General features: G+C 61.8%; 56 protein-coding genes and 1 tRNA gene (2 of these 57 only partly in view). 31 read left to right on the top strand and 26 right to left on the bottom strand.

Translation table 11 applies throughout. The features are described from left to right. Positions 1-68, top strand: the end of a protein-coding gene (locus ROS217_RS09970) for a hypothetical protein (RefSeq protein WP_254656399.1). It extends 295 nt beyond the left edge of the window; the window shows 68 of its 363 coding nt (coding positions 296-363); its start codon lies off the left edge, out of view; it ends in the stop codon at positions 66-68. Then, positions 68-571, top strand: coding sequence for a periplasmic heavy metal sensor (locus ROS217_RS09965; RefSeq protein WP_009817600.1), 504 nt, complete (start codon positions 68-70; stop codon positions 569-571). The genes ROS217_RS09970 and ROS217_RS09965 overlap by 1 nt, the downstream gene beginning before the upstream one ends. 6 nt (positions 572-577) lie before the next feature. Here the strand turns inward: ROS217_RS09965 and ROS217_RS09960 are convergent, their stop codons facing one another. Then, positions 578-1,525, bottom strand: coding sequence for a GlxA family transcriptional regulator (locus tag ROS217_RS09960; protein ID WP_009817599.1), 948 nt, complete (start codon positions 1,523-1,525; stop codon positions 578-580). Between the two features lie 78 nt (positions 1,526-1,603). On the opposite strand from ROS217_RS09960, the gene ROS217_RS09955 reads away from it, so the two are divergent. The 6 genes from ROS217_RS09955 (at position 1,604) to ROS217_RS09930 (ending at position 8,906) form a co-directional block, all read left to right on the top strand. Then, positions 1,604-2,518 (top strand): 3-keto-5-aminohexanoate cleavage protein, encoded by a 915-nt coding sequence (locus ROS217_RS09955; protein ID WP_009817598.1) that lies wholly within the window; start codon positions 1,604-1,606, stop codon positions 2,516-2,518. Continuing rightward, positions 2,515-3,276, top strand: coding sequence for an SDR family oxidoreductase (locus ROS217_RS09950; protein ID WP_009817597.1), 762 nt, complete (start codon positions 2,515-2,517; stop codon positions 3,274-3,276). The genes ROS217_RS09955 and ROS217_RS09950 overlap by 4 nt, the downstream gene beginning before the upstream one ends. Beyond that, a complete protein-coding gene (locus tag ROS217_RS09945) occupies positions 3,276-4,685 on the top strand; it encodes a carnitine 3-dehydrogenase (RefSeq protein WP_009817596.1) in 1,410 nt (469 codons plus the stop codon). The genes ROS217_RS09950 and ROS217_RS09945 overlap by 1 nt, the downstream gene beginning before the upstream one ends. Position 4,686: 1 nt before the next feature. Further along, positions 4,687-5,847, top strand: a complete 1,161-nt coding sequence (locus ROS217_RS09940; protein WP_009817595.1) for an acyl-CoA dehydrogenase family protein — start codon at positions 4,687-4,689, stop codon at positions 5,845-5,847. A 231-nt stretch (positions 5,848-6,078) separates the two neighbouring features. Next, positions 6,079-8,124: an acetate--CoA ligase family protein gene (locus ROS217_RS09935; RefSeq protein ID WP_009817594.1), complete on the top strand. Its 2,046-nt coding sequence runs from the start codon at positions 6,079-6,081 to the stop codon at positions 8,122-8,124. Further along, positions 8,121-8,906: a carnitinyl-CoA dehydratase gene (locus ROS217_RS09930; protein ID WP_009817593.1), complete on the top strand. Its 786-nt coding sequence runs from the start codon at positions 8,121-8,123 to the stop codon at positions 8,904-8,906. Before ROS217_RS09935 ends, ROS217_RS09930 begins: the two co-directional genes overlap by 4 nt. Before the next feature lie 288 nt (positions 8,907-9,194). Here the strand turns inward: ROS217_RS09930 and ROS217_RS09925 are convergent, their stop codons facing one another. Beyond that, complete coding sequence (locus ROS217_RS09925; RefSeq protein WP_009817592.1) at positions 9,195-9,650, bottom strand: GAF domain-containing protein; 456 nt, start codon at positions 9,648-9,650, stop codon at positions 9,195-9,197. A gap of 125 nt (positions 9,651-9,775) precedes the next feature. Between ROS217_RS09925 and ROS217_RS09920 the strand changes: the two genes are divergently transcribed. Next, entirely contained in the window at positions 9,776-10,240 is a 465-nt protein-coding gene (locus tag ROS217_RS09920; protein ID WP_009817591.1) for a GNAT family N-acetyltransferase, read from the top strand. A 6-nt stretch (positions 10,241-10,246) separates the two neighbouring features. On the opposite strand, the gene ROS217_RS09915 is transcribed toward ROS217_RS09920, so the two are convergent. Beyond that, a complete protein-coding gene (locus ROS217_RS09915; protein ID WP_009817590.1) occupies positions 10,247-11,419 on the bottom strand; it encodes a thiolase family protein in 1,173 nt (390 codons plus the stop codon). Between the two features lie 94 nt (positions 11,420-11,513). Here ROS217_RS09915 and ROS217_RS09910 point away from each other — a divergent pair, with 94 nt between their 5' ends. The 3 genes from ROS217_RS09910 (at position 11,514) to ROS217_RS09900 (ending at position 14,182) form a co-directional block, all read left to right on the top strand. Next, positions 11,514-11,852: an STAS domain-containing protein gene (locus ROS217_RS09910; RefSeq protein WP_009817589.1), complete on the top strand. Its 339-nt coding sequence runs from the start codon at positions 11,514-11,516 to the stop codon at positions 11,850-11,852. Between the two features lie 143 nt (positions 11,853-11,995). Next, positions 11,996-12,382 (top strand): ATP-binding protein, encoded by a 387-nt coding sequence (locus tag ROS217_RS09905; RefSeq protein ID WP_009817588.1) that lies wholly within the window; start codon positions 11,996-11,998, stop codon positions 12,380-12,382. Between the two features lie 222 nt (positions 12,383-12,604). Then, positions 12,605-14,182: a gamma-glutamyltransferase family protein gene (locus ROS217_RS09900; protein ID WP_009817587.1), complete on the top strand. Its 1,578-nt coding sequence runs from the start codon at positions 12,605-12,607 to the stop codon at positions 14,180-14,182. Between the two features lie 40 nt (positions 14,183-14,222). Here ROS217_RS09900 and hspQ read toward each other — a convergent pair whose 3' ends face one another. Continuing rightward, positions 14,223-14,549, bottom strand: a complete 327-nt coding sequence (hspQ, locus tag ROS217_RS09895; protein WP_009817586.1) for a heat shock protein HspQ — start codon at positions 14,547-14,549, stop codon at positions 14,223-14,225. A gap of 190 nt (positions 14,550-14,739) precedes the next feature. On the opposite strand from hspQ, the gene ROS217_RS09890 reads away from it, so the two are divergent. Continuing rightward, the gene (locus ROS217_RS09890; RefSeq protein WP_009817584.1) at positions 14,740-15,336 is read left to right on the top strand and encodes a transglycosylase SLT domain-containing protein; all 597 of its coding nucleotides are present in this window, start codon (positions 14,740-14,742) and stop codon (positions 15,334-15,336) included. A 36-nt stretch (positions 15,337-15,372) separates the two neighbouring features. Here ROS217_RS09890 and ROS217_RS09885 read toward each other — a convergent pair whose 3' ends face one another. From ROS217_RS09885 to dapF, 5 genes are all read right to left on the bottom strand, one after another. Next, complete coding sequence (locus ROS217_RS09885; RefSeq protein ID WP_009817583.1) at positions 15,373-15,978, bottom strand: LolA family protein; 606 nt, start codon at positions 15,976-15,978, stop codon at positions 15,373-15,375. Between the two features lie 93 nt (positions 15,979-16,071). Continuing rightward, positions 16,072-19,071 (bottom strand): DNA translocase FtsK, encoded by a 3,000-nt coding sequence (locus ROS217_RS09880; RefSeq protein WP_009817582.1) that lies wholly within the window; start codon positions 19,069-19,071, stop codon positions 16,072-16,074. An 18-nt stretch (positions 19,072-19,089) separates the two neighbouring features. Beyond that, the gene (locus tag ROS217_RS09875; protein ID WP_009817581.1) at positions 19,090-20,268 is read right to left on the bottom strand and encodes an aminotransferase class I/II-fold pyridoxal phosphate-dependent enzyme; all 1,179 of its coding nucleotides are present in this window, start codon (positions 20,266-20,268) and stop codon (positions 19,090-19,092) included. A 192-nt stretch (positions 20,269-20,460) separates the two neighbouring features. Then, positions 20,461-21,732 carry a tRNA (N(6)-L-threonylcarbamoyladenosine(37)-C(2))-methylthiotransferase MtaB gene (gene mtaB / locus ROS217_RS09870; RefSeq protein WP_009817580.1) on the bottom strand — a complete coding sequence of 424 codons (1,272 nt, stop codon included), beginning with the start codon at positions 21,730-21,732 and terminating at the stop codon, positions 20,461-20,463. Further along, complete coding sequence (gene dapF / locus ROS217_RS09865) at positions 21,729-22,562, bottom strand: diaminopimelate epimerase (RefSeq protein WP_009817579.1); 834 nt, start codon at positions 22,560-22,562, stop codon at positions 21,729-21,731. Before dapF ends, mtaB begins: the two co-directional genes overlap by 4 nt. Before the next feature lie 108 nt (positions 22,563-22,670). Between dapF and ROS217_RS09860 the strand changes: the two genes are divergently transcribed. Next, positions 22,671-22,746: transfer RNA gene (locus tag ROS217_RS09860), tRNA-Lys, on the top strand. A 151-nt stretch (positions 22,747-22,897) separates the two neighbouring features. After that, positions 22,898-23,035, top strand: coding sequence for a hypothetical protein (locus tag ROS217_RS24075; protein WP_009817578.1), 138 nt, complete (start codon positions 22,898-22,900; stop codon positions 23,033-23,035). Between the two features lie 686 nt (positions 23,036-23,721). On the opposite strand, the gene ROS217_RS09850 is transcribed toward ROS217_RS24075, so the two are convergent. From ROS217_RS09850 to ROS217_RS09815, 8 genes are all read right to left on the bottom strand, one after another. After that, a complete protein-coding gene (locus tag ROS217_RS09850; RefSeq protein WP_009817576.1) occupies positions 23,722-25,671 on the bottom strand; it encodes a DUF3604 domain-containing protein in 1,950 nt (649 codons plus the stop codon). 34 nt (positions 25,672-25,705) lie between these two features. Then, complete coding sequence (locus tag ROS217_RS09845; RefSeq protein WP_009817575.1) at positions 25,706-26,695, bottom strand: HupE/UreJ family protein; 990 nt, start codon at positions 26,693-26,695, stop codon at positions 25,706-25,708. Then, on the bottom strand, positions 26,692-27,558 hold the full coding sequence (locus tag ROS217_RS09840) for a peptidyl-prolyl cis-trans isomerase (protein ID WP_009817574.1): 867 nt from the start codon (positions 27,556-27,558) through the stop codon (positions 26,692-26,694). The genes ROS217_RS09845 and ROS217_RS09840 overlap by 4 nt, the downstream gene beginning before the upstream one ends. Positions 27,559-27,748: 190 nt before the next feature. Further along, positions 27,749-28,285: a hypothetical protein gene (locus ROS217_RS09835; RefSeq protein ID WP_045686700.1), complete on the bottom strand. Its 537-nt coding sequence runs from the start codon at positions 28,283-28,285 to the stop codon at positions 27,749-27,751. 138 nt (positions 28,286-28,423) lie between these two features. Continuing rightward, positions 28,424-29,161, bottom strand: coding sequence for an outer membrane protein (locus ROS217_RS09830; protein ID WP_009817572.1), 738 nt, complete (start codon positions 29,159-29,161; stop codon positions 28,424-28,426). 188 nt (positions 29,162-29,349) lie between these two features. After that, the gene (locus ROS217_RS09825) at positions 29,350-30,336 is read right to left on the bottom strand and encodes a helix-turn-helix transcriptional regulator (RefSeq protein WP_009817571.1); all 987 of its coding nucleotides are present in this window, start codon (positions 30,334-30,336) and stop codon (positions 29,350-29,352) included. A gap of 786 nt (positions 30,337-31,122) precedes the next feature. After that, complete coding sequence (locus ROS217_RS09820) at positions 31,123-33,840, bottom strand: Ig-like domain-containing protein (RefSeq protein ID WP_009817570.1); 2,718 nt, start codon at positions 33,838-33,840, stop codon at positions 31,123-31,125. A 682-nt stretch (positions 33,841-34,522) separates the two neighbouring features. Continuing rightward, entirely contained in the window at positions 34,523-35,056 is a 534-nt protein-coding gene (locus tag ROS217_RS09815; protein ID WP_040650504.1) for a hypothetical protein, read from the bottom strand. Between the two features lie 252 nt (positions 35,057-35,308). Here ROS217_RS09815 and ROS217_RS09810 point away from each other — a divergent pair, with 252 nt between their 5' ends. After that, positions 35,309-35,911 carry an exopolysaccharide biosynthesis protein gene (locus tag ROS217_RS09810; RefSeq protein WP_009817568.1) on the top strand — a complete coding sequence of 201 codons (603 nt, stop codon included), beginning with the start codon at positions 35,309-35,311 and terminating at the stop codon, positions 35,909-35,911. Positions 35,912-36,052: 141 nt separating this feature from the next. Here ROS217_RS09810 and ROS217_RS23510 read toward each other — a convergent pair whose 3' ends face one another. The 4 genes from ROS217_RS23510 to ROS217_RS09795 form a co-directional block, all read right to left on the bottom strand. Next, entirely contained in the window at positions 36,053-36,193 is a 141-nt protein-coding gene (locus ROS217_RS23510; RefSeq protein WP_083781531.1) for an entericidin A/B family lipoprotein, read from the bottom strand. A gap of 83 nt (positions 36,194-36,276) precedes the next feature. After that, positions 36,277-38,031: a sensor histidine kinase gene (locus tag ROS217_RS09805; RefSeq protein WP_009817566.1), complete on the bottom strand. Its 1,755-nt coding sequence runs from the start codon at positions 38,029-38,031 to the stop codon at positions 36,277-36,279. Further along, the gene (locus ROS217_RS09800; protein ID WP_040650501.1) at positions 38,028-38,570 is read right to left on the bottom strand and encodes an RNA polymerase sigma factor; all 543 of its coding nucleotides are present in this window, start codon (positions 38,568-38,570) and stop codon (positions 38,028-38,030) included. Before ROS217_RS09800 ends, ROS217_RS09805 begins: the two co-directional genes overlap by 4 nt. A 20-nt stretch (positions 38,571-38,590) precedes the next feature. Then, entirely contained in the window at positions 38,591-38,734 is a 144-nt protein-coding gene (locus ROS217_RS09795) for a NepR family anti-sigma factor (RefSeq protein ID WP_363301792.1), read from the bottom strand. Positions 38,735-38,872: 138 nt separating this feature from the next. Between ROS217_RS09795 and ROS217_RS09790 the strand changes: the two genes are divergently transcribed. After that, the gene (locus ROS217_RS09790) at positions 38,873-39,691 is read left to right on the top strand and encodes a response regulator (RefSeq protein ID WP_009817563.1); all 819 of its coding nucleotides are present in this window, start codon (positions 38,873-38,875) and stop codon (positions 39,689-39,691) included. A gap of 105 nt (positions 39,692-39,796) precedes the next feature. Here ROS217_RS09790 and ROS217_RS23505 read toward each other — a convergent pair whose 3' ends face one another. Further along, entirely contained in the window at positions 39,797-39,967 is a 171-nt protein-coding gene (locus ROS217_RS23505) for a DUF1328 domain-containing protein (protein ID WP_009817562.1), read from the bottom strand. Between the two features lie 182 nt (positions 39,968-40,149). On the opposite strand from ROS217_RS23505, the gene ROS217_RS09780 reads away from it, so the two are divergent. Both ROS217_RS09780 and ROS217_RS09775 read left to right on the top strand, forming a co-directional pair. Then, a complete protein-coding gene (locus ROS217_RS09780; RefSeq protein ID WP_009817561.1) occupies positions 40,150-40,479 on the top strand; it encodes a DUF883 family protein in 330 nt (109 codons plus the stop codon). Between the two features lie 3 nt (positions 40,480-40,482). Further along, positions 40,483-40,824 carry a phage holin family protein gene (locus tag ROS217_RS09775; protein WP_009817560.1) on the top strand — a complete coding sequence of 114 codons (342 nt, stop codon included), beginning with the start codon at positions 40,483-40,485 and terminating at the stop codon, positions 40,822-40,824. A 95-nt stretch (positions 40,825-40,919) separates the two neighbouring features. Here ROS217_RS09775 and ROS217_RS09770 read toward each other — a convergent pair whose 3' ends face one another. Continuing rightward, positions 40,920-41,315 carry a hypothetical protein gene (locus ROS217_RS09770; protein ID WP_254656398.1) on the bottom strand — a complete coding sequence of 132 codons (396 nt, stop codon included), beginning with the start codon at positions 41,313-41,315 and terminating at the stop codon, positions 40,920-40,922. A gap of 85 nt (positions 41,316-41,400) precedes the next feature. Between ROS217_RS09770 and ROS217_RS09765 the strand changes: the two genes are divergently transcribed. Beyond that, positions 41,401-42,132: a Crp/Fnr family transcriptional regulator gene (locus tag ROS217_RS09765; RefSeq protein ID WP_009817558.1), complete on the top strand. Its 732-nt coding sequence runs from the start codon at positions 41,401-41,403 to the stop codon at positions 42,130-42,132. Positions 42,133-42,182: 50 nt separating this feature from the next. Continuing rightward, complete coding sequence (locus ROS217_RS09760; protein WP_009817557.1) at positions 42,183-43,238, top strand: AI-2E family transporter; 1,056 nt, start codon at positions 42,183-42,185, stop codon at positions 43,236-43,238. Here the strand turns inward: ROS217_RS09760 and ROS217_RS09755 are convergent. Then, positions 43,235-44,812, bottom strand: a complete 1,578-nt coding sequence (locus ROS217_RS09755) for a phospholipase D family protein (protein WP_009817556.1) — start codon at positions 44,810-44,812, stop codon at positions 43,235-43,237. The genes ROS217_RS09760 and ROS217_RS09755 overlap by 4 nt on opposite strands. A gap of 270 nt (positions 44,813-45,082) precedes the next feature. Then, the gene (locus ROS217_RS09750; protein ID WP_009817555.1) at positions 45,083-45,268 is read right to left on the bottom strand and encodes a PLDc N-terminal domain-containing protein; all 186 of its coding nucleotides are present in this window, start codon (positions 45,266-45,268) and stop codon (positions 45,083-45,085) included. Between the two features lie 228 nt (positions 45,269-45,496). Here ROS217_RS09750 and ROS217_RS09745 point away from each other — a divergent pair, with 228 nt between their 5' ends. Beyond that, positions 45,497-46,585, top strand: coding sequence for a PRC-barrel domain-containing protein (locus ROS217_RS09745; protein ID WP_009817554.1), 1,089 nt, complete (start codon positions 45,497-45,499; stop codon positions 46,583-46,585). Between the two features lie 96 nt (positions 46,586-46,681). Here the strand turns inward: ROS217_RS09745 and ROS217_RS09740 are convergent, their stop codons facing one another. Beyond that, positions 46,682-47,374: a TetR family transcriptional regulator gene (locus tag ROS217_RS09740; protein WP_009817553.1), complete on the bottom strand. Its 693-nt coding sequence runs from the start codon at positions 47,372-47,374 to the stop codon at positions 46,682-46,684. A gap of 157 nt (positions 47,375-47,531) precedes the next feature. Between ROS217_RS09740 and ROS217_RS09735 the strand changes: the two genes are divergently transcribed. The 9 genes from ROS217_RS09735 to ROS217_RS09695 all read left to right on the top strand — a co-directional run. Then, complete coding sequence (locus tag ROS217_RS09735; protein ID WP_009817552.1) at positions 47,532-48,536, top strand: Bug family tripartite tricarboxylate transporter substrate binding protein; 1,005 nt, start codon at positions 47,532-47,534, stop codon at positions 48,534-48,536. A 127-nt stretch (positions 48,537-48,663) separates the two neighbouring features. Further along, positions 48,664-49,239, top strand: a complete 576-nt coding sequence (locus tag ROS217_RS09730) for a tripartite tricarboxylate transporter TctB family protein (RefSeq protein WP_009817551.1) — start codon at positions 48,664-48,666, stop codon at positions 49,237-49,239. Continuing rightward, positions 49,239-50,747: a tripartite tricarboxylate transporter permease gene (locus ROS217_RS09725; RefSeq protein ID WP_009817550.1), complete on the top strand. Its 1,509-nt coding sequence runs from the start codon at positions 49,239-49,241 to the stop codon at positions 50,745-50,747. The genes ROS217_RS09730 and ROS217_RS09725 overlap by 1 nt, the downstream gene beginning before the upstream one ends. After that, the gene (locus tag ROS217_RS09720) at positions 50,744-51,607 is read left to right on the top strand and encodes a shikimate dehydrogenase family protein (RefSeq protein ID WP_009817549.1); all 864 of its coding nucleotides are present in this window, start codon (positions 50,744-50,746) and stop codon (positions 51,605-51,607) included. Before ROS217_RS09725 ends, ROS217_RS09720 begins: the two co-directional genes overlap by 4 nt. Then, positions 51,604-53,490, top strand: coding sequence for a bifunctional sugar phosphate isomerase/epimerase/4-hydroxyphenylpyruvate dioxygenase family protein (locus ROS217_RS09715; protein WP_009817548.1), 1,887 nt, complete (start codon positions 51,604-51,606; stop codon positions 53,488-53,490). Before ROS217_RS09720 ends, ROS217_RS09715 begins: the two co-directional genes overlap by 4 nt. Further along, on the top strand, positions 53,487-53,870 hold the full coding sequence (gene pcaC, locus ROS217_RS09710) for a 4-carboxymuconolactone decarboxylase (protein WP_009817547.1): 384 nt from the start codon (positions 53,487-53,489) through the stop codon (positions 53,868-53,870). Before ROS217_RS09715 ends, pcaC begins: the two co-directional genes overlap by 4 nt. Continuing rightward, positions 53,867-54,589, top strand: coding sequence for a protocatechuate 3,4-dioxygenase subunit beta (gene pcaH / locus ROS217_RS09705; protein WP_009817546.1), 723 nt, complete (start codon positions 53,867-53,869; stop codon positions 54,587-54,589). Before pcaC ends, pcaH begins: the two co-directional genes overlap by 4 nt. A gap of 2 nt (positions 54,590-54,591) precedes the next feature. Further along, positions 54,592-55,191: a protocatechuate 3,4-dioxygenase subunit alpha gene (gene pcaG, locus ROS217_RS09700; protein ID WP_009817545.1), complete on the top strand. Its 600-nt coding sequence runs from the start codon at positions 54,592-54,594 to the stop codon at positions 55,189-55,191. 7 nt (positions 55,192-55,198) lie between these two features. Then, positions 55,199-55,640, top strand: partial view of a 3-keto-5-aminohexanoate cleavage protein gene (locus tag ROS217_RS09695; protein ID WP_040651300.1) — the 5' portion only. Its footprint extends 392 nt past the window's final position; 442 of the gene's 834 nt are visible here — the first part of the coding sequence; its start codon is at positions 55,199-55,201; its stop codon lies beyond the right edge, outside the window.

Below are 55,640 nucleotides of genomic sequence, written 5' to 3'. Positions count from 1 at the left end.
GCGGCGAGGCGGCCTATCTGGTCGATATCACACCCGAAGCGGTGTTTGAACTGGCGGGAGATTTCTGATGGCAGAGCAGCAGACCGCAGCGCGACCCAAGCCTTGGGTGCGGGCGCTTTTGGTGGCCTCTCTGGCGCTCAACCTTGCGGTGGCGGGGCTGGCGGCGGGCTGGGCGCTGCGCCATGGCGGCGATCACGCCGGTCATCACCCCTCGCGGCTCGACATGGCCGGGGGGCCGCTTACACGTGCGCTCTCGGATGCGGACCGCCGCGCCATTGGCCGCGCGATGCGGGACGCATGGCGCAGCCGCACGGACAACAGTCCCAGCATCGGCGAGAGTTTCGACGCGCTTGTGATCGACCTGCGCGCCGTGCCGTTTGACGCCGACCGGGTCGCGGCGCAGATGCGCACCCAGCGCGACGGATTTGCCGCGCGCTTCGAGATGGGTCAGGAGGTGCTCTTGACGCATCTCGCGGCCATGTCTGATGCTGATCGCGCCGCCTATGCCGACCGTCTGGAGGCGCAGATCGCCGATTACCGCGCCAAGCGCGAAAAGCATCGCAAGGACTGACGCCCCTCACCCCCGCCGCAATGCACGCGGCGTGGTGCCATACTGCCGCCTCAGCGCGCGGGTGAGCGCCGCAGGCGATTCGTAACCCGAGCGCAGCGCAATCTCCGCCATACCCAGCCGCGTATTCTCGACCAGCTTGCGCGCCGCCGCGAGCCTGAGATGGCGATAGACCGCCCCCGGCGGTGCGCCAAGGCCTGCCCGAAACCGCCGGTCGAGTGTGCGCGGCTGGCACGACAGTCGCCGCGCCAGATCACTCAGCGACAAAGGCCGCTCGACATTGTCGCGCATCAGCCCCAGCGCCCGACGCAGCAGGGGATCCCCCACCGCCGCATCCTCGCGCGCCGGGGTGACAGGCGGATCGCCATGCAGGAACAGCGCCTCGACATCCAGCCGCACCGCCATGCCCAGATGATCGCTGATCAGCCCCAGCGTGAGATCAAGCGCCGACATCGCCCCCGCACAGGTCATCCGCGTCCCGTCGCGCAGCACCCGCGCGCGCTCTGGCGTGACCGCCAGAAACCGCTCTGTAAAGGCATCGAGCAAGTCCCAATGCACCGTCGCCCGCCGCCCATCCAAGAGCCCCGCAGAGGCCAAGAGCCAAGGTCCGCTGTCCAGCCCCACCGTCACCTCCGCCCGCCGCGCCGCGCCTTGCAGCGCGCGGCGGGTGGCGGCGGTGTCGTGCCGGTCGTGATCGTAGCTCGCCAGCACAAAGAGGTAATCGCAGGCGGTCAGCGCCCCCAGCCCACCATGCGCCAGCACCTCGATCCCGCTGGATGAGCGCGCGGGCGCGCCGTCCAGTGTCAGGATCTGCCAGTCAAACCCGCGCCGCGGCCCAAGCGTATTGGCGGCGCGCAATGGCTCCAGACAATTGGCAAGGCACAGGTTCGAGAACCTGTCAAAGAGCAGGAGCGCGATGCGCACCGGGGCGTTGGATGATTTTGTCCATTGCGGCATGATTATTGTCTTATAGCGCACACTCAATCGCCCTGCCAGCACGTTAGGCTGAGGCCAACACCCAAGCCGGAGGATACCATGCCGCTCACCATGAACCGCGAGGTTTTCATCACCTGTGCCGTCACCGGATCGGGGGCGACGCAGGACAAAAGCCCGCATGTCCCGCGCTCGCCCAAGGACATCGCCGAGAGCGCGATTGCCGCCGCCAAGGCAGGGGCCGCCGTGGTGCATTGCCATGTGCGCGACCCCGAAACCGGCGCGCCCTCGCGCGATCTCAAACTCTTTCGCGAGTTGACCGACCGCATCCGCGACAGCGACACCGATGTGGTGCTCAATCTGACGGCGGGGATGGGTGGCGACATGATCTTTGGCGGCGTGGAATCGCCTCTGCCGCTCTCGCCCAAGGGCACCGATATGGCCGGTGCCACCGAGCGTGTCGCCCATGTCGCCGAATGCCTGCCAGAAATCTGCACCCTCGACTGCGGCACGATGAATTTCGCCGAGGCCGATTATGTCATGACCAACACCCCCGGCATGTTGCAGGCCATGGGCCGGATGATGACAGACCTGGGCGTAAAGCCCGAGATTGAGGCGTTTGACACCGGCCATCTGTGGTTTGCCAAGCAACTGGTCAAGGATGGCATTCTGGAGCCCGACGCGCTGGTGCAGCTTTGCATGGGCGTGCCATGGGGGGCGCCGGACGATCTCAACACCTTCATGGCGATGGTGAATAACGTGCCAGAGAATTGGACCTTTTCCGCCTTTGCCCTTGGTCGCCACCAGATGCCCTATGTTGCGGCTTCGGTGCTGGCGGGCGGGCATGTGCGCGTGGGGCTCGAGGATAATCTCATGCTCGACCGCGGCGTGCTGGCCACCAATGCACAACTGGTCGAGCGGGCAAAGGACATCATCGAGGGCTTGGGCGCGCGCCTGATGACCCCCGCCGAAGTGCGCGAAAAACTGCGCCTGACCAAACGGGCGCCGCGCGGATGAACCAGCGCGTGGTGATCACCGGCGGCGCGTCGGGGATCGGGCGGCGCTTGGCCGAACGCTTTGCCGCGCGCGGCGACCGGGTGGCGATTTGCGATGCCGATGGCGATGCGGTGGCCCGGATGCAGGCCGATCATCCCGCGATGATCGCGCATCAGGCCGATGTGACCGACGAGGCGCAGATGACGGCCTTTCTCGGGCATGTCGAGGTTACGTGGGGCGGGGCCGATGTGCTCTGCGCCAATGCCGGCACCGGCGGCCCCGCAGGCCGGATCGAGGATCTGGACTATGCCGCATGGCAGGCCTGCGTCGGCGTCAACCTCTTTGGCGCCTTCCTCGCCTGTCGCTGGGCCGCGCAGGTGATGCGGGCGCAAGGATCGGGGCTGATCCTGATCACCACCTCCACCTCCGGCCTGCATGGCGTGCCCTACCGCACGCCCTATGTGGCGGCGAAATGGGGGCTTGTGGGGCTAACCAAGACACTGGCGATGGAGCTTGGCCCCGCAGGCGTGCGCGTCAACGCCATCGCCCCCGGCGCGGTCGAAGGCCCGCGGATGGAGCGTGTCGTGGAGATGGAGGCCCGCGCCTCTGGCCGGAGTGAGGATGAGGTTCGCACGCTTTACGCGCGCGGCACCAGCCTGCGCACATGGGTCACGGCGGATGATCTGGCGGATATGGCGCTTTTCCTCGCCTCCCCCGCAGCAAACAAGATAACGGGCCAGATACTGGCCGTGGACGGACATACGGAGAGCATGGTCTAATGACGAGAACAGCAGCAATCATCGGCGGTGGCGTGATCGGCGGCGGCTGGGCCGCGCGTTTCCTTCTCAATGGCTGGGATGTGCGGGTGTTCGACCCCGACCCAGAGGCCGCACGCAAGATCGACGCGGTGCTGGCCAATGCCCGCCACGCCCTGCCCATGCTCTATGACGTGGCCCTCCCCCCAGAAGGCACGCTTAGCTTTCACACGACAATGTCCGAAACCGTCATGGGCGCAGAATGGATACAGGAAAGCGTGCCCGAGCGGCTGGAACTGAAACGCAAGGTGTTCCAAACCCTGCAGGAGCATTGCGATCCGGCGGCCATCATCGGCTCGTCCACGTCCGGCTTCAAACCGTCGGAATTGCAGGGCTGCGCCACGCGCCCGGAACAGATCGTCGTCACCCATCCGTTCAACCCGGTCTACCTCTTGCCGCTGATCGAACTGGTGACAACCGAGAAAAACGATGCGGCCGTTATCGCCCGCGCCAAGGATATCCTGACATCGCTCGGCCACTTCCCCCTGCATGTGCAAAAGGAAATCGACGCTCATATTGCCGACCGCTTCCTCGAGGCCGTCTGGCGCGAGGCGCTCTGGCTGATCAAGGACGGCATCGCCACCACCGAGGAAATCGACAACGCCATCCGCTATGGCTTTGGCCTGCGCTGGGGGCAAATGGGCCTGTTTGAGACCTACCGCATCGCGGGTGGCGAGGCGGGCATGAAACATTTCATCGACCAGTTCGGCCCCTGTCTGCAATGGCCCTGGACCAAGCTGATGGATGTGCCGGAGTTGACCGAGGACTTGGCCCAGATGATCGCCGATCAATCGGATGCGCAATCGGGTCATTTGACGATCCGCGAACTCGAACGCAAACGCGACAATAACCTTGTCGCCATGCTGCGCGCGCTGCGCCAACAGGGCAATGCGGCGGGACGGCTGATCAACGAACATCAGGCAACGATCACTGCCCCGCTCAGCGACAGCACGCCCATTATCAGTGCCCGCCGCGTGATCCCAGCGGATTGGACCGATTACAACGGCCATATGAACGAGGGCCGCTTTGGCCAGCTCTTCAGCGACGCCGCCGATGCGGTGATGGCCCATGTCGGCGCGGATGCCGCCTATATCGCGGGCGGTCTCAGCTATTTCACGGTCGAGAACACCATCAGCTTTCTGGCCGAAGCCCATGCCGGCGAATATGTCCGCGTCGAGACGCGTGTGACCCAAGGCGAGGGCAAGAAACTCCGCTGTTTCCACGAGATGAAGCGCGAGAGCGACGGCGCACTCTTGGCGACCTCGGATCAGTTCATGCTGCATGTCGATCTCACCTCCCGCAAATCCTGCGATCCGCGTGCCGATGTGCTGGCGCGGGTCGAGGCGCTTGCCAAGCTGCACAAGGAGGCCTGAGATGCACTTCGGACTGACCGACGAGCAAGAGATGATCGTCTCCACCGTGCGCAGCTTTGTCGAGAATGAGATTTACCCCCACGAAGCCCTTGTCGAGCGCACCGGCGAGGTGCCCCCCGACGTGGCCCAAGCCATCAAGCAGAAAACCATCGACCTTGGCTTTTACGCCTGCAATTTCCCCGAGGCTGTGGGCGGCGCGGGCCTCTCCCATCTCGAATTCGCCCTCGTTGAACGCGAATTGGGGCGCGGCTCCATGGCGCTCACGCATTTCTTTGGGCGGCCGCAGAATATCCTGATGGCCTGCAAGGGCGAACAGATCGAGCGCTACCTGCATCCGGCGGTGCGCGGCGAGCGGATGGATGCGCTCGCCATGACCGAACCGGGGGCCGGATCGGACGTGCGCGGCATGAAATGCACGGCGCGCCGGGATGGCGGTGATTGGGTGCTCAACGGCACCAAGCATTTCATTTCGGGCGCCGATCACGCCGATTTCGTCATCGTCTTTGTCGCCACCGGCGAGGATCAGACCGACAAGGGGCCGAAAAAGCGGATCACCACCTTCCTCGTGGATCGCGGCACGCCGGGCTTTACCATCCGCGACGGATACAAATCCGTCAGCCATCGCGGCTACAAGAACATGGTGCTGGAATTCGACGATTGCCGCCTGCCGGGTGCCCAGGTGCTGGGCGAGGTCGATGGCGGCTTTGCGGTCATGAACGACTGGCTCTACGCCACGCGGATCACCGTAGCCACCATGGCGGTGGGCCGCGCGCGCCGCTGCTTTGACCACGCGCTGCGCTATGCGGCGGAGCGGGAACAATTCGGGCAGGCGATCGGCAAGTTCCAGGGCGTCAGCTTTCAACTGGCCGACATGATCACCGAGATCGACGCGGCCGATCTTTTGACCCTCAACGCCGCCTGGCGGCTGGATCAGGGCCTGCCCGCCAACCGCGAGATTGCCAGCGCCAAGCTCTATGCCTCGGAAATGCTGGCCCGCGTGACCGATGCCACGCTGCAAATCCACGGCGGTATGGGGCTGATGGACGACCTCCCGATCGAGCGGTTCTGGCGCGATGCACGGGTCGAACGCATCTGGGACGGCACGTCCGAGATCCAGCGCCATATCATCAGCCGCGAGATGCTGCGGCCTTTGGGAGCGTAAGAGTTTTGATGCCACCGGCGGGGATATTTGCAGCAAGAAGAAAGGGGGAGACCGGCGTCCGGCCATCCCCCGGAGAGGACAATGCCTTTCTCCTTGCACGGTCATCGGCGTCCCCGCCTGTACCGTGGGACATGATTAGCGATGCGCGGTTAACAGACCGTTATGGCCGCTTCTTCTTGCCAGAAATATCCCCGCCGGAGGCATCCGACCTCTTTTCTCAAGGCCAGCCCCATGCGTGACCTCTCCCGCCTCCTGCGCCCCGCCTCCATCGCCGTGATTGGCGGCGGCACATGGTGTGCCAATCTCATCCGCCAATGCGCGGCCATGGGCTTTGCCGGGCCGGTCTGGCCAGTGCATCCGACCAAGGCGGAGATCGGCGGCGCGCGCGCCTATCCGTCGCTTGACGCCCTGCCCGGCGTGCCCGATGCGGTCTTTGTCGGCGTTAACCGCGAGGCGACGATCACAACCATTGCGCAGCTTCGGGATATGGGCGCGGGCGGCGCTGTCTGCTTTGCCGCAGGCTTTCTCGAGGCCGAGGCAGAGCTGGGCGACGGTGCGCAGATGCAGGCGCGACTGCTGCAAGCGGCGGGCGCGATGCCGATTATCGGCCCCAATTGCTATGGCTTCGTCAATTACCTCGATGGTGCGCTGCTCTGGCCTGATCAGCATGGCGGGCAACGCTGCAAGAGCGGCGTGGCGATCCTCACGCAAAGCTCGAACATCGCCATCAACCTCAGCATGCAGGCGCGCGGCCTGCCGATTGCCTATCTCATGACGGTGGGCAATCAGGCGCAGTTGGGTCTTGCCGACCTTGGCCGTGCGCTTCTTGAGGATCCCCGCGTCACCGCCCTTGGCCTGCATATCGAGGGGGTGGGTGATCTGCGCGCCGTTGAGGCCTTGGCCGAGGCTGGGCACAAGGCGGGCAAATCCATCGTTGCGCTCAAATCCGGGCGCTCGGACCAAGCGCGCGCCGCCACGCAATCGCACACCGCCTCATTGGCCGGGAGTGGCGCGGGGGCGGCCGCCCTCTTGGCGCGGTTGGGCATCGCGCAGGTCACATCCCTGCCACAGATGCTGGAAACCCTGAAACTGCTGCATTTTGCAGGCCCCTTGCCGGGCAATGCTATAGCCTCGATCTCTTGTTCTGGCGGCGAGGCGAGCCTGATGGCCGACACCGCCCTTGAACACGACGTTACCTTGCCGCCGCTCACCCCCGCACAGGCCAGCGCCCTGCGCGCCGCCCTCGGACCACGGGTGGCTCTGGCCAACCCGCTGGACTACCACACCTTTATCTGGGGCGATGTGCCTGCCATGGCCGCGACATTCACCGCCGCCCTTGATGGCCCCGCCGACATCGGCGTGCTGATCGCCGATTTTCCGCGTCCCGACCGCTGCGATCCCGCTGCCTGGGACTGTATTTTCGAGGCGGGCGCAGAGGCGCAAGGCCGGGTGGGCAAGCCGCTCGCCCTGATCGCCACCCTGCCCGATTGCCTGTCCGAGAGCGTGGCCGAGCGCGCCATTGCAAGCGGTTTGATCCCACTGGCCGGGCTGGATGATGGTCTTGCCGCCATTGCCCACGCCGCGTGGCTGGGACAGGCGCGCACCACACCGGCCCCCCTGCTTCTGCCCGGCACGCCCGCGCAGCCCCGCACCTTGACCGAGGCCGAGGCCAAGGCCGCGCTCGCCGCCCATGGTTTGCGCATCCCGCAGGCCCGCCGCGCCACCTCTGCTGCTGATCTCACCCCGATCCTCACCGCCATGCCCCTGCCATTGGTGATCAAGGCCGAGGGGCTGGCGCATAAGACCGAAGCCGGCGGCGTGGTCTTTGTCCGCCACGCGGGCGACCGTCCCGAGGCAGAGGCCACGGCCCGCGCCATGCCCTGTCAAAGCTGGCTGATCGAGGAGATGATCGCGGGCACGATTGCGGAACTGCTGATCGGTGTGCTGCGTGATCCGGCGCATGGTTTCGTGCTGACGCTGGGCGCGGGTGGCACGCTCACCGAGATCCTGCGCGATACAACCTGCCTGCTCTTGCCGGTGACGGAGTCGGACATTACGCAGGCGTTGAACCGCCTGCGCCTTGCACCCCTGCTGGGCGGCTATCGCGGCCAACCCGCCGCCGACCGCGCCGCCATCCTGCGGGCGGTCATGGCGGTTCAGGACTGTGTGACCGCCCATGCCGACAGCCTGGAAGAGGTGGAAATCAACCCGCTCCTCTGCACCGCCAAGGACGCAGTTGCCGTGGATGCGCTCATCACCAAGGGAGAGAGACCATGACCGACACCCCCATTCGCACCGAACGCAACGGAGCCGTGCTTGAGGTGACACTGGACCGCCCCAAGGCGAATGCCATCGACGCCGCCACCAGCCGAATCATGGGTGAGGTGTTTCGCGCGTTCCGCGACGATCCCGAGCTGCGCGTGGCGATCCTGACCGGGGCGGGCGAAAAGTTCTTTTGCCCCGGCTGGGATCTCAAATCCGCCGCAGAGGGCGAGGCGCCGGACAGCGACTATGGCGTCGGCGGCTTTGGCGGATTGCAGGAATTGCGCGGGCTGAACAAGCCGGTGATTGCCGCGATCAATGGCATCGCCTGTGGCGGCGGGCTGGAACTGGCGCTGTCGGCGGACATTATCCTTGCCGCTGAGCACGCCAGTTTTGCCTTGCCCGAAATCCGGTCCGGCACCGTGGCCGATGCCGCCAGCGTGAAACTACCCAAACGCATCCCCTATCACATCGCCATGGAACTCCTGATCACGGGCCGCTGGTTTGATGCAGAAGAGGCCGCGCACTGGGGGCTGGTCAACCATATCCACCCCGCCGACCGGCTGATGACCGAGGCCCGTGCCATGGCCCAGACCATCGCCAATGGCCCGCCGCTCGTCTATGCCGCGATCAAGGAAATCGTGCGCGAGGCCGAGGCGCTGCGCTTTCAGGATGCGATGAACCGGATCACCCGGCGCCAGTTCGAGACGGTGGATAGTCTCTACGCCTCTGAGGATCAGCAAGAGGGCGCGCGCGCCTTTGCCGAAAAGCGTGATCCGGTGTGGAAGGGGCGTTGACTAGGTTTCGATTGGGCAGAGCGGGGAATGGCCTGAAGGGGACATTGGCCCCAACTGGTGAGACGCGCGGTGCCCGTCCGCCGGGTGGGCGCTGCGACTTGGTCGGCTGGCACTTTATATCTGCCATACACTCCCGCGATTTCAAGAGACTGCAACATTGCAAAAGCGCCCGCCCGAGGGGGCGGACGGGCGCTGCGCGGCGGCGCGTGCCGCGCCTTGATTCCGCGCTTTGGGCATTGAGGCCAATGTCCCCTTCAGGCCAAAACCCGTCTGCCGCCTCCCAGCCCCTCAAATCCGTCCGAACACAGCCGCCAGTATCTCGCCAAGCCGTGCGGCGTCTTCCTCGGTAAAGGCCGCCTGTTGATCGCTGTCGATATCGAACACCGCAATCAACCGCCCCGCCCCATCCCGCACCGGCAACACGATCTCGGACCGGGTGGAACTGGCACAGGCGATATGATCCGGAAAGGCCTCGACATCCGGCACCAAATGCACCGTGCCCATGCGCGCCGCAGCGCCACAGACACCGCGTGAAAATGGGATGCTCAGGCATCCATGCCCGCCCTGATAGGGTCCGATCTTGAGCATTTCGGGCGCTGTCACACGGTAAAACCCGGTCCAGTCAAACCGATCATCGGCATGATGCACCTCGCACACCACCGTGGCCATGAGCGCAACCTCGTCGCTCTCCCCCTCGGTGAGCGCGGCGATGGTCCGTGCGATATGGTCATAATCAATCCGCATGCCCGCGATATGCCACGCCCTGCGATCCAATACCAGAGCCTGCGATCCGGTTGCATCCTGTGCCCGACCATGGCAAAGACGCGCCCCGAATACGAATCCGACATCGACTATAAGGAAACCGACACATGTCCCGTCTGAGCCTGCACCGCAACCTGACCCGTGATCTGGAACCGCTGGCGCGGCTTTTGACTGACAAGGATGATCTGACGCTGGTCAATCCGCAGGCCAGCCATCCGTTCGACGCGCGCGAATGGGCGCTGAAATGGGTGGGCGATCTTGAGGACGAGACCTTTTATCTCTGTGACGAAGACGGGCACGAAGTGGGCTTTTTCGCCCTGCGCGTCGGCGTCGGCCCCGAAGTGCGCCACCTCACCTATGTCTTTGTCGAAGAACGTATGCGCGGCGGCACCGGCGAGGTGCTCTTGTCCCTCGCCGAAGAGGCCGCGCGCCAACTCAACGCGCTGACCATCACCCTCAAGGTGGAGCTCGACAACGCGCCCGCGCTCAACCTCTATCGCAAGGCGGGATACGAGGAATTGTCGCGCCGTCGGGGCATGGCCACCATGCGGCGCGATCTAGAGGCGGCTTGAACCGGATCAGACCCGTTCAATCGCAATCGCAGTCCCCTCGCCGCCACCGATACAGATGGCGGCCACGCCACGGCGCAGCCCGCGTGTTTCCAATGCGTTGAGCAGCGTCACCATGATCCGCGCGCCGGACGCACCAATCGGATGACCGAGCGCACAGGCCCCGCCATTGACGTTGATCCGCTCCCGCGCCACGCCCATCTCGTGCATGAATGCCATGGGCACCACCGCAAAGGCCTCGTTCACCTCCCAGAGATCGACATCCGCCACGCTCCAGCCCAGCCGGTCCAAGAGCTTGCGCGCCGCAGGCACCGGCGCGGTGGTAAAGAGGCTTGGGGCCTGCGCATGGCTCGCATGCCCCATGATCCGGGCGCGAATTTGCAAGCCTCGCGCCTCTGCTGCCGCGTGCGACGCCAGCACCAGCGCCGCCGCGCCATCGCTGATCGACGAGGAATTGGCCGCCGTCACCGTGCCGCCCGCGCGAAACGCCGGTTTCAGCGTCGGGATCTTCTCGGGCCGCGCGTTGGCGGGTTGCTCATCGGCGGAGATCACCGCCTCGCCCTTGCGGGTCCGGACCGTGACCGGGGCAATCTCGCGCGCGAAGGCACCCGAGGCCTGCGCCTCCAGCGCGCCCTGTAGCGAGGCCAGAGCATAGGCATCCTGCGCCTCGCGGGTGAACTGAAATGCCTCGGCGCAATCTTCGGCAAAGGTGCCCATCAGGCGACCCTTGTCATAGGCATCCTCCAGCCCGTCGAGAAACATGTGATCGACCACCTGCGTATGACCCAAGCGCGCACCGCCGCGCATCTTGGGCAAAAGGTAGGGCGCGCCCGACATCGATTCCATGCCGCCCGCGATCATCACCTCAACTTGGCCCAGCGCGATCTGGTCAAAGGCCAGCATCGCCGCCTTCATCCCCGATCCGCACATCTTGTTGAGCGTGGTGGCTGGCACCTCTTCGCCAAGGCCGCCCAGAAACCCGGCCTGCCGCGCCGGGGCTTGCCCCTGCCCTGCGGGCAGCACGCAGCCCATCAGCACCTCATCGACGGTCTTGGCCCCGGCATCCGCCAGTGCGGCGCGAATCGCAACCCCGCCCAGTTCCGCCGCCGACACCCCATCGAAATCGCCTTGAAATCCGCCCATGGGCGTGCGCGACGCCCCTGCGATCACCACATCTTGCATCTTTGCCTCCTCGCAAATCCTGATCCTGCATACCGAATGGTAAGGAATTGGGTCTAGCGTGCCCTGTATTACTACGTATCCCGCCGGAGGCACCATGGATCTGCAATCCACCCAGTATTCTCATATGACCATCATCACGGTTGGCGAGGCGCGCATTGATGCCGCCGCCGCCATCCGGTTCAAGGACGCCATGCGCGCCGCCACCGCGACCGGGGCGGGACATGTGGTGCTGGACCTCAGCAATGTGACCTTTGTCGATTCGAGCGGTCTGGGCGCGATTGTCGCCGCGATGAAACAGATGGGGGGGGCGCGGCGGCTCGATCTGGCCGGGCTCACGCCTGATGTCGCCAAGGTGTTTCGCCTGACCCGGATGGAATCGGTCTTTACGATCCATGATGATATCCTCGATCTCAGATCCCGCGCCACCGGGTGACCCGGTTGAGCGCGCAGCGCCATGACCATCACCAAAGGGAGCGCGCGTTGACCCAGCACGCCACACCACAGAGCAGACCGCAGAGCACACCACAGAGGACGTCACAGAGGTTCACACTCACCGCAACGGCGACGGACCTCACGGTGCGGGACATCCTCGCTCAGGCGCGGCACTGGCTGCAGGCGCAGGGAGTAGCAGACGAACTCTGTGGTTCAGTCGAACTCGCCTTGGCCGAGGCGCTCAACAATATCGTGGAACATGCCTATGCAGCGGACGCACGGGGCGCGATCCGCCTCGTCGCCATTCTGTCCCCGGCGCGGCTCATCTGCGTGCTCAGTGACCACGGCAGGGCCCTGCCCGGGCTTGAACTTCCCGGCGGCGATCGTCCTGCACACACCGTCGCGCGCGACGATCTGCCCGAGGGGGGATTCGGCTGGTTTCTGATTCGCGACCTCACGGACCGGATCGACTATCGCCGCCACGCGGGCTGGAACCACCTGACGCTCGACTTCGGGCTGATCGCGCCCTGATACAACCAGAGGAATCGCCCGCCGCAATTTTACCTCAATCTGAGCAAACTCACGCCGCACAGCCCCAGCATAACGAAGTCTGTAGCTGCATATGGCTTCCCTCGGCGGCGCGTGTAATTGCCCCCACCCAGCGCGCGACGCCGAGGTTTTACCGCCCCTCCCCGATTGGCAAATCCTGCGACTGCGCCTAGTGTCCTTTTACCACTGACACAAGGACACGATATGCGCGATTTTCATACGCCCGGCCGCTCGGCCACATTCGCCACCAATGGGATGTGCGCCACGTCGCATCCACTTGCGGCCAAGGCTGCGATCGACATGCTCGAACGCGGTGGCAACGCCATGGATGCCGCCATCGCGGGCGCGATCCTGCTGGGCCTCTGCGAGCCACAGATGACCGGCATCGGCGGTGATTGCTTTGTGCTTTTCAACGCGCCCGGCAGCAACACCATTCAGGCGCTCAACGGTTCTGGCCGCGCACCCGCTGGCGCCTCTGCCGCCGCGCTGCGTGCCGCAGGCCATGACACTGTGCCGCTCCAGAGCGCGCATGCGGTCACCGTCCCCGGTGCCATCGACGCCTTTTGCCAACTCAGCGCCGATCACGGGCGGCTTGGGCTCGATGCGCTCTTGGCCCCCGCCATCCGCTATGCCGAAGAGGGCGTGCCAGTGGCCCCCCGCGTGGCCTTTGACTGGCCCACAGCGGGCGCTGTGCTTCAGGGGCATGGCCGCACCCATTTCATGCCCACAGGCACCCCGCCCAAGGCAGGCCAGATGTTCCGCGCCCCCGGTCAGGCCGAGGTGCTGCGCCGCGTCGCCAAGGATGGCCGCGCCGCCTATTACGAGGGCGAAGTGGCCGAAGACATCCTCGCCACGCTCAACGCCATGGGCGGCACCCATACGGCCGCCGATTTCGCGGGCCAGCGCTGCGATTACACCACCCCGGTCAGCGGCGATTACAAAGGGGCCAATCTGGTCGAGCATCCACCAAACGGCCAGGGTGCCACCGCGATCCTGCTGCTCAACATCCTGAAACATTTCGATATGGCCAGCATGGACCCGTTTGGCGCAGAGCGTGTCCATATCGAGGCCGAGGCCACCAAGCTCGCCTATGACGCGCGCAACCGCTTTATCGCTGACCCCGATCACATGCGCAAACTCGACTATATGCTCTCGGATGAGACGGCTGCGAAACTGGCCGCGCTGATTGATCCCAAACGCGCCATGGCCGCCGCCAAGCCCCTGACCGAGTCGGTGCATCGCGACACGATCTATATTACCGTGGTGGACCGTGACCGGATGGCAGTGTCGCTGATCTATTCGATCTTTCACGGATTCGGTTCTGGCATCGCGTCCGAGAAATTCGGCGTGCTGCTGCAAAACCGCGGCGCGGGCTTTACTCTGGAAGAGGGTCATCCCAACGAATTCGGCGGCGGCAAGCGCCCGATGCACACGATCATCCCCGGCATGTTGACCGAGAATGGCCGCGTCACCATGCCCTTTGGCGTGATGGGCGGCTCGTATCAGTCAACGGGGCATGCGCGGATGGTGTCGAACCTGCGCGATTTCGGGATGGACCCGCAATCCGCCATCGACGCACCGCGCGCCTTTGCCGATCCTCTGGGCCTCAATCTTGAGCGGGGCTATGGCGACGATGTGGCACAGACCCTTGCCGACATGGGGCACGACATCCTGCGTCAACCCGGCCCCATCGGCGGTGCGCAGGCGATCTATATCCATGAGGACGGTGTTCTTGAGGGGGGCAGCGACCCGCGCAAGGACGGCTGCGCGCTCGCGTATTGAGATCGGAGAGGGTGCGCCAGTCCGGCGCGCCCTGCCTGCATCAGTTCAACTGGAAATGCAGCGGGTAATGCCCATCCTCGAACGGCCCGAAGAGATCGGGAATGTCCGGGTGATCCACCGGTTCGCCCGAATAATCGGCCACGAGGTTCTGTTCGCTCACATAGGCCACATAGTAGCTCTGCTCGTTTTCCGCCAGCAGGTGATAGAACGGCTGTTCCTTGGACGGGCGGCTGTCCTCGGGAATCGAGGCATACCATTCCTCGGTATTCGAGAACTGCGGATCGACATCAAAGATTACCCCGCGAAACGGGTGCTTCTTGTGACGGACCACTTGGCCCAGATGATATTTTGCACGTGTTCTAATCATATCGCGTTTGCCCCTACCTTTGGATTGTAAACCTTTCAAGGGTGGTTTGTCCAATAATCGGCTGAAACAGTTGGGAAACAGTCTGTGAACCCAGGCGTGACAGCGGACTTCGGCGCAAAGCCCGTGAATTCGTGATTCCCCCCGGAAACGCTTTCCGCTAAACTTGCAAAAAAAAGAGAGCGAGAGGCAAATGAGCAGAACTCTTCGCGCGTTGATGGTGTTGTTCGTGCTGGCCTCCTGTGGGGGCGGCAATGGCTATGGCACTGCCCCGCGCAATCTTGACCACGCATGCGCCATTCTGGATGAGCGCCCCGAATACGCCCGCGCCTTTCGCGCGACCGAGCGCAAATGGGGCGTGCCAGCCCATGTGCAGATGGCGACACTCTATCAGGAAAGCAAATTCATCAGCGATGCGCGCACGCCGTTTCGCTGGACGCTCGGCATTATCCCGACCGGACGAATCAGTTCGGCCTATGGCTATAGTCAGGCGCTCGATGGCACCTGGGAAGAGTATCAGCGCGCCACCGGCCAATACAGCGCGCGGCGGACCGATATCAGGGATGCCTCGGATTTCATGGGCTGGTACATGGCACAATCCAACGAACGGTTGGGCATTTCGCTCAGCGATGCGCGCAACCAGTATCTCGCCTATCACGAGGGGCGTACCGGATTCGCGCGTGCCAGTTACAACAGCAAACCGTGGCTGTTGCGTGTGGCGAGCGAGGTGGAAAGCCGGTCTCAGACCTATCGCGCCCAGCTTGGCACCTGCGCGCGTCGTCTGATCTGAAAGGGCAACGGCGGTTCGTCCGTCAGGCCGGGCCGCTTATCGGTCCATCCGCATGCGGTCCTTGCCGGGAATGACGAAACTGTCGTCATTCAGCCGGACATCGCGCTGCATGTCCCCCAGAACAACCGTGGTCTGACTGCCGCTGCCGTCATGGATCACCCATTGGCGCAATTCCACGGGGTTACCTGTAAAGACCAGATCAATGCTGCCGTATTCCGGGTTTGCCGGGTCTTGCGCCCGCACCGTGGTCGAGGTGCCGTCGCTGCCATACCCCACCACCATACGCTCGCGCGTCAGGTCCACGTTGCGTGCCAGAATGATCTTGAGCGGCGTGCGGTTGAGCGGATAGCCCTGCGGCCCGTCGTTCGAGCGCGGATCAATGATACCGACCGTATCGCCATCCGCCACCACCAACGCCTCTTCGGGCGGATCGTATTCGAACCGCACCCGACCGGGACGCTTGATCAGAATGCGCCCAGTGCTGATCGTGCCATCCTCATTAATCTGGGTAAAGGCACCCTGAGCGGTCTTCAACCCGTTGAGATAGGTGGAAATTTCCCCCAAAGACAGCTTTTCCGCCGCCGCCGGGAGGGCCATCGCCGCCCAGAGGACGGGCACCATGAGAATACGCATATGTTTCATGCTCTCAATTTAGGGCGTCCCGCGTGGGATTGCACCAGTGGCAGAGGTAAAAAAATCGTGGAACAGGCAACAGGCCGCCGAATCCGCAGTTGTCTACTGCGGCTCCGGCACCAGCACCTCGCGCTTGCCAACGTGATTCGAGGAACTGACGACGCCCTCATCCTCCATCTGCTCGACCAGACGCGCAGCCTTGTTATAGCCAATCGCCAGCTTGCGCTGAATATAAGAGGTCGAGCATTTGCGATCCTTGATCACAATGGCCACGGCCTGATCATACAGCAGATCATCGCCCTCAGCCCCGCTTCCCGACGACAGGCCCAGCACCGCATCAATGCTCTCGGCCTTGTCCTCGTCCGGGCCTTGCAGCACCGATCCCACATAGGTCGGCGGGCCGTAAGCCTTGAGGTGATTGACCACCTCTTCAACCTCTTCATCGCTCACGAATGGACCGTGGCAGCGGGTAATCTTGCCGCCCCCGGCCATATAGAGCATGTCGCCCATGCCTAGGAGCTGCTCCGCCCCCATCTCGCCCAGAATGGTGCGGCTGTCGATTTTTGACGTGACCTGAAACGAAATCCGCGTCGGGAAATTCGCCTTGATCGTGCCGGTGATCACATCGACCGAGGGGCGCTGCGTCGCCATGATGAGGTGAATACCAGAGGCTCGCGCCATCTGCGCCAGACGCTGAATACAGGCCTCGATCTCTTTGCCCGCGACCATCATCAGATCGGCCATCTCGTCGACGATCACCACGATATAGGGCATCTTCTCGGGGGCGAATTCCTCGGTTTCAAACACCGGCTCGCCGGTATCGTCGTCAAACCCGGTCTGCACCGTACGGCTGAACATCTCGCCTTTCTTGAGCGCCTCGGCCACCCGGCCATTATAGCCGTCGATATTGCGCACGCCCATCTTGGACATCTTGCGATAGCGGTCCTCCATCTCGGCCACCACCCATTTGAGCGCGACCACCGCCTTTTTCGGATCGGTCACAACGGGGGAGAGAAGATGCGGAATGCCGTCATAAACGCTGAGTTCCAGCATCTTGGGGTCGATCATGATCAGACGGCATTCATCCGGCGTCAGCTTGTACAAGAGGCTCAGGATCATGGTGTTGATCGCCACCGATTTCCCCGACCCCGTGGTGCCCGCGATCAAGAGGTGGGGCATCTTGGCAAGGTTGGCCACGATCGGATCGCCGCCAATATCCTTGCCGAGCGCCAAAGGCAGCTTTTGATTGCCATCGCCATAAGCGCGGCTCGACAGGATTTCGCGAAAGCCCACCATCTCGCGGTTGTCATTGGGCAATTCGATACCGATGACGCTCCGCCCCGGCACCGTCGAGACCCGCGCCGAGAGCGCCGACATGGAGCGCGCAATATCATCCGCCAGACCGATCACCCGGCTCGCCTTGAGCCCCGGTGCCGGTTCCAGCTCATACATCGTGACCACGGGACCGGGGCGCACGCTGACAATCTCGCCCTTGACGCCGTAGTCATCCAGCACGCTTTCCAGCATCCGGGCGTTTTCTTCCAGCGACTCATCGCTCAGGTGATGCCGCTGAATCTGTTCGGGATCCGCCAAGAGACTGAGCGGCGGCAGTTCATATTCCGGCTGCGCCGGGGTCTCGAACTTCAGGGTCGGTTGCGCCTCGGCCATCGCCCGCGACGAGGGTTGCACCGGCTTGCGCGGGGCGTGCTGCACCACCTTGCGCGGCTCGGGCACCGGAATGCGCGGCGCGGGGGCTGCCCTCTCGAGCGCATCCTCCAGCCCATCCTCCAGACCATAGGCCTCGATCATCGCATCGAAATCCTCATCCTCTTGCATATCCAGCATCGCCACCGGCGCTTGGACCGGGGCGCGCGCCGTCATCGGCGGCTCTGAAGGATAGACAGAGGGGCCAGCGTTTTGCATCGCCATCGGCGCTTGCGCGGCGTGGCGCGCTGTCAGCGGCGGCTCAGGCGGCAAGACCCCGCGCGGCGCGGCGCTAAGGATCAGCGGGTCGGGGCCGCGACCCCGGCCCTTGGTCAGCGGGGCGACCGAGTCGACACGCATCGCCGGGCTCTGCCGCACCCGCGACTTGATCACATCAGAGATCTTGGCCCGGATACGATCATCACCGGGCATTTCCGCGGCCCCCTCATAGGTCGCGGCCTCCACCAATTCCGGCTCAGGCATCACGTCGGGCTTGCGCATCAACATCGGCATGCGCGCCAACAACCCACCCGGCTTTTCGACCGGCTGCGGCGGTTTTGACGCGGCAGGGCTGCGCCGGTCCGCCGTCAAGGGAACCGTATCCACCCGACGCACCCGTGCGCTCTCCAATGCGGGTTCGGCCCGCAGCGGCACCGCTGCACGGGCAACAGCCGTCTCGTCACGCCGCGCGCGCCGCTCGGCCATCATCGTCTGCACGGCCTGTCCGGCCTGCGCCGCCCCACCGGCGCCGCGGCCCAAGGCCTTCATCACCGCCGCATAGCACAGGATCGCCCCCACCAGCAGAAACCGCGCGATCCGGCGCAGTTCGACCTTGGTAAAGCCCAAGACGAAGGCGCCCAGAATCAGCACCCCCGCGCCGAGCGCCAGCGATAAAACCTTGAGCCCGACGCTTGCCCCAATCGGCAGGATGCCCAGCAACGCCCCAAGCACGGTATCGCCAAAGAGCCCGCCCAACCCAAAGCTATGGGTCTGCGCCCACGCCGCGCCCGGTGCCAGAGACGAGGCATAAAGCGCCAGAACCGCCAGCCAGATCGGTGCGAAAATCAACCGCCCCATGGCCCGTTCCTCGCCCCGGTGCAGCGCCAGCCGCGCGCCCCAGACCGCCAGAACGATTGCGAATCCCCAAGACCCCCAGCCGATGATCATGAACAATGGCGCCGCCATCGACGCGCCCAGCCGCCCCATCCAGTTCTGCACCGGCGCATCGGTGGCCGACATCCAGCTCGGATCATCCGGGCTGTACGAGACCACCATTGCCGCCGCCATCAGCCCGAGGACGATCAACACGAGACCCAGCAATTCCTTGCCACGTTTCTCGATCGCCTCAGCCATGTTGCTGTCCAGCAAAGGGTCGCGCCCGCGCGTCTGATATGCCATGTCGTCCCTCGTCCTCAATCATCCATAGAGACAGTCACGCAGCCGCCTCAGGCCACCCGCCATCTCGGTTTTTGGGGCCACCATCGCGACCCGAATATAACCCTGACCGGGGTTCACGCCCCCCGCCTCCTGGCTCAGATAGGCACCGGGCAAAACCCGCACGCCGGTTTCCCGCCAGAGCCGCAGCGTCGCCGCCTCGCCATCCTCGACCGGCAACCACAGGAAAAACCCAGCCTCGGGGCTGTGATATCCCGGCAAGTTGCCGAGGATGTCATCGGCCATCTCATATTTCTCGCCGTAGAGGCGGCGATTCTCAATTACATGCGCCTCATCCGCCCAAAGACGGGCTGCGACATGCTGCAACGGCATCGGCAGTGGCGATCCGGCGTAATTGCGCAATTGTTTCATCTGCGCGATGTTCTTCGGTCCTGTCGCCACGAAGCCGCTGCGCAGCCCCGGCAGGTTCGACCGCTTCGAGAGGCTGTGAAAGGCCACGATCCGCTCTGGGTCCGCGCCCATCTCCTGCGCGACCTCCAGAATACCCACCGGGGGCGTATCGCGGTAAATCTCGGCATAGCATTCATCGGCGAAGATGCGGAAATCGTGTTTTTCGGCCAGCCGGATCAGATCCGCCCAATAGGCGCGGCTCGCCACCGTGCCTTGCGGATTGGCGGGCGAGCACAGATAGGCCACCGTCACCCGGTTCAGAACCTCCTCCGACAACGCCCCGAAATCCGGCAGAAACCCGGTCTCATGCGTGGCATTCAGAAACACCGGCTCTGCCCCCACGCTCAGCGCCGCCACCATATAGACCTGATAAAACGGGTTGGGCACCAGCACCACCGGGCGCTTGCCGCCCTTGGTCTCTGGGCTGAGCGCCATCATCGCATTATAAAGCCCCTCGCGCGTGCCATTCAGCGCCATGATCCGCGTCGCCGGATCGAGCGTCACGCCATAGCGCCGCCCCACCCAATCGCTCGCGGCCTCAAGCAGCGCAGGCATGCCCTCATTGATCGGGTACACGCCAAAGCCATCGGCATTTTCCGCAATGATATCAACGATCCAACGCGGAAATTCGTGCTTGGGCTCGCCAATGGTCATATGCACGACTTCTCCGCCGGGCGCATGGGCGTCCAACAGGGTCCGCAAGCGCGGAAACGCATAGGCCGGTAGGTTCGCAAACCGCTCGGGATACATCTGATACTGCCTCAAGGTTCGGGATCGTTCGCGTCCCGTTTCCCTGAATCTACCCAAGCCCCGGCCTCAGGTCCAGCAAAACCAATGGTCTAGACCCCGGATTGTGGCATTTTTGGCAAGCGCCCGGCTTTCACCGTTCTGCAAATACTCACCGCCACCCATCCCCACGCGCTCCGGCAGGGGTTTGCGTCCTCAGGCCGCCGTCAATTGCCCACCCTGCCAGCCCGTGACCCGCGCGCGCACAATCTGCCCCTCGGGGCGATCGCTGTCGAAAACGACCTCGGTGAATTGCTCGGTCCGCCCCATGCGCGGCGCCTCCATCAGCACCGCATGCTCGCGCCCGTGCTGCGCCGCCAGATGGGCGGCAACCCGTGCCTCGCCCGCCGCCCGCAACCGCGCGGCGCGATCCTTGATGCTGCGGCCATTGACCTGCGGCATCCGTGCTGCGGGCGTGCCGGGGCGCGGGGAATAGGGAAACACATGCAGCCATGTCAGATGACAGTCCTCGACCAGCCGCAAGGAGTTCTCGAAATGCGCCTCGGTCTCGGTCGGAAAGCCTGCGATAATATCCGCGCCAAAGGTCATCTCGGGCCGCAAGCGCCGCGCCTCTTCGGCAAAGCGAATGGCATCCTCGCGCAAATGCCGCCGCTTCATCCGCTTGAGGATCAGATCATCGCCATGTTGCAGACTCAGATGCAGGTGCGGCATCAGGCGCGGCTCTGTGGCAATCGCCTGCATCAGGTTCTCATCCACCTCGATGGAATCAATCGACGAAATCCGCAGGCGCGGCAGGTCCGGCACCAGCCGCAGAATCCGCATCACCAGATCGCCAAGCTTGGGCGTGGCCGGCAAATCCGCCCCCCAGCTTGTCAGGTCCACGCCCGTCAGCACGACCTCGTTGTACCCTGCCCCCACCAGCCGCTTGATCTGTTCGACCACGACACCGGCAGGCACAGAGCGCGAATTGCCCCGGCCAAACGGGATGATGCAGAACGTGCAGCGATGATCGCAGCCGTTTTGCACCTGCACATAGGCGCGGCTTCGGCTGCCGAACCCATCAATGAGATGCCCCGCCGTTTCACGCACCGACATGATGTCATCAACCAGCACCCGCTCGGTCTCGCCGATGAAATCCCCAGCCAGCCGCCCCCATGTCGCAGGGCTCATCTTTTCGGTATTGCCAATCACCGCATCCACCTCGGGCATCGCGGCAAAGGTCTCGGGCTCGGTCTGCGCGGCGCATCCGGTCACGATCAGGCGCGCCTCAGGGTTCTCGCGCCGCAACCGCCGGATTTCCTGCCGCGCCTTGCGTACCGCCTCGGATGTCACCGCACAGGTGTTGACGATGACCGCATTGTCCAGGCCCGCTTGGCCCGCCAATTCCTTCATCGCCTCGGTCTCATAGGCATTGAGCCGACAGCCCAGCGTGGTGAATTTCGGCGCCCCGATTCTCTGTTCACTCATCGAACCGCCGCCAGAAATGCGGGCGTGAGCACGCCGCTTGCCACATGCGCGGTCTCGCCGGTCATCCAGACGCCATCCTCACGCCAGTCGACATGGATCGTGCCGCCATCCAGGTCAATCCGCACGCGGCGCCCCGTCAGCCCCCGCCGCGCCGCTGCAACCGCCGTGGCACAGGACGAAGAGCCAGAGGCCAGCGTCACCCCAACGCCCCGCTCCCAGACCCGCATGCGGATATGATCGGGGCCGATCACCGTCGCCACCTGCACATTGGTCCGCTCGGGGTAGAGCGGATGATGCTCATAGCGCGGCCCGAATTGCGCCAGCGGCACCGCCTCGGCATCGGCCACGAAAAACGTGCAATGCGGATTGCCCATGCCCGTGGCCACCGGCCCGCCCTCAATCGGCAATTCCAGCGTGTCCATCGCCTCGGCCAGCGGAATCTCGGCCCAATCCAGCTGCGGCTGCCCCATATTCACAGATGTCAGCCCGCCGCCCGCATCCACCGCCACCAGCGCCCCACGCGCCGTGCTCAGCTCCAGTCGCGCCTTGCCGCTCTCGTCCATCAGATACCGCGCAATACAGCGCGTGGCATTGCCGCAGGCCGCAGAGGTCGAGCCATCGGCATTGTAAAAGGTCAGATGCGCGTCACCCATGCCTTGGGTGATCACCGCCAGTTGATCGAATCCGATGCCCCGATGCCGGTCGGCAATGGCCATGATCAGCCCCGGCGTCAGCCCCAAATCCCGCGCACGCCCGTCCAGCACGACAAAATCGTTTCCCAGCCCATGCATCTTGAAAAAGGGCAATCCGGTATGGTCATCGTGGCTCATCCTCGCGCATATAAACCGCGCCTCGCGACGAATCCAGCAGATCGCGGAATTATCTTGCACTTTCGGGGTTGACCCCCCGCCCCGCTCTTTCTAGATAGCGCGTCTAGTGGGCCGTTAGCTCAGTTGGTAGAGCAACTGACTTTTAATCAGTGGGTCGCAGGTTCGAATCCTGCACGGCTCACCACTGTTTCAAGGACTTAGCGTGTGCAGCAGCATAGCGTTGGATCGAGAATGTTCTTGATCCGATCCAACGAACGATTCCGTCTCAGTTGGACACTCTGGTTCGCACCCTCGCTTCGAATCCTCGAGTAGCGGTTTGTCGTCGAGACACTTGCATGCTGCGCCGCATCGCGCAGCGCAAAGGGATCTACGCCAAGGCCTTTGGCTTCCGTGACCGCTCCGGCACGGACATCCATCATCCAAATGTTCTTTGGCAAACCCGCAGCTTTTCGCATCCGCGCCCAAGCCTGTGACCAGCCGCTTACTGTCTATGGCCGGCCACCGGCGCGCATAGAAAGGATGACAGGGCCAACAGGGACTCTCTTGACGTGGCATCCGGAGCCGTGACTGGATTTCGGGCAACGGTGTCAGGTCGAACGGTATGGCTCAGGAAGGCTCTTTGCGGTCTTGGATATGACCACGGCGGCTCTTTGCTATAGCCTGCTCAATCAAGCTCGTCCGACGAAGACATCGCGCACCGATTTCATCGGGCGCTGTCTGGGTTCTGTGGGCGAACATTTGAGCGCGCGCTTGCGCGAGCGAAAGCGCCTCGTCATGGCCGGGGAAAGCGATGGCGGAGTGTGTGTCCCAGATGCGTGCCTGCTGGCCTCGGACAAACAGATGTTGCCAGAACGCGAATTAAGCTCTGCGACTACCTTGCCTGCAGTCGGCAGGCGTGTGGCGCAGGACTGAAGTGTCTGACATCAGCAAATAGCATGGGGTGTTCCTCCTCGCATCGGTCGTGGTCGCTTCGCGCCGGTTGGTGTCGAACAGGGCGGTAAGTCTCCGATCAGTTTGGAAAAATCTGTGTACTTTTGCTGCCTTTAAGCCGCCTCCGCCCATCAGGCCCTGCCCGGATAAAAACACCACAATTGCGGATCAATGCTGTGCGACTAGAATAATGGCGCACAGCATGTTGCTTGACCAGCAGACCCAGTAGTCACTGCGCAGGCGTGTACCAGATCGGCGAGGTATATGCCCTTTCGGTAATCGTCATCCGCACACCGTCGGCAGGTTCTACGCCGTAGTAGCTGGCATCCCGAGCGGTCCAGCGCGGCGTCGGGATCTCGATGACCCGGGCATAGTAAAAGGCCCTCAACGTCGGATCAAAATCCGGGTCCGCCCAGACGGTTATCAGTTCCGGGTCGCCGATGGTGTTGGTGAAGCTTGCGTCGACAATATCGACGGTCGAGCCGACAGAGGGCAGCTTGCCATCTGCATCGGGTTCGCGGGTATCGGCGTCACCCCAGGCCACGTCATAGACGCGCTCCTGCGTATTGCCTTCGGCATTGATCCAGCCCTTGATGATCTGCACCCGGTCGAGGTTCGCGCCGATCGGATCTTTCAGCGCGGCAACAAGGAAGCTGGGCGCCTTGCCTTCGGGAGCATTGACCAGATCACCCCCCATTGGCACACCCTTGGCATAACCGGCCTGTGCAGGCCTCCGAGTATTGACGTCCTCTGTCACGAAATCCCAGCCACCGAAGAAGCGCACGGCCATCCGGGTGCCCGTGGTCGCATAGGTCTCTTTTCGCTCCATCGCATCAAAAATCGCCTCGCGGGTGTTCTCTGTGGCCCAGACCACCGCGAGGCCAGAAGCGCCGACCTCCCATTCACTGATGGTGCCCACATCGGTCTTGACGAAGGGTTTCGCGATCCGCTCGGGCCCCGGCTCCATCGAGACGGTCTTGCCAAAGAAGTTGTCCTCCTCGAAGGACGAAAAGCCGAGATGGCTGTCGGTCGAGCCAACGAGGCCGAACTTGTAGGGGTTGGTGCCGAACTGGGTTTCCAGCTTCATGCCGTTCAGCAGCGCCGAGCGGGCATATTCATGCTGCAGCATCTCGGGCTTCTTGGCGACTGTCATGGTCAGGTTGCCCTTGTCCCAGATCTCGAAATCCGCGAACTCGTCATTTGGCGAGAGGTTGGGATGCGTCTCGCTTGTGCCCTTGGTCTGCGTCATCTCGTAAAGTCTTTCCCACTTGGCTCGCTCAGACGCATAGTTCGCGTCCACTGGCGCGCCGAACTGCTCGATGGTGGGGAACATCAGGCCGTTTGACAGGTTGCCGTTGTGCGCAATGGCCAGAACATTCCCGCCGGTCTTCTCTTCGTATGCGCCCATCCACTTCCACAGATCGACCGGGTTCTGGCTGCCGTGCGGCGGCAGCGTGACCATCGGGTCCATCTGCACGGCAAGATCGCCGCCGTCCCGATAGATAACGTTGCGATGCAGGTTGTCGCCCTTGCCCACCTGCGACGTCCATTCGTAGCCGATGATCGCGCTGAACCTGCCCGGTTCATTGGCCTCTTCAGCGGCAGCAATGATGTCCTTCCAGGTATCGCGGTAAAGCTTGGTGCCGGGCTGCGACATGATCTCGATCGGGAAGCTTCCGTTCGAGAAGGCGGTGATGATCTGTATGGCCGCCTCGGCGCCCTTGCCGGCCTGCATCAGATCATACCAGGCCTTTGCTTGGGCATTGGCGAGGATGTCGGGATTGCCGGCGGCAAACTCGCCGAAGAACCCCATGTTGTCCGAGTGATCGGTCACAACGGTGAAATCCAGCGGGCGCGCGATGCGGACGGGCTGGCCGGTGTTCGACACAATCTCCTGCCCCTTGGCGAAGCGATAGCCGTCGCGTGGTCCCAGGCGCGCGCCAAAGGTGCCCGCATCGAAGGACAGCGTCGTATGCAGGTGGGTTTCACCGAACAGCGGTCGGTCCGGAAAGTTACGCCCGGCATTGGGCGAATAGGGCGGCTTCTGGTTCAGCGACTCAAGGTTGGACGCATCATGGCCGTGCGTGTCGGCAATACCCTGCTGCGCGAAGGCCGGCAGTGCCGGTGGGCTGACAGCGACCGCGGCGAGGAACAGCGTCTTGAGAAGGCTCGGTTTCATGATCGTCTCCTTGACAGTTTCGTTTGAATTCGTTTCAGGCAGTCAGAATTCGCTCTATGGTCCAGAAGGCCGCAATCGTGCCGATGGCGTAGGCCGGAAGCAGGCCCGCCCACCTGGGCAGGCTCAGAGGGCCGATGCCGCGCGCGAGCCAGATTAGCCCGAGGATCACCGCGACAAAGGACAGTTGTCCGGCCTCGACTCCCAGATTGAAGGTCAGCAGCGCAAGCGGGATATCCCCCGGAGGAAGGCCAATCTCGCGCAGAGCGCCGGCAAATCCAAAACCGTGCAGCAATCCGAAGATAAAGGCGACGAGCCAGGGCGCGCGGGCGCTCAGCCCCGGCTGTCCCTGCTTGAGCATGATCAGTTCCCGCGCAAGGAAGACGATACTAAGGGCGATCACCGCCTCAACCGGCGCCGGGGTCAGACGCACCAGTCCAAGTGTCGACAAGGCTAGGGTGATGCTGTGTGCGATGGTGAAAGCGGTGATCGTCTGGACCAGTCGCCATCCCCCCCCAACGATCAGCGTCAGGCCAAGGACAAAGAGCAGATGGTCTATGCCTGCAAGGATGTGTTCGAAGCCCAGCACTGCATATTCTATTGCGACGGCAAGCGCACCGCGAGGCCCCTGCACCGTCATCGTGGCCGAGGCGGGACGCAGGATGTGGGTCTCGGTCGTGCCATCCCCGAAGGCCAGCCGTACAAGGACCTCGGCACTGGTTTCAGGCAGGCGCGCGATGGAAAGCTCGCGCCCGATCAGCCCCGCCTCGCCGCAGTCAATGAACATCCGCGTCAGCGATGCGCCGGGCACCTGATGTTCGGCCTCGGAGGACGTGGTGCAGCCCTCGGGCCAGACCACCGAAAAGCCGATCACATAGTCGCCGCGCATCGGGCGTTTCCAGACGACGTCATAATTGCCGGAACCAAGCTCGCGGATGTCGAGATAGGCCGGGCGCGATTCATGTGCCGCGACGGGGTGCGCCAGTCCCGACAAGGCCAGCAACAGGGCCAGAAGCCAGCGGATCATGACTCGCCCCCGGCGCTTGTCCCCGGCGCGGCGGGCGTTTCGACCACAACCTCGTAGCGTTCCAGCAGCCTGCGATAGACGGCCTCATTGGCCGCGACGCGCTGTTCGTAGATCCAGTCGTCCCGGACCCGTTGCCGCACCTCCTCGAACGCGAGGCGCCTGCCGGGGGCGCGTTCCGTAATCCAGACAAGGTGCAGGCCATAGTCCGACACGATGGGGCCAGCCCAGCGACCGGGCTCCACCGTCTGCAGAGCGGCCACGAAATCCGGTCCGAACATCGCCTCGATCGCGTGCAGGTCGAGCCCGGCAAGATCCGATGGCAGCGAGGTGACATCGCCCAGCGTCTCTGCCGTCCCTGGTTCCGTTGCCCATTTCAGATCTGCCAGCGTCTGAACCGCGTCGATCTCAGCCTGCGCGCCGCGCCGAGTTGGGCTGAACAGGACCTGGTGGAAACTGACGCGGGCAGATTGCGCATAGCGGTCTCCCTGCGCCTCGAAATACGCGCGCAGGGTCGCGTCGTCTGGATCGGTGTCATAGGCGAGATCCTGTGTCAGAAACTCATACTTCTGTCGCAGGTGACGGCGCACCACGACATCGTCGCGGTCAAGTCCAAGTGTGAGCGCCTCACGGTAGAGCACCTGCTCGCGCACCGCTTCTCCGATAAGGCCCGAAAGCTCCGCCTCGCTTGGCGGGCGCTGCCAGCGCTGCTCCCAAGCGGCGGCCATGCGTTCAACTTCGGCTGCCTCGATAAGTATCTGGTTTTCGACACTCGCCGTGCCGGGGGCCTCCTCATCGAACAGAACCGCGAAGATCAAACCACCCAGAAGCAGGAAATGCAGCAGGGGTTCTCTCAGAAGCTTCATGATTATGCTCCTCGGTTCTTGCCGGAAGGATTGCGGTTTCACACTCAGAGCCAAGGGAGTTTACGCAGGACCTGAAGCAGATCCTGCAGGCTTGATCGAGTTGCAGCGGAGTCAAGCACAGCTTCGACGTCCCGGCGCATCCTGCCCGCAAAGCGCGCATTGTCACGGTAAGGATTGTGAGGAAACCCGGTCACGATCCCTGAAGTTTCCCCGTGCATTCGCGTGCTTCGTAAATCGCGTTACGCAGGTGACCAAGCGAGATAGTGACCGTGAAGGGTTTGTTCGGGAAAACGATCATCTCCTCTTGTTGCTCCAGATCGAGTCGCAACTGTTTGGCGGTCTCGCCGGTCGCGAGCACGTAGCCGCCCTCATAATCGTTCGATGTGCCGTGAACGACTGCCTTGGACTCGCCCACGTAGAGATTCCCGTTGACTATGACAGCGACGGCGTCCGTTCCCTCCTCCAGCTTGGCCCCTTTCTGGAATATTCCGATGTATCCATAGTCTTTGTCCTTGGTCAGGCCAATCTGGACGAGATGGCCTTCCGCATCTGAGCGCGAAATGAAGCAGGTGCTGCGGGTGCGGTTCTCATGGACAACCCATTCTCCCACGTCTCGATAATGGGCGATTTCATCAGTGTTCACGGGCAGCACGTCCTGATCCGCCGCAAGGGCCGGCGCGGCCGCGCCAAGCAGCAGTATCACTGCAGTTCTTAAGGTCATGTTCATGTACTTTCTCCCAAATTTTAAGGTTCCTAAGAAGCCAGAACGGCTGTAATTCCACTTTGGGGACCCATCCGGGCCCGGTGCACACTCTTGCGGGATAATGATGGTAGCGCATCGGCCACGGTCATTTTGTATTCCCTGTCAGAAACGCGCCGTGATCCCGATCACCGGACCATAGAGTTCCAGATCGACATCCGTGCCGTCGATTTTCTTCTCGATAGACAAGTATCGATAGCCAAACCTCGCCGACCAGGTTTCGTTGAATTTGTATCCGACGCTGGCCAGAACCTGCCAAGAAAGGTCGGATGCATCGCCAATCCCAAAGCCGCCGACATCGACCATTCCTGCCGCGAACCAGTCACCTGAAAGCGGCACAGCAAGACGTGCGGCCAGAATAGGATCGACCCAGTTATCGCCGAACGAACGGTTCCCCGGCAATGGACCGCCTGTCAGACCAACGTCGATATCCACGTCATACCAGCGAAGACCGCCACCGAGGTCGAGCGTTGCGTCTGCGGTATCAACAACGCGATAGGCCGCATAGGCCGACAGCAACGTCATCTCCGTTTCCACCTTGGCAGCGTTAAATACAGGGCCGGGTGTGTCGCTGCTCGCACTGAGATCGCTGTAGATGAGATCTCCTATGAAGGACCAGCGATGGCGTCGAGCTTCAAATGTGCCCATTAAAGCAAGGTCCAGCGAATCCCATACGTCTGAGAAATCGGCCTCTGTCTTCACCTCTCCGGCAGGTGTTTCGACCGTGTTGCTGATTCCCGTGAACCATCCGTAAAGCGTCGTCGAATACTCCCAGTTCGATTCCTGAGCGAATACCGGAGAGACCGACACAAAAGAAAAGGGAACAAGAAATAATATTTTCATGCGCAGTCAACTTCTGCTTCCTGGCAGGACGACCTGCCCCAGATCGATCATAGCCTCGGAAGAACCTGTGGAATTGACTTTGCGCGCCACAAAAACTTCTGCCCAGCATATTCCCGTTCGGGGTGGTGCTGCATCCGTAAGCGTGGCCGGAATACTATCCGCGTGCCAACCTTATCCGGTTGCTCGCGTCAGGGCGACTGTTCGCTCCAGCGCCGCATCGCGCGTGTGAGGGTCGACGGGTGTGTGTAACCCATTTGCCCCGACAAATCCTGCAACCGTGAGCGTGGGTCCTTTAGCCATTCTGCGGCAATGTCCTGTCGGACCCTGTCGATGACGTCGGAAAGGCTGACTTCTTCCTGAGCCAGCCGGCGCTGCAAGGTGCGGCGACTTACTCCCGCAATGGCCGCCATTCTGTCGAGCGAGGGGTTTCCATCTTTCATCATGCTCTTGGCAAGCAAGGCGAGACACCCCGCCATGCTGCCGTCGCCGCGCAGCGGACGCAACCTCGGGATTGGCAGATGCTGCCCGGCGTCGACGAGGTGCTTCGGGAAAGAATGGTCAGCTATGAAGGCAGGGATTACAACCTCCAGAGGCGTATTGACATCAGCCTGCAAATCGCAGTCGAGCCAGGGGCGCAGGTGAGAAAGGCCGAATTCGGGATGCGGCACCATTCTCACCGCCTGAAGCGGAGGTGACGACTTCCCCGTGGAGCGGCAGATCTTGTGGATCAAGGCGAGGACATATTGCGCGACAATGTGCCGTGTTTCCTGGTCCTTGAACGCAAAGGTCCAACTGTCAGAGATAACGCAGTCGTCAGAATTCTTCGAAAGAACCAGAACTTCGTGTGTGCATTGATATGGCATCATAGACGCTGCAAAAGTCAGCGCGCTGCGCGGCGTCGAGCAAAGAGCGATGGCGTTTCCCAGTAATCCGATGTCGAGCACACCAGTTTCCGCGACAACATGAAAAGCTATATCGGGGCCCTCGTCTTGCGTGAGATTAAAGAAAAAATGCGCGGCGTTCTTTACGGGAATGATCGCGTGCGGATCGTCCCAAGGGTACCAATCAAGATCGACTGCCCGCAGCGCCGAGTCGACATCCCGGCCATGGCTGACCATCCAGCGCAGCGCAGGCGCGATAACATCTGCACGTATGATTGGCACGAAGCTTGACATGACGGACAATCTATTCAGCCACGTTCGTGGACTGGGCGTAGTCGAATCAAATTCTTACTAAAGATACCAAACGATATCATGATCTGTGCAAGTCCGTAGGTTTAGTCTGATACTTCTGGCGCAGGTCGCCACCGGTCGTAAACCCGGAGCTTCCTCAAAAAGTGGCACGACTTAGGTCGCGAAAATATGCTCCAGCGGATCAGGTCGCCGCCGCTCCTGCGGCTGCGCCGTCTACGAAGGAATGCGCGGATCCTGCTCAATCCGATAGCCGCGCAAATATCTGGCGATGAATCGGCGAGTTGTCTGTTACTCATCTTATGAACTGGCGAGAAGCAGAACTTACCAGGCTGTTACCCCAAGAGTTTACCCTTCGAGAAGTTCCAACTTAGTAGCTTCGGAGTTAACTCTCCAGAGTTTAGGGCTTCCATAGATTTCCAACCCGTTGATTTGGGTTTGATTTGCGTGATCTTGGCGCAAGAAAGCCGTTCTTCCTGATAGTTGCCGCCCTAAATACCAACTCGCCATTAGGTCCCCTAAATTTCCTGAGACACCCTAGATGTTAAAATGGCTCCGGGTTTTCCAAAATTTCCGTAACGACTCCTCGGCTCACAGGAAGCAAGCTACTAAAAAAAAGAGCGTCTCGTACTGCCTGTGGATGTGACCTTCAAAATTGCAGATGCCATCGAGGCCGCCGTCCAGCAGCACCCACACGGGGTTCCCCCAAAACCTGATCCAAGAACTTCCTCACGCGTACATTGCCCATTTCCGTTGAGGTGTTAGCCAACCTCAGGCGACGTCAAAGAATATCGGCGTATCCGTGTTGGCGGTGTTCCATCCTTCGATATCGAATTCTTCATCAAACAGCGTTGCCAGCCGCACATCCTCCAGCAGCGAGAATGTGTTGCCGAGCAGGAAGCCGTCGTTGTTGCCGTCAATCGACGGAATGATCCCGTCAAACAGGCTGACGCTTGGACCGTCGAAGAAGTCCGAGGTGATCCCGGCGCTGAATTGCAGCAGACCTGCAAAGAGGTCGAGATCAAGGCCGAGGTAGGTATCGTTGGAGAACAACGCCTCCATATCCACGGCGATGTCCACGTCGATCAGACCGTCGGCATTGCCGGACAGGTCGGGATCAAAATCGCCGGTGGTGGGCGTGTTGACCGTGATTTCATCTCCGAGAGAGAAGCCATTGATGATCGAGCCGTCCTCCAGCATCGCCATCAGGGGGAGATCCTCGATGCTGAGCGAAAAGTCCTGCAGCGTTTCCAGTGTCGTGGTCAGCGCGAGGGATACAAGGTCCCATGACCATTCGACCGACAGCAGGTTGAGATTGACCCCCGCGACACTGGTCGAGAGACCGAACGAGTCGCTGTTGCCAAAGGCCGAGGGGAAACCAAACAGAAGTTGCGACGCGAAAGCATCAAGATCAGCAGTCAGGGCCGCGACATCATCGCTGCCCGAAGAGCTGAGCGTGTTGCCATCCGGGGCATCCAAGGTGCCGGTTGTTTCGATGATCGGAAAGTTGAGGTCGAGATCAAAGAACGGATCGAGCGGGCCGAGAGGCACCGACAATTCAAGATCCTCACCGCTGGCATCAAAGATGTTAAAGCCCGGAAGGCCAAGTTCGCCGGTGAAGTTCGGGTCATTTCCGGTGTCGATATCCCAGATGTCAAAGCGCGAGCTGCCGATGATCAGATCAAGCGCCGTGTCGAGATCGAAGACGAAATCCATGCCGAAATTGACATTGGGCGACATGGTCGTGAAGGTGGACCCGCCGTCGAGCGAGTAGGCGCTGCTGATCGAGAAGGTTTCTCCATTTTCAACCTGACGCGGTGCGCTGAAGAAGACATCGACCGGCACCGAGGCGTCCACCTCGCCGGTGTTCAGCGAGAAATAGGGCTGCAAGCCAACCATCGCGGCGAAATTGCCCTCGGTCCGCACGCCGGGGGTCGAAATAGACGAGGGCAGATCAACATCCGCGTCGCAATCCGCGCCAAAGATACCGGCAATCGTGCAACCGAAATCGGCGATGGCGTTCACCACTGCCTCGATTCCGTCCAGTAACCCCTCGAGCGCATCGCCCGCAAAGGTAAAGCTTGGGATGATCGTGGCGTTGAGGCTCTGAGAGCCGGTATTGAAGCCGAAGAACGGCAAGGTGGGCTGAAAGACCAGCGCAGCACCGGTGCCGAACATGGATTGATTGTTGGTCTCAAACAGCAACTGATCGGTGAACTCTATGGGAGCGTCATCCGCGCCGATCACCGTGACCGTGATCGTGGACGGGGCCGAGGTGTCGCTCTCTTCCGGCGGGGTGGTCGATGTGCCGACGCCCGAATCGTCGATGGCGACATATTGGAATGTCACGTCGCGGGTCTCGCCCGCATCAAGAAACTGGAAATCATCCGTGGGGTTGAAGGTAAAGGTGCCGTCGCCGTTGTTGACCACCTCGCCATACTGATTGCCGAAGGCATCCGTCGGGTCCGAGATGATCTGGAAAGACAGGACATCCCCGATATCAATGTCAAACCCCATGAAACTTCCGGTCACGCCATCGCCTGTGAGGGGACCGAACTGGCCGCTCTGCACCATGTCAAAGGCGTCATCCTCACCGACGGACACCGCCACATCAAAGGCGTCGGGCTGATCGTTCTGGCCGTCGATCGTCAGCACGACATCGGCCGTGGCGAGATTTCCAGCGCTGGATTGGGTTTCGTAGGTAAAGGACCACTGTCGAATGTCATCGTGGGCCAGTTTGTCAACGTCCGCTCCGTCAGCCACGAATTTGGCGAAACCGTCGCTGGTGACGAGCAAGGTTCCCAGCACCAGCCCACCAATCTCGACAGTGCGCTGAAATCCCGCTACGACTGGGTCAAGAGCGCCGAGTTCGTCCACAACGCTGATGACCGTCTTGCGCGTGCCATCGGCTTGTACACCGTTGGTGTCATTGGCGAGCAGATCAACCATAGCCCTTGAGTTTTCATCAACTTCCCAAGCATCATTGCGGGCGACACCGCTGGCGTCCCCGGCGATTTTCTCGCTGCCACCGCGTTTGTTGCCGGTGCCGACGGACGTGTAGCGCAGACCAAAATCCGCAAGATCGAAACTGTCGAGAGAGAGCGGCTCAGTGGCCGAGAGCACAAAGCTGACAGATGAAATGTCATCCTTGGCCTTGCCGGGGGTGCCAAATTCAATGCCCCCATCAAACCGCCCCTGTTGCTTGAGCACGCTGCCGTTGACGTTCACATCGTTTCGCACACTCGAAACCGAGCCTTCATCGAACACGGTCTGACCGATGATGTCTTCGCTGCCGTCGATGCCCGCAACGGTGAGCCCCGCCGTTGTGGCGTCAAGGTCAGCCATGTCAAAGAAGATGCCTCGCAGATCGCCGAGAAGCCCCGAGCCCAATACGTTGATGTCAAATCGTAGGGTTCCGTCTGGCAGCTCCGTGATCTTGATCAGCGTGTCAACAGGGCCGTCCACGGTGAAAGTAATCGATTTTGCCATTGTAGAGATCCTTTGGCTAAATGCTTTTTAAGCGAAGAACGGAAAGAGTGTCGAAGTATTCATTGAAAAAAAGATTACGTTACGTAATCAAACATTACCTTGGGTTGAAAAATAGTCCATCTTTTTTTGAAGGGTAGGTTCTGTCTTAGTTCATGGCAGTCATGAAACCTGTCGGGAAAGTGCGCCTCACTCGGACGCATCTGTGCTCACCAAAGTTGCTCTGCGCCGGACGCAGAACATTCACCCGCTGGCGACGGACATGTTGTTCTTCTTAAATTTAGTTGAACTCACTTTTCTGATCCAGATGCTATTTAAACCATTGAGTTATATATATTTTCAATCATCGGATCGCAGGTTCGAATCCTGCACGGCTCACCACTGGCATTCAAATTGGACCTGTCTGTGTCCGGGTCTGGGTCTGGGTCCGGGTTTCGGGCGTTGCACCTCAGAGCGTGTGGCCCGTGTGGCTGCTGATGCAGCGCGCCGTGCAGGACAGACGGCAGTAGACAAGCCTTAGACAAGCAAGGACGGCGACTGGTCTGTCGCCGCCCTTAGGGTCTCAACTCTGGCGTGAGGTCGTGCTGCAGGTGCAGCGGTCAGCCTGAATTAGCTGACTTGGCGGACTGCCCGGCGAACGTAAGCGCGACCAAGCGCCCGCACGTCACGGCAGACAGCGCGTTGATCACTCGTCCACGTCCAGACGCTCGACAACGGTCGCCGCATAGGCGTCCACGAGCGCATTGTAGAAATCGTCCTGCGAGGGTTCGATGGTAACCCAGCCCTCAGGGGCCGGGGCATCCCCCGAAACAGCACTCATCTGCAAGGCATAGCTGCCGATCAGTTCATCCGGATTCTCAAGGCTGTCGGCACTGACCGAGACAGCATCGTTGACGCCCTCAAAGGTGGAAATCGTCCCTTCAAGCTGGTTGAACTCGCCCGTGTCCGGCAAAAGCGTGCTGCCATCAATCGCGACCTTGTTGATCTCGACGACAACACGGGGGGCGTCCGCAGAATCCTCGACCGTCACCTTCGACACAATCGCCGTGGCAAGGTCAGCCTCGAGGGTCGGCCAGTATTTGAGAACGTTAGAGTCATCATACGCGCTCAGATCGACCTTGACGTCAACCGCGGACAGGGTTTTGTCCATAGCCATAACAGGGCCAACGGCGGCCAAGGTCATTCCGGTGCAAAGTGCAGTGCTGAGAAGAAGTTTCATTTTACAGTCTCCTTGAATAGGTCGTATCTATACCGCGTCGAGCGGTGACCCGACGGGTCGGTGACACGCACGCCCGCTTGGCGTGATGTGATCAAAGAACGCCCGGCCTCTGGTATGGTTCCCTGAAAAACTTAAAATACCCCCCGGATCCGCCAAGGCGGGCCCCCTGTCCCAAGTCTGGAACCACAATGCCTTCAAGGCGTTATCCCTTGGGGAAACTGGTAGCAATCGCAACAGGAGCACGGGCCGGAGATGCCGAATGACGCAGCGCGAGACACTGAATCAGAATCAGCGGTAGATCTGGTCGAAAACGGATGGGCGGCGCTGAACGGGGACTACACCAGCGTCGGCGATGTCGTGGATGCGCTCGGGCGGGCCAATTTTGCGCCGCTTCTGATCCTGCCGTCCTTGGCGCTGGTCTCGCCGCTCAGCGGGGTGCCCGGCTTTACCACATTATGCGGCCTGATCATCGCTGCGGTTTCGTTGCAACAGATGATCCATCGCTCCTCGCTCTGGCTGCCACGCTGGATTCGCTCCGCACGCCTGCGCACAGAACGGGTGCGTGTCGCCTACCGATGGTTTCGCGTCCCGGCGCGGTGGCTGGACCGCGTCACGCGGCGACGGCTGCACGGTCTGGTCACAGAGCCGCTGGTCATCCTGCCTCAACTCGTCTGCCTGCTCTGCGGGGTGGTCATGCCCTTCCTCGAACTGATCCCTTTCACCTCGTCGGCGCTGGGCGTGGTGATCACAGCCCTCGCCGTTGGCATGTTCGTCGGCGACGGTCTCTTGGTCTTGATTGGCATGCTCACCGCCACGGCGTTGGCGACCGGCGTCGCCACTCTGATCGTCACCTGAGCGCGCAGCCTGTCGCACGGCTGACCCCCCGCCACATTCAGAAAAGGCGCCCATCCCAAAGATGCGCGCCCCAGTCTCTCGCAGCATCTTCAAACCGGGATCATATCCATTCCCGGTTTGAAGATGTGTCAAATCAAACAGTTATTCTTGGACATCTTGCGATGCGCCTGTCACCGCTTGACCTGCACCCTGAATGTCACGGCCAGCGCCCTCCACCGTCTCGCAGGCAGCCAGAACGCCCATGAAGAGCAGGGAAATGAGGGAAAGTCTTGAACGTGTCATTGCAATCTCCGTTTGATTTCATGTGCAGGAACAACGCAGGTGCAATCGCTTGGTTCCATCTGGCCCGCATAATTCTTTCAGGCTCAGCCCTCGTCGTCGTCCGGCGTGGGCCATCTCATCGGAAAGACGACATGCAGCTCATATCGGTCAGGCTGCGTGTCGATCTCGAGCGTGCCATTCAACTGCGCGACAAAGGATTCAATCAACTTCGAGCCTAACCCAGAGCCATCAATCGGTGCCTCCGTTATGGCGTCGGCCTGCCCCTCGGGCACGCGAGAGTTCACCACACTCAGGCAAAAGCTGTCCGCCGAGACCGCTTTCAGCGCAATATTGATCCAGGCATCCGCCCCGCTGGTCATGCCGCAGTATTTCACGGCGTTGATCGCGGCCTCTGTCGTCAAGAGCGACAGAGGAACGGATTGATCCGGGCTGATCTCGACCGGTTCGAGGGCGGTGGTGACTGTGATCTCACGTCCGGATTCGTCCAGCGTGCCGACAATCACCAATTGCTGAATGATATCCTCCAGCAGCTTGTCGGCCCGTACCAGCGACAGCTTGCGCGCCAGATAGAGGTATCGGTGAATGGCCGATAGCGCCATCACCCGGTCCTGCACCCGCCGCAAGAGATGCTTGGCCTCGGTGCTTCCGGTCGCGCGGATCTGCATGTTGAGCATGCTCGAGATAAGCTGAAGATTGTTCTTCACCCGGTGATGCACCTCGCGCAAGAGCACGGTCTTTTCGTTCAAATCCTCTTCCAGCCGCCGCTCCTGCTCTGACAGCCGCCGGGTCATGGCCCGAAACGCCTCGGCCACGATCTCCAACTCCTCCGGAGCATTGTCGAGCCGCGCCTTGTCCAGATCACCGCGCCCCGCCGCATAGAGCCGCATCCAAGACCGCAGGCGGCGCACATGCCGGATCACCAGATGATTGACGCCGACATAGGCCACCACAATCGTGATCACCCACATGACCAACGGTAGATAAAGAGCAAAGGCACCCTCATAGCCCGGCAGCGCCCCGCGCCCGAGCCGAGGCTCCCAGCTGCCCAAGGCAAAGACCTTGTCGCTGACAATCGGGACCACCGCAAAGTCGCGCGTCTTGCCCTCCTGATTCACATCCTGAAACGTCTGCCGCCCCTTCTCCGCCAAGCGGTCCAACCCATAGGAGGCCGGAAGAACCGAGCGGCGGAAATCCGAAAACTTGGCGGTGGCAACAATCTTGCCTTCGAACTGAAACAGCACAAGATCGACCTCCGGCACGACCGTAGACAGTTTTTCATTGAGAGCGCTGACCGGCACCGCGATCCAGACTGTTCCGCGAAATCGCCCGCCTGCAAAAACCGGCACCGCAACGCTGACCGTGGCAGTGCCGCCGATGAATTCCAGCGGATGCATCAGAATCTCTGTCTGTCGGCTGGTGAGTTCGGTGCGAATGGAATCCAGATCACTCAGATCCTGACGCCCGCCGTTCGACGCACACACAAGGTTGAGCCCCTCATCGACAAAGCCTGCAAAGGTGAACTTCGGATTCTCTTCTACAACCCGCGCCATCACCGCATCGCACGTCGTCTCCGAGGTATCAAAAACGGGCACCGTGATCGCCAGCGTCTCGGCCGTGCTCATCGCGGATTGGATCATGTCCCGGCTTTCGGCCACGGCCTGTTGGGTCTGCTCCAACAGCGCCGTTTCCGAGAGGGTCTGCCGTTCTTCAAGAACCTTGTAGGTCTGATACACGGATACAAAACCGAGCGGCAGGATGGCGAGGCTCAAACCAAACCCCAATTGCAGCGCAAGATTGGGCGTCCAGAGCCCACGCAGCGCGGCCAGCCTCAATTTCATGCAACCGAGGTCCCGCTCACCACCGCCATTGTCGCGGCATCGGTCATTTCCAACTCGTCCTCATCATCCAGATGCATCAACTCCGCCAGCCGCTTGCGCGCACGGTTGGTGCGGCTCTTGATTGTGCCCACTGCACAGCCGCACATCTCTGCGGCATCCTCATAGGAAAACCCCTCGGCCCCGACGAGGATCAGAACTTCGCGCTGCTCATCGGTAAGCTGGGCAAAGGCCGCGCGGAAATCCGTCATCGCCAGATGCCCGTCATGCGCCGGCTTTTCAGACAATTGCCCCGCCATCTTGCCATCGGGGTCCTCGATCTCGCGGCGGCGCTTGCGATAGAGCGAATAATACGTGTTGCGCAGGATCGTGAACAGCCATGCGCGAAGGTTCGTGCCGGGTTTGAACTTGTCAAAATTACCCCAAGCCTTGACCACCGCGTCCTGCACCAGATCATCCGCCGTTGCGGAATTGCGCGTGAGGTTCAGGGCAAAGGCGCGCATCGCAGGCAAGTGCCCCAGCAGCTCTTCGCGCGGGTCCATTTTTGGGTCTATGTCGTTTTTCACGAATCATCACCAGAGGATTTCTGCTTGTCCTCGCCCTGCTGGCGCAATTGCTCCAACAGCTTGGTAAAGCGTTCCGGCACCGGCTCCTTGGCCGTGTCCGCATAGACACGCCGGAGATTCTCGTCGATTGTTTCACTCAATTTCTTGGTCCTGCGATTCTTTTCCATTTCGCCTATTCATCTGCCATCATTGAATCGGCACTTTCTTGCGCCTGCTCGGGAACATAACACGCTGTTCCGCGTTTGGTTCCCTCAAGGACACATTTTTTGAGGACACACATGACGGAAACACCGCGCCAGCCGGACCTGAGCACTCAGATCGCCGAAAACCTCCCCTATCTTCGGCGCTATGCGCGTGCCCTGACCGGCAATCAGCAGACGGGCGATCACTATGCGCTCGCAACACTCGAGGCCTTGCTCGAAGATCAGGACGTGTTCAACAGCGGGCTCACCCCAAAGTCCGCCCTGTTCCAGGCCTTTCATCAAATCTGGATCTCGTCCGGCTCGCCCGTCGCCGAGGCGGACGCCGTCACCTCTCCCGAGGCGCGCGCGCAATGGCGGCTCGCAAATCTGACCAAGAACACCCGAGAGGCGCTCTTGCTGCACAGCATCGAGGGCTTTCGTGCGCCCGACATCGCCCAGATCATCGGTGGCACGGCGGATGAGGCCACCGCGCTCTTGACCATCGCACGCACCGAAATGACCAACTCGATCCGGGGCCGGATCATGATCATCGAGGATGAGGCGATCATTGCCATGGATATCCGCGCCATTGTCGAAGATATGGGCCATGACGTCACCGGCATCGCGCGCACCCGCGACGAGGCGGTGAAACTCGCGCGGCGCGACCCGCCAGAGATGATCCTGGCCGATATTCAACTGGCCGACAAATCCTCGGGCATCGACGCGGTCAATCTCATCCTCAAGGAATTGGGCGACCGGCCGATCGTCTTCATCACCGCGTTCCCCGAGCGTCTCCTGACCGGCGAACGGCCCGAACCGGCCTTTCTGATCACCAAACCCTATAGCGAGGAACAGGTGCAATCCGCTGTCAGTCAGGCGATGTTCTTTGCCAGCACAGAAACCCTTCAGGGTTAAGCCATCTGACATGACATGACCCCGCGCTCTGGGCACGGGGTCATCGTCAGAAGGTCTCTCTGCAATCGCCCCGCGCTCATACGCGGGGCGTATCCATATCACCCGTCAGGGTGCGCGACCACGCAGGGCGCGGGCGATCATTGCGACGACGAACAACACGAGGAAGATCACGAACAGAATCTGTGCGATCCCCGCCGAGGCCGAGGCGACGCCACCAAACCCCAAAACACCAGCGATCAGCGCGACCACCAAGAATACAAGTGCCCAGTACAGCATCGGACTCTCCTTTCAATGCAACATGGTTCCGATTGCTAACCCAACGGGCAAGCGGCTGTTTTGGTTCCCGCAGAATCCGTTTTCCTTCAAAATCCTCACGTTTCAAGTTTCTTTCAGCTTTCCCGGAACCGCGCGGGGCCGCGTGCGTTGAGTGTCATATATCAACCCGAAAGGACGCAATCATGGCACAAGCAAAATCCATCGACACATCGCCGCAAGACGAGATTGACCAGCTCTCAAAACAGATCGTGACGCTGCGCGAGGACATCTCGGCCATCTCCAAGACCCTTTCGGGACTTGGCGGAGCGACGCGCGACGCGGCCGTCGATGGCGCGCGCCGCAAAGTGTCGGAACTGCGTCACTCAGGCGAGCAGCAATTGCATGCCGCCCAGCACCGTGCCGAAGAAATGGGCCAACAGGCCGCAGACGCCGTCCGCAGCCAGCCCGCAGCTGCGGTTGGTATCGCCGTTGGGGTTGGATTTCTTCTCGGGTTCATGACGGGCCGGAAATAACCGATGGGCGGCATTGTCTCTGACCTTCGCCGCCGCGCACGCAATGCGGCGCGCGCGGCGGCCTTCACCGTGGCAGGTGTGGTCTTTGGTCTGGCGGGCTTGGGGTTTCTGACCGTGGCGCTCTGGATTCTGATCGCCACCTATGAGAGTGCGCTTGTCGCACACACCGTCATCGGCGCGCTCTATCTCGTTCTTGGTTTCTGCTTTCTGGCGCTTGGCGGTCAATCGACGGACGCGGAGACCGCCGCCGAACAGCCGCCTGCCAAAGAACCGCTGTTGCAGGTGGCCGAGGCCTTTGCCGTGGGATTGCAGGCCGGTCGCTCCGCCCGCGCACCACGACCCTAGGCAATTTCAAGCCCAGCCTAGGCTTGGCCTCGCCACGAACGAGCGCCACGACAAACAAGACGAGGGGTTTCGGATCTCAACAAAAACCCAAAACTCTAGACCCCGTTCACCATCGGCCGCAGCACGCCGCGAATCATGTCCTCAGTAAAGGGCCGCACCAGCATGGCCCAGCCCTGCTTGGCCACCTTGATCTCGTCTTCCTCGCCCATGGTCAGCACGATTCGTGCCCCCCGCAGGCTGAGCGCGCTGTCGAGCCCTGCTTGCAGCACCTGATCATAGCGCATTTCCAAAAAGGCTGCGGATACCCGCGTTTCGCCCTCCAGAATGCGAATCAACTCATCCGGGTGCGGCGCATTGATCACACGGCACGGTCCTGCCGCCTGAAGTGAACCACAAAGATCCTCCGCAATCAGCAAATTACTGTCCATGACGATATAAACCGGCGGCTCCGGCGGCGTCGTCTCATCAAAGGGCATTAGGGGCTCTCTCATTGGGTCATATCCAAACATTCCTAATTCTGGAACATTATTCGGAGTGATGCATTAAACTGTGACATCTATTAAGAGGTTTTTTCACATGGTCACAAAATGTCAGAATTGCCCCCTGCGCGCCCGGGATCTGTTTGTGCAGATGACCCCCCAGGAGGTCACGTTCATGCAGAGTTTCAAGACCGGCGAGCTGGAGGTGGATGGCGGCACAACCCTGATGATGGAGGCCTCCAACAGCCCGCAACTCTATACCGCGTTGAGCGGCATGGGCCTGCGCTACAAGACGCTGTTGTCGGGCGAGCGACAAGTGATCAACTTCGTGATGCCCGGCGATTTCATCGGGCTACAGGCCGGGGTGATGCAGGAAATGCAGCACTCGGTCGAGGCGACAACAGACATGAAACTCTGTGTCTTTGACCGCAAACGCCTGTGGGAATTGTTCCGCGACCATCCCGACCGCGCCTATGACCTCACATGGATTGCCGCCGTCGAAGAACACCTACTTGGCGAAAGCCTGGCCATCCTCGGACATATGGACGGGCTTGAACGCATCGCGCGGGCCTTTGTGCGGCTCTTTGACCGGGGCGCGGCAATCGGATTGACCACCGGACACGAGATGCCGTTGCCGTATCGGCAACAGGATCTTGCCGACGCGCTCGGCCTTTCCGTGGTCCATGTCAACAAGATGCTCAAACGCCTGCGCGAACAGCGGTCCGCCACATGGCAAAACGGTCGATTGATCCTCCATGATCGCGACGAGCTGTGTCGCATTGCCCAGCTTGAACCCGACCGCGACCCAATGAAGCGCCCGCTGATCTGAAATAATGCTCCCACACGGGAACCAAACCTGCGCGAGGGCGTTGAGAAAGAATGTACAGATTTACCGTCGACGGTGATCCGGGTCTCCGCGTGGCGGTAATCCTGATTGCGCTCATCCTCAGCTTTGCAGCCCTCAAGACCGGCGCGGATATTTTCGCGCCGATGGTTCTGGCGCTTGTGACCGGGGTGATGCTCGCCCCCGTCACCGATCTATTCGAGCGGATCGGCTTTTCATGCGGCCTCGCCTCATCCACCGTGCTGATCCTTGGGGTCTCGGCCATCGGCACTCTGGCCATTCTGGCCGAACCCTTGATCTGGCAAATCGTCGAGGAACTGCCGCGCATCCAGTATGAATTGCGCTCGATCATCGCAGAAATCAGCAACCTCATTCGCGGCCTGCAAGAGGTCAACCGCGAGGTCGGAGAGGCGCTCGGAGCTGCGGCCGACGCTGCCAGTGAAACATCCGAAGGCGGCGGCATGCCCAACCTCACCAGTGCGCTCTTTTTGGCCCCGCTGGTGCTGGCGCAGGCGCTGGTGTTCTGCGGTACGCTGTTTTTCTTTCTGCTGACACGCAAGCGCATGTATGCATGGCTGTCGCTCTGGATCGGCACCTCGGACGATACGCAGGACATTCTGCGCCGGTTTACCAACGCCGAACGGCTGGTGGCCCGCTATTTCCTCGCCATTTCCTGTATCAACGCGGGTCTGGGTGCTGCCTTGGGCGGGGCGCTGTTTCTGATCGAGCTGCCCGGCCCCTTTGTCTGGGCCTTTGTCGCGGCCCTGCTGAATTTCGTGCTCTATGTGGGGCCAATGACCGTGGCGGCGGGATTGTTGTTGGCCGGGATCGTCGCCTTTGACGGCCTGATGGCTGTGACCCCCCCGGCAATCTTTCTGTTCCTCAACATGATTGAGGCACAGTTTGTCACCCCGTCCTTTGTTGGGCGACATATTTCGGTCAACCCGCTTCTCATCTTCGTGTCTCTGGTGTTCTGGCTCTGGCTCTGGGGACCGATTGGCGGCATCATCGCCATTCCGGTTCTCGTGATCGCGCTCGCCCTTCTGGATATCTTCGCGGTCGATGCGACAGTCGAAGACCCCGCGCCTTAAACCACCTCTTCGGGCATCCCCGGCAAGGGCAGACCAATCGCCTTGGCAGCGTCGGAATCGTAATCCACCAGAAATCCGCGACGGTGCTGCGGCGGCAGCGCACTGTTGCTGCTCACCATACGCTGCCACTGTGCAAACCCCGTGTCGATATCGAGAAACGCAGATCCCGCATCCTTGGGCAACCAACACCCCATCACACGCTCGCGGATCAAGGCCACCTGATCGGCCTGCGTGATATGCAAACCGGCTTCGGTGTCCCATCTCATGCTGCGCCCGTTGAGATTGGCCGAGGAAACGATGGCGGCGGACTCGTCAAAGATCGAGACCTTGGAATGCACATAGACGAGCGGCGACTTCTCGAGCGTGTCACGCCCGTCACTGTCACTCGCACGCGGCTGCACCGGCGAGGCGATCAACAGCCGGTCTTGCCCAACCGCCGCCTTGAGATAGGCCAGCGAACGGGCCTGCTGATGCTCGCCAAAGCGGCCTTCCAACCCCGGATCACTGGAGAACGCCACCTCTTCCGGCGCGGCCGGAAGCACGACAATCACCCGAAGATCCGGGCAATGCCGCGCGCGTCGCGCCAGCGCCCGCGCCAAGGGCACGTGCCGAAAATACTGCGTTTCCAGATAGACCAGCCGCTCCACCTTGGCGATGGCGCGCAGATGCGCGGCCTCGATTTCGCGCAGCACCGTATGCGGTGACATCCGCATCGGCGCGCTCAATCGGCGGCGCGACAGCGTGCGCAAAAATCCCGGCACAGCGCGCGGCGGCGCGGATTTGCGCGCCACAGACGCCAAAAACCCCTCGAGATGCGCCTGAGCGGCCTCTGCAACAGGCCCGGTCGCCATCACCTGCACATCATGCCAGGTCTGGTTCGGCTCTTGCCTATGCCGCTTGGTGTCATAGCGCCGCTCGTTCAGATCAAGCCCGCCGATATACACCAGACGGCGATCGAACACCGCCAGTTTCTGATGATGCGTCGCGGGATGCAGGTCCATCAACCGCAGCGGAAAACAGAGCTGATCCCGGTTATCCACCCGGCACAGGCTGCGCAATCGCGGTGTCTCGGCGCGAAATCGCACGCGCTCGTCCTTGGTCATGTGATACCATTTGTCCACCATCTCGCGGATTTTCATCCGGACCAGCGGATAGAACAACACGCGGGGCAAGACGCCACTCTTGGCGTCGTGCAGCGCCACGGTAAACTCCAGCCGCGCGCCCGGCTGCGCCAATTCCCGCACGGCCGAAATCTGCCGCTGCGTCTGCCACGCCAGCCGATGCAGATGCACCGCCGCAATCGGATCGAAATCCGAAACCACAAGCCGGATCGACACACCGCGATCCAACGTATGCACAAAGAGATCAAACCACGTCGTGCCAATCGCGCGCGCCTCGGAAGAGCGCAACCGCGTCCTCAGATCGAACACTCGAAAACAGGCCGAAACCTCGGTCTGCGCCTGTAAAAAGGCGCGCTCTAGCGCTGGATATGCCTCTTCAGCGGTGACCAGAACCTTGAGGCTCTCAATCGCGGCTGTCGATGTGTCATCCTGCGCTGGTTTGGTCTGGGTCATGGTCCTGCCGATCAGAGGTTAATGGTCCGCTGCCCCCTGAGGTTCGGTCGTAAATGCCCCCGCCGGGACAGGCGGGGGCAAGCACCCAAGGGACACGGGATGGGTGCGGCAGAGCTTGCCTTGCATCTTGGGGATGATAGCCAGGCTCCGGACGGTCAGCGCATCGCGCTGGCCACTGTGTCACAACGCTCCATCGCCCAAACGGTTCCGCAAAAACATTTGACGACGCAAGAGGGTCACCGGGCCAGGGCTCGACCCACCACCGCAGCGTTACACCCGGCCAGATCGCGGCCCGAACACCAGCCACAGAATAAAGCCCAAGAGCGGCAGCAACAGGATCAACACGACCCACAGAACCTTCTTGCCCGTGGTCGCCCCCGATCCAACGACAGAAACGATGGCCCATATATCCAGGATCAACAGAATGATCCCGCCAATGCCGGTGATCTCAAGCATGTTCAAAACTCCAATCTTCAAGGGCGCGCCACATCGGGCGCGATCAATGTCCAACCCGTTAAAGGCACAGACGCGTTGCGATAAAACGCATGGTTCCGCTCAAAGTTCCGTCAGATTCTCAAGTATATTTTGACCCAATCTTGAAACCTTCTGCGGCTCTGACGGTTGGGTAGTCAGGGCGCTGCGACACTGCGGCGTCAAACCAACGCAGGACTAAGGAGTTCACTCATGAAACGCATTCTAGCCACCACCGCGATCGTCGCGCTGACCGCAATGCCGGTCTTTGCGCAATCCGACACCACGACCGACCCAACGGCCGAGACAACGGATCAGACCGCACCGAGCACGACACAATCGTCAGACACGTCGAGCGATCCCTCGGGCGCGACCGCCAATGCCAATGCCGATGTCACGATGGACCTGAACGGTGTCGAGATCAGCGCGTCGGATCTTATCGGCAAAACCGTCTATATGCAGAGCGAAGACGCCCCCGACGTCGGCATCGTCGACACAATCGAGGCACCGTCCGAAGATTGGGAAAACGTCGGCGAGGTCAATGACGTCATCCTGTCCAAGGATGGTCAGATCGACTCCATCACGCTTGATGTGGGTGGGTTCCTCGGGATGGGGGGCAAAGAACTCAGCACCTCGATGGACCAACTCAAGATGGTGACCGAAGAGGGGTCGGAGGATGAATACTTCGTCGTCTTCACCGGGGACCGCGCCGCATTGGAAGAGGGTGAAGAACTGGACCGTCAGAGCGTTCTGGATGAGGGCGGCAGCTTCTTTGCCGGCACCGATGAGACCGCCTCCTCCGAGAACAATCTCGAAGGCGACACCATGGCATCCGACACGGACGCCAATGCCGAGGTCAACTCGGGCGCGGACACCGCTGCGGAGACAGGCGCCAACACGGATGCAACCACCAACGCGGATGCAGGCATCAGCTCCGGTGCAGGCGTCGATGCCGATGCCACCGCCGGTGCGACGGCCACCACCGAGACCGACGACATGCCGCAGCTGTCCGATGACGAGCGCGCCGCGCTGACTGCCGAAGAGCTTGAGGGCGTGGCACTCTATGATGCCACAGACGAACATATCGGCGAAATCTCGGACATCGTTCTGACCGACGATGGTCAGGTTGAGCACGTCATCGTCGATGTGGGCGGTTTCCTTGGGCTGGGCGAAAAGCCGGTCGCGGTCTCGTTTGACGAAATCAGCCTGACCCGCGATCAAGACGGTGTGACCGATGCCCTCCAGGCCACGACCAGCCTCACGGTTGAGGAATTGGAGAACATGGAAAAGTGGGAAGGCTAACCCACCACGACGAACCACTCATCAGTCGGGCCGGGCATCTTTGCCCGGCCCTTTTCGTTTCCAGGGCGGTCATCACGGCCCGCACCCGTTCAATGGTCAGACGGGATCATTCCAGGTTTTCGGCTCATACCCGATCACCACCGTCGCCAGCACCATATCCACCAATCGCTCGAGCAATTGGCTTTGCCGCGTCTTGGAATAGAGCGCCGTTCCGAATGAGGTCGAGAACGTCGCCCGGTTCGACACGTTGTAGAAACTGAACGAGCTGGTCAGCCAATGCAGCTCCAGCGCATCCGTCCCCTCGCGGAACAGCCCCGCCGCCTTGCCACGCGCGCAGACATCCTCGAGCTTGTCGATGATCGAGCGGTTCAGCTTTGGCACACTCTCGGATTTGCGCAGGTATTCGGCATTGTGGATATTCTCGATCATCACCAGCCGAATGAAATGCGGCGCGGTCACATGCGCCTCGAACGTTGCCTCGATCAGCCGCCGCAGCGCCGCGACCGGCTCTAGCCCGGCAACATCGAGATCATCCTCGCGGGCACGCAGCGTGGCATAGACGCCCTCCAAGACACTGCAATAGAGCCCCTCCTTATCCCCGAAGTAATAATAGATCATCCGCTTCGAGGTGGAGGTCTGGCGCGCAATCTCGTTGATATTGGCCCCCGAGAGCCCATGCGCGGCAAACTCCCGCGTCGCAATCGTCAGAATGTCCTGCCGCACCGCCGCTGGATCTTTCTTCCATGAAGTCTTGCGCTTGCGGCCTGTCTCACCCTCACTCGCATCCATGCAACCGCCTCGTCCCACTCATTGATTCCATCCTTGGATAGCATGAATTTAACCCAGAGGTCCATTTATCTTGACAAATTAACCGCAAGGTACATAAATGGGTCAACTGGCGGTGCGAGGAGCGAATCGTCAGCGAAGAAATCTAGGGAGGACAGAGATGTCTCGTAAGCTGATTGGCGCAGTCATTGCGTTCGGGCTGAGTGCCGCGGTAGCAACCGCGCAGGACTACCCCGCCAAAGAAATTCAAGGAATCATTCAATGGGGGGCCGGTGGCTCGACCGACACGGTGATGCGCGCGGTCACACCGCATGCCGAAACCGTGCTGGGTGGCACCGTGGTCATGCAGAACATGACCGGCGCCGTGGGCGCGATTGCCCTCAACCATGTCGCAGGCTCGGACGCCGATGGCTACACGCTGCTGATGGGCGCGGAAAACCCGCTGCTCTACAAGGTGATGGGTCTGGGTGACAAGGATTACTCGGAATTCACCCCGATCAACATCCTCGCACGCGGCACGCCCATTCTGGTCGCCCGCAACGATGCCCCGTTTGACGATTACGCGGGCATGATGGATTTCATCAAGGCCAATCCGGGCGAACTCCGCATCGGTTCCACCGGTCCGGGCGGCGTGCCTTCCGTGGTCACCGCCATGATGAACACCGTCGAAGGCACGCTTGACGTGACCGCCATCCCCTATGACGGCGACGGCCCTGCCCTCACCGCTCTGCAAAGTGGTGCCATCGACGTGATGCCCGCCGTTCTCGGCGCCGCCATCGAATCCATCCGTGCCGGTGCCATGAAACCGCTGGCGATCTTCGACACCGAAGCCAGCGCCAAACTGCCCGACGTGCCCACCGTCACCTCCTTCAACGACGGCTACAGCACCTATCTGCCCTGGGGCCCGTTCTTTGGCGTCTTCGTCCCCAAAGGCACACCCGATGACGTTGTGGCCAAGCTGACCGTGGCCTATACGACCGGCGCACAAAACGCTGATTTCCTGGCGCTGATGGATGGCCGCGGCTTTACCATGATGTCGATCAGCGGTGACGAGGCGACCGAGTTTCTGACCACATGGCAGCAAAACACCGCTTGGCTCTTGCAAGAGGCAGGTCTGACCAAAGCCTCGCCGGAAGAGTTCGGCATCGCGCGCCCCGGCGAATAACAACACCCAAAACAGTCAAAGCGGCTGGCCGTCTGGCCAGCCACACCTGGCGCCGCCCGCGCCTCAGGCTGGGCGGCGCGTTGCGTTTCGGGATTGGAGCCCGGTTGCGCCAAGGGAGGAGACCACGATGGACCCCGAATTCAGAGGCGATCAGGACCACCACGACGGTACGTCCGACGCAACACCCGGCGGGTATGACGCCAAACGCAGACCCGGCGAACTGGGCTTTGCCCTCTTCCTCAGCCTTGCCAGCGCGATCCTGTTCTACAACGCATATGCGATTTCAGGGTTCGAGGCGCTTTCCGCCCCCGGTTCCGTACCCATGGCTACCACCGCCGTCATGCTCATCTCGGCCCTCGTCGTCACATGGCGCACCGCGCGCCTGCCACGGGTCACGGTCGAAACCCTGCGGGGCGACATCCTGCCGATGACGGTGCTCATCTTCGCCGGGTTCCTGGTGATCTTCGGCCTGCTTCTGAAACCCCTCGGGTTTCTGCCCACCGCCGCGCTCTTTCTCATCGCCGCAATCCGGCTCTTGTCTGGCTGGGGCTGGCCCCGGTCCATCCTCACAGCCCTCGGCGCGCTTGCCGTGATCTGGATCGTGTTCCGCGTGATCTTTACCGTGCTGCTGCCCTCCGGCGTCGTGCCCGAGGCGGAATTTATCCAGCTTTTCCGCAACCTTCTGTCCGGCGGGGGCTCGTAATGGACACTCTCTTAGCCATTCTCACGGTCTTTACCCAACCTGATCTGCTGCTTCTGGTCGCCATCGGCACCTTTGCAGGCATCTATATCGGCGCCATTCCCGGCCTCTCTGTCACCATGGCCGTGTCGATCCTCATTTCCTTCACCTTCTCATGGGAGGTCTATCCGGCGATTTCCCTCATGGTCGGCATCTATATGGGCGGCGTCTATGGCGGCTCACGCACGGCGATCCTGCTCAACATCCCCGGCGCGCCCTCGGCCATTGCCACAGCACTCGATGGCTATCCCATGGCCCAGCGCGGCGAGGCCGGGCAGGCGATTGGCGTGACGACTGTCATGTCCTTCTTCGGCGGGCTGATCGGCATCCTCGTGCTGGCCCTCGCGGCGCCCTATGTCTCGGTCTTCGCGCTGAAATTCCAACCGCGCGACTATATGCTGCTTGCCGTGCTCGGCATCCTGCTGGTCGGCTCGCTCTCCTCGGGCAGTCTGGTCAAGGGCATCTTTGCCGGGGCTTTGGGCCTTGCCATCGGCGCGGTCGGGCGCGATCCGCTCACCTTCACCGAACGCCTCACCTTCGATCTGCAACTGATGGAGGGCGGGATTTCCTTTATCGCCGTGATGATCGGCATGTTCGGCGTGTCCGAAGCACTCTTGCAGCTCCAGAACGTCAACAAAACCGCCATCCGCCAGAAGATCACCAAGATCGTGCCCTCCTTTGGCGTGATCCGCAAATACCTGCCGCTCTCGCTGCAAACCTCGACCATCGGCGTGATCATCGGCGCATTGCCCGGCACCGGCGGCGATATCGCGGCGCTCATGGCCTATGACCACGCCAAGCGCGTGACCAAGAACCCCAAGGTGCCCTTTGGCAAAGGCGCAATGGAGGGGCTCGTCGCCCCCGAGACCGCCAACAACGCCGCCGTGGGCGGGGCCTTCATCCCGATGATGACGCTGGGCATTCCCGGCGATGCCGTCACCGCCATCATGATTGGCGCGCTTTTCATCCACGGCCTCAACCCCGGCCCGATGCTGATGATTGATCAACCCGATATGTTCTGGTTCATCGTCGGCGCGCTCTTCATGGCCAATATCTTCATGCTGATCTTCGGCCTCACCGGCATCCGCATCTTTACCAAGATCGTGGAAATGCCCCGCGCCGTCATCATCCCGTTGATCCTGCTTCTGTCCATCGTCGGGGCCTACGCGGTCAACAATTCGATCTCGGATGTCTACTGGATGCTGGGCTTTGGCGTCTTTGGCTACTTCATGCGCCACTACGGCTATCCGCTTGGCCCGGTGATCCTCGGCGTGATCCTGTCGCGGCTCTTGGATGACAACTGGCGGCGCGCCATCATCTCGGACCGCGAGGACCTTGGCCGCTTCTTCGAAGGCATCCTCACCAGCCCCCTCTCCTTCACCCTTTTCGCGGCGGTGATCCTGATCTTCGTCAGCCAGACACCGCTCTGGACCGCCCTGAAAATCCGCCTCTTCCGAAAGGCATCCCAATGACCGCGACCCGCACCCGCGCCCATACAGGTCCTGTGAAACTCGGTCTCATCGGCGACAATATCACCCGCTCGAAATCCCCCCGGCTGCATGTCACGGCAGGGCAGCTTACGGGCCTAAACGTGACCTATGACCGCTTGATCCCCCGCGACCTGCACCTCACCTTTGACGAGGTGTTCGATCAGGCGCAGGCAACGGGCTACCGCGGCCTCAACATCACCTACCCCTACAAAGAGCTTGTGACCCGCCGCGTCACTGTCTCCGACCCGCTCGTGCGCGCCATCGGGGCGGTCAATACCGTGGTCTTCGACGCGGACGGTCCCAAGGGGTTCAACACCGATTACACCGGCTTCATGCGTGCCTATCGCGACGTGTTAGGCACCGCCAATCCCGGCACCGTCTGCCTGATCGGCACAGGCGGGGTCGGCAAGGCGGTGGCCTTTGGTCTCATCGGCCTGAACGCCACCGCCATCCGCTGTGTCGATCTGGATGCCACCAAGGCCGAGGCGCTGGCCTCTAGCCTCCGCGCCTTGGGCACCGCCACGCGGATCGAGGTCTCGACCGATCCCGTCACCGCCGCAAATGGGGCCGATGGCCTCATCAACTGCACGCCGCTTGGCATGGTCGGCATCGGCGGCACCCCCCTGCCCGCCCCCGCCATGGCCGGGGCCAAATGGGCCTTTGACGCGGTCTATACCCCCGTCGATACCCAATTCCTGCACGACGCCACCGCCGCCGGGCTGCACATCATCTCGGGCTACGAGCTTTTCTTCGGTCAGGGCGTCGATGCCTGGGCGATCTTTACCGACACGCCGCTGGACGAGCCTGCCCTGCGCGCCGCCATCGAAGGGGACGCCCCATGAAAACCTCCATTGCCACCGTCTCCGTCTCCGGCAGCCTGCCCGAGAAATTGGAGGCCATCGCCGCCGCCGGTTTTGACGGGATCGAGATCTTCGAGCAGGATTTCATCGCCCATGACGGCAGCCCCCGCGACGTCGGTGAGATGATCCGCGCCATGGGGCTTGAGATCACCCTCTTCCAACCCTTCCGCGATTTCGAGGGCCTGCCCGCCCCCCTGCGCGCCAAGGCCTTTGACCGCGCCGAACGCAAATTCGATCTGATGCAGGAATTGGGCACCGATCTCATTCTGGTCTGCTCCTCTTGCCACCTCGAGGCACTGGGCGGCATCGACCGCGCGGCGGCTGATTTCCACGAACTTGGCGACCGCGCCGCGCGCCGTGGCCTGCGCGTGGGCTTCGAGGCGCTCGCTTGGGGCCGCCACGTCAACGATCACCGCGACGCCTGGGAAATCGTGCGCCGCGCCGATCACGCCAATGTCGGCCTCATCCTCGACAGCTTTCACACCCTCGGGCGCGGCATCGACCCCGACACCATCCGCCGCATCCCCGGCGACAAGATATTTTTCGTGCAACTCGCCGACGCCCCCCGCATCGACATGGACCTGCTCTATTGGTCCCGCCATTTCCGCAACATGCCCGGCGAGGGCGATCTTGACGTGACCGGCTTTATGCAGACCGTGGTCGCCACCGGCTACGCAGGCCCGATTTCGCTCGAAATCTTCAACGACCAGTTTCGCGGCGGCAGCACCCGCACCGTGGCCGAAGACGGCTATCGCTCGCTTGTGGCCCTGCTCGACGATGTGCGCCGCAAGGAACCAGCCCCCGCGCTCGACCTGCCCCAAATGCCCGCCCGCGCGCAGGTCAAGGGCGTGTCCTTCGTCGAATTCGCCACCCGAGGCGATGGGGCGACAGCGCTTGAAACCCTCCTGCAAACCCTCGGATTCACCCCCGCAGGCCGCCACATCTCGAAACAACTCTCGCTCTGGACCCAAGGCGACATTCGCATTGTCGTCAACCGAGAGACCACCGGCTATGCCAGCAGCGCCTATACGATGCACGGCACCACCGTCTGCGATGTGGGCCTCAGCGTCGATGACGCAACCGCCGCCGTCGCCCGTGCCACGGCGCTTGGCGCGCATCCCTTTTCCCAGCCGCTTGGCCCCGGCGAATTGGACATTCCCGCCATCCGTGGCCTCAGCGGCAGCGTGCTGCATTTCATCGACGACAAGAGCGGTCTCAGCGATGTCTGGTCGGTCGAATTCACCCCCGACCAGCCGGGCGAAACCGGCGCGGGCCTCACCCGTATCGACCATCTGGCGCAAACCATGAGCTATGATCAGATGCTCTCGTGGTCGCTCTTCTACACCACGCTCTTTGGCATGCGGAAATCCCCCATGGTCGATGTGGTCGACCCCGATGGTCTCGTGCGCTCTCAGGCGCTGGAAACCCCGGATGGTGCCTTCCGCATCACCCTCAACGGCGCGGAAACCCACCGCACCATGGCGGGCAATTTCCTGGCCGACAGCTTTGGCGCGTCGGTGCAGCATATCGCGCTGGCCACAGATGACATTTTCGCCACGTCCCAAGCGCTTGCCGCACGCGGCTTTGAACCCCTGCCAATGTCGCCCAATTACTACGCCGATCTTGCCGCGCGCTTTGATCTCGCGACTGATCTTCTGGCGCGGCTTGAGGCGGGCAATATCCTCTATGACGAGGACGCAACAGGCGCTTTCTTCCAGCTCTATTCGCGGCCCTACGCGGGCGGCATGTTCTTTGAAATCGTCCAACGCACAAGCGGCTATCCCGGCTATGGCGCGCCCAACGCCCCGTTCCGCATCGCAGCACAGAAACGCCTCATGCGTCACAAAGGGATACCGAAACGATGACCGACCGATACAGCACCGGCATGGCCGTGCGCTGCCGCGTTCTGGGCGACGCCCATGTCGACCGCGCTGAGGCCGCCAAGACCGAGTTTGACACAGCCTTTCAAACGCTGATCACCGAATCCGCTTGGGGCACGGTCTGGGCAAGCGACGGCATCACCCTGCGCGACCGCTCGATGCTCACGCTGGCTCTGCTCGCCGCAACCGGCAATTTCGCGGAAATCCCGATGCATATCCGCGCCACCGCCAACACCGGCGCCACCCCCCGCGACGTGATCGAGGCGTTCCAGCATGTCGCGATCTACGCCGGGGTTCCGGCAGCCAATCACGCCATCAAACTGGCCAAAGACACCTATGCAGAGATGGAAGAGGACAGACCATGACCGCCACAGACCTCTATCAGCGCGACCGCACATGGCACCCGCCCGCCCTCACACCCGACTATAAAACCTCCGTCGCCCGCGCGCCCCGTCTGCCCCTCCTCTCGCTCCAGACCTCGGCCAGCGAACTGACCGGGCCGACCTTTGGGCACACGGATATCGCCGCGCTCGACAATGACCTGATCCGCAATTACGCGCACGGCGGCGATCCCATCGGCGAGCGCATCATCGTGCATGGCCGGGTGCTGGATGAAAACGCCCGTCCCGTCCCCAATACGCTCGTGGAAATCTGGCAGGCCAATGCCGGCGGTCGCTACCGCCATAAAAAGGACAGCTACCTCGCCCCGATTGACCCTAATTTCGGCGGCTGCGGGCGCACCCTCACGGATGCCAACGGCTTTTACTCCTTCCGCACCGTCAAACCCGGTGCCTACCCATGGCGCAACTGGGTCAACAACTGGCGTCCCGCGCATATCCATGTGTCGGTTTTTGGCACCGCCTTTGCCCAGCGCCTCATCACCCAGATGTATTTTGAGGGCGATCCCCTCATCGCCAAATGCCCCATCGTCCAGACCATCCCCGACCCGCGCGCGATCGACCAACTCGTCGCGGCGCTCGACATGAATGCCTCTGTCCCGCTCGATGCCATCGCCTATAAGTTCGACATCGTGCTGCGCGGCACCCGCTCGACCTATTTTGAAAACCGACCCGAGGGGAATTGACCATGGCCCAACCGCTCTCCTACCGCAAGGAATCCCCCTCGCAAACCGCAGGTCCGTACGTCCACATCGGCCTTGCCCCCGGCGATGCGGGCTTTGACATCTACGCCACCGAACTTGGCCGCGACATTGCCGGTCCCAACGCCGCAGGCGCGCGTATCACCGTCACCGGGACCGTCACCGACGGCACCGGCGCGCCCGTCAAGGACGTGCTGATCGAGGTCTGGCAGGCCAATGCCGCAGGCATCTATCCCGGCACAGGCGAGGTCGAGGAGGGCTTTCGTGGCTGGGGCCGTATCGTCCCAGATTTCGACACCGGGCTATTCCGCTTTGACACCATCAAACCCGGCACCGTCATGGGCCGCAACGCCCGCCCTATGGCCCCGCATCTCAACCTCTGGCTGGTGGCGCGCGGCCTCAACATCGGCCTCAACACCCGCTTGTATTTCGGCGATGAAGCGCAAGCCAATGCCGCCGACCCGGTCCTAAACCTGATCGAACAGGCCCACCGCCGCGCCACCCTCATCGCGCGTGCCGAGGGATCAACCTACCATTTCGACATCTGCCTTCAGGGCGATGCCGAAACCGTGTTCTTCGATGTCTGAGGCCGCCATGTCCAAACCCTGCATCCTCTGCGTCGCCATCACCGGCTCGCTCCCAACCAAAGCCAACAACCCAGCCGTACCGATCACGATCTCGGAACAGATCGAGAGCACGCACGCGGCGTTCGAGGCCGGGGCCACCATCGCCCATTGCCATGTGCGCGACGATGCGGGCAAACCCACCTCCGACCCAGAGCGTTTCGCCCGGCTCAAGGAGGGGCTGGAGCAACATTGCCCCGGCATGATCATCCAGCTCTCGACCGGCGGCCGCTCCGGGGCCGGGCATGAGCGCGGCGGCATGCTGCCGCTGCGCCCCGATATGGCCTCGCTCTCGGTCGGTTCCAACAACTTCCCCACCCGCGTCTATGAAAACAGCCCCGATCTCGTGGACTGGCTCGCTTCGGAAATGATCGCCCATGACGTGAAACCCGAGATCGAGGCGTTTGATCTCG

This window comes from Roseovarius sp. 217, from assembly GCF_000152845.1.
GTDB lineage: Bacteria > Pseudomonadota > Alphaproteobacteria > Rhodobacterales > Rhodobacteraceae > Roseovarius.
This window is presented reverse-complemented; position numbering and strand designations above follow the sequence as displayed.

Bases quoted from the DNA above. Each gene is read 5' to 3' on its own strand.
- ROS217_RS09965 (WP_009817600.1), top strand. From the start codon at position 68: ATGGCAGAGCAGCAGACCGCAGCGCGACCCAAGCCTTGGGTGCGGGCG.
- ROS217_RS09960 (WP_009817599.1), bottom strand. From the start codon at position 1,525: ATGCCGCAATGGACAAAATCATCCAACGCCCCGGTGCGCATCGCGCTC.
- ROS217_RS09955 (WP_009817598.1), top strand. From the start codon at position 1,604: ATGCCGCTCACCATGAACCGCGAGGTTTTCATCACCTGTGCCGTCACC.
- ROS217_RS09950 (WP_009817597.1), top strand. From the start codon at position 2,515: ATGAACCAGCGCGTGGTGATCACCGGCGGCGCGTCGGGGATCGGGCGG.
- ROS217_RS09945 (WP_009817596.1), top strand. From the start codon at position 3,276: ATGACGAGAACAGCAGCAATCATCGGCGGTGGCGTGATCGGCGGCGGC.
- ROS217_RS09940 (WP_009817595.1), top strand. From the start codon at position 4,687: ATGCACTTCGGACTGACCGACGAGCAAGAGATGATCGTCTCCACCGTG.
- ROS217_RS09935 (WP_009817594.1), top strand. From the start codon at position 6,079: ATGCGTGACCTCTCCCGCCTCCTGCGCCCCGCCTCCATCGCCGTGATT.
- ROS217_RS09930 (WP_009817593.1), top strand. From the start codon at position 8,121: ATGACCGACACCCCCATTCGCACCGAACGCAACGGAGCCGTGCTTGAG.
- ROS217_RS09925 (WP_009817592.1), bottom strand. From the start codon at position 9,650: ATGCGGATTGATTATGACCATATCGCACGGACCATCGCCGCGCTCACC.
- ROS217_RS09920 (WP_009817591.1), top strand. From the start codon at position 9,776: ATGTCCCGTCTGAGCCTGCACCGCAACCTGACCCGTGATCTGGAACCG.
- ROS217_RS09915 (WP_009817590.1), bottom strand. From the start codon at position 11,419: ATGCAAGATGTGGTGATCGCAGGGGCGTCGCGCACGCCCATGGGCGGA.
- ROS217_RS09910 (WP_009817589.1), top strand. From the start codon at position 11,514: ATGGATCTGCAATCCACCCAGTATTCTCATATGACCATCATCACGGTT.
- ROS217_RS09900 (WP_009817587.1), top strand. From the start codon at position 12,605: ATGCGCGATTTTCATACGCCCGGCCGCTCGGCCACATTCGCCACCAAT.
- hspQ (WP_009817586.1), bottom strand. From the start codon at position 14,549: ATGATTAGAACACGTGCAAAATATCATCTGGGCCAAGTGGTCCGTCAC.
- ROS217_RS09890 (WP_009817584.1), top strand. From the start codon at position 14,740: ATGAGCAGAACTCTTCGCGCGTTGATGGTGTTGTTCGTGCTGGCCTCC.
- ROS217_RS09885 (WP_009817583.1), bottom strand. From the start codon at position 15,978: ATGAAACATATGCGTATTCTCATGGTGCCCGTCCTCTGGGCGGCGATG.
- ROS217_RS09880 (WP_009817582.1), bottom strand. From the start codon at position 19,071: ATGGCATATCAGACGCGCGGGCGCGACCCTTTGCTGGACAGCAACATG.
- ROS217_RS09875 (WP_009817581.1), bottom strand. From the start codon at position 20,268: ATGTATCCCGAGCGGTTTGCGAACCTACCGGCCTATGCGTTTCCGCGC.
- mtaB (WP_009817580.1), bottom strand. From the start codon at position 21,732: ATGAGTGAACAGAGAATCGGGGCGCCGAAATTCACCACGCTGGGCTGT.
- dapF (WP_009817579.1), bottom strand. From the start codon at position 22,562: ATGAGCCACGATGACCATACCGGATTGCCCTTTTTCAAGATGCATGGG.
- ROS217_RS24075 (WP_009817578.1), top strand. From the start codon at position 22,898: ATGCTGCGCCGCATCGCGCAGCGCAAAGGGATCTACGCCAAGGCCTTT.
- ROS217_RS09850 (WP_009817576.1), bottom strand. From the start codon at position 25,671: ATGAAACCGAGCCTTCTCAAGACGCTGTTCCTCGCCGCGGTCGCTGTC.
- ROS217_RS09845 (WP_009817575.1), bottom strand. From the start codon at position 26,695: ATGATCCGCTGGCTTCTGGCCCTGTTGCTGGCCTTGTCGGGACTGGCG.
- ROS217_RS09840 (WP_009817574.1), bottom strand. From the start codon at position 27,558: ATGAAGCTTCTGAGAGAACCCCTGCTGCATTTCCTGCTTCTGGGTGGT.
- ROS217_RS09835 (WP_045686700.1), bottom strand. From the start codon at position 28,285: ATGAACATGACCTTAAGAACTGCAGTGATACTGCTGCTTGGCGCGGCC.
- ROS217_RS09830 (WP_009817572.1), bottom strand. From the start codon at position 29,161: ATGAAAATATTATTTCTTGTTCCCTTTTCTTTTGTGTCGGTCTCTCCG.
- ROS217_RS09825 (WP_009817571.1), bottom strand. From the start codon at position 30,336: ATGTCAAGCTTCGTGCCAATCATACGTGCAGATGTTATCGCGCCTGCG.
- ROS217_RS09820 (WP_009817570.1), bottom strand. From the start codon at position 33,840: ATGGCAAAATCGATTACTTTCACCGTGGACGGCCCTGTTGACACGCTG.
- ROS217_RS09815 (WP_040650504.1), bottom strand. From the start codon at position 35,056: ATGAAACTTCTTCTCAGCACTGCACTTTGCACCGGAATGACCTTGGCC.
- ROS217_RS09810 (WP_009817568.1), top strand. From the start codon at position 35,309: ATGCCGAATGACGCAGCGCGAGACACTGAATCAGAATCAGCGGTAGAT.
- ROS217_RS23510 (WP_083781531.1), bottom strand. From the start codon at position 36,193: ATGACACGTTCAAGACTTTCCCTCATTTCCCTGCTCTTCATGGGCGTT.
- ROS217_RS09805 (WP_009817566.1), bottom strand. From the start codon at position 38,031: ATGAAATTGAGGCTGGCCGCGCTGCGTGGGCTCTGGACGCCCAATCTT.
- ROS217_RS09800 (WP_040650501.1), bottom strand. From the start codon at position 38,570: ATGGACCCGCGCGAAGAGCTGCTGGGGCACTTGCCTGCGATGCGCGCC.
- ROS217_RS09790 (WP_009817563.1), top strand. From the start codon at position 38,873: ATGACGGAAACACCGCGCCAGCCGGACCTGAGCACTCAGATCGCCGAA.
- ROS217_RS23505 (WP_009817562.1), bottom strand. From the start codon at position 39,967: ATGCTGTACTGGGCACTTGTATTCTTGGTGGTCGCGCTGATCGCTGGT.
- ROS217_RS09780 (WP_009817561.1), top strand. From the start codon at position 40,150: ATGGCACAAGCAAAATCCATCGACACATCGCCGCAAGACGAGATTGAC.
- ROS217_RS09775 (WP_009817560.1), top strand. From the start codon at position 40,483: ATGGGCGGCATTGTCTCTGACCTTCGCCGCCGCGCACGCAATGCGGCG.
- ROS217_RS09770 (WP_254656398.1), bottom strand. From the start codon at position 41,315: ATGAGAGAGCCCCTAATGCCCTTTGATGAGACGACGCCGCCGGAGCCG.
- ROS217_RS09765 (WP_009817558.1), top strand. From the start codon at position 41,401: ATGGTCACAAAATGTCAGAATTGCCCCCTGCGCGCCCGGGATCTGTTT.
- ROS217_RS09760 (WP_009817557.1), top strand. From the start codon at position 42,183: ATGTACAGATTTACCGTCGACGGTGATCCGGGTCTCCGCGTGGCGGTA.
- ROS217_RS09755 (WP_009817556.1), bottom strand. From the start codon at position 44,812: ATGACCCAGACCAAACCAGCGCAGGATGACACATCGACAGCCGCGATT.
- ROS217_RS09750 (WP_009817555.1), bottom strand. From the start codon at position 45,268: ATGCTTGAGATCACCGGCATTGGCGGGATCATTCTGTTGATCCTGGAT.
- ROS217_RS09745 (WP_009817554.1), top strand. From the start codon at position 45,497: ATGAAACGCATTCTAGCCACCACCGCGATCGTCGCGCTGACCGCAATG.
- ROS217_RS09740 (WP_009817553.1), bottom strand. From the start codon at position 47,374: ATGGATGCGAGTGAGGGTGAGACAGGCCGCAAGCGCAAGACTTCATGG.
- ROS217_RS09735 (WP_009817552.1), top strand. From the start codon at position 47,532: ATGTCTCGTAAGCTGATTGGCGCAGTCATTGCGTTCGGGCTGAGTGCC.
- ROS217_RS09730 (WP_009817551.1), top strand. From the start codon at position 48,664: ATGGACCCCGAATTCAGAGGCGATCAGGACCACCACGACGGTACGTCC.
- ROS217_RS09725 (WP_009817550.1), top strand. From the start codon at position 49,239: ATGGACACTCTCTTAGCCATTCTCACGGTCTTTACCCAACCTGATCTG.
- ROS217_RS09720 (WP_009817549.1), top strand. From the start codon at position 50,744: ATGACCGCGACCCGCACCCGCGCCCATACAGGTCCTGTGAAACTCGGT.
- ROS217_RS09715 (WP_009817548.1), top strand. From the start codon at position 51,604: ATGAAAACCTCCATTGCCACCGTCTCCGTCTCCGGCAGCCTGCCCGAG.
- pcaC (WP_009817547.1), top strand. From the start codon at position 53,487: ATGACCGACCGATACAGCACCGGCATGGCCGTGCGCTGCCGCGTTCTG.
- pcaH (WP_009817546.1), top strand. From the start codon at position 53,867: ATGACCGCCACAGACCTCTATCAGCGCGACCGCACATGGCACCCGCCC.
- pcaG (WP_009817545.1), top strand. From the start codon at position 54,592: ATGGCCCAACCGCTCTCCTACCGCAAGGAATCCCCCTCGCAAACCGCA.